Origin of the sequence: Streptomyces justiciae (assembly GCF_015163075.1) — a bacterium.
In the GTDB taxonomy this organism is placed as follows: domain Bacteria; phylum Actinomycetota; class Actinomycetes; order Streptomycetales; family Streptomycetaceae; genus Streptomyces; species Streptomyces justiciae.
This window is the reverse complement of record NZ_JADDXU010000010.1, coordinates 283,336-340,769: the sequence shown is the minus strand read 5'-3', so window position 1 is coordinate 340,769 and position 57,434 is coordinate 283,336. Positions and strand designations below refer to the sequence as shown.

At 71.6% G+C, this 57,434-nt stretch carries 47 protein-coding genes and 1 pseudogene (2 of these 48 only partly in view); 27 read left to right on the top strand and 21 right to left on the bottom strand.

Translation table 11 applies throughout. The features are described 5' to 3' along the window. Positions 1-754 carry the 3' portion of an LLM class flavin-dependent oxidoreductase gene (locus IQ210_RS27775; RefSeq protein ID WP_194081862.1) on the top strand. Its footprint begins 161 nt before the window's first position, so the window shows 754 of its 915 coding nt (coding positions 162-915); the start codon falls outside the window, past its left edge; it ends in the stop codon at positions 752-754. 17 nt (positions 755-771) lie between these two features. Here the strand turns inward: IQ210_RS27775 and IQ210_RS27770 are convergent, their stop codons facing one another. Further along, positions 772-2,517 carry a coagulation factor 5/8 type domain-containing protein gene (locus IQ210_RS27770; protein WP_194081861.1) on the bottom strand — a complete coding sequence of 582 codons (1,746 nt, stop codon included), beginning with the start codon at positions 2,515-2,517 and terminating at the stop codon, positions 772-774. 222 nt (positions 2,518-2,739) lie between these two features. Here IQ210_RS27770 and IQ210_RS27765 point away from each other — a divergent pair, with 222 nt between their 5' ends. The 7 genes from IQ210_RS27765 (at position 2,740) to IQ210_RS27735 (ending at position 12,211) form a co-directional block, all read left to right on the top strand. After that, positions 2,740-4,056 (top strand): ABC transporter substrate-binding protein, encoded by a 1,317-nt coding sequence (locus tag IQ210_RS27765; RefSeq protein ID WP_194081860.1) that lies wholly within the window; start codon positions 2,740-2,742, stop codon positions 4,054-4,056. 5 nt (positions 4,057-4,061) lie between these two features. Further along, on the top strand, positions 4,062-5,054 hold the full coding sequence (locus IQ210_RS27760; RefSeq protein WP_194081859.1) for a carbohydrate ABC transporter permease: 993 nt from the start codon (positions 4,062-4,064) through the stop codon (positions 5,052-5,054). A gap of 7 nt (positions 5,055-5,061) precedes the next feature. Then, entirely contained in the window at positions 5,062-5,901 is an 840-nt protein-coding gene (locus tag IQ210_RS27755) for a carbohydrate ABC transporter permease (RefSeq protein WP_194081900.1), read from the top strand. A 20-nt stretch (positions 5,902-5,921) separates the two neighbouring features. After that, a complete protein-coding gene (locus tag IQ210_RS27750; protein ID WP_194081858.1) occupies positions 5,922-7,280 on the top strand; it encodes a GH1 family beta-glucosidase in 1,359 nt (452 codons plus the stop codon). A 138-nt stretch (positions 7,281-7,418) separates the two neighbouring features. Continuing rightward, on the top strand, positions 7,419-8,837 hold the full coding sequence (locus tag IQ210_RS27745) for an MFS transporter (RefSeq protein WP_194081857.1): 1,419 nt from the start codon (positions 7,419-7,421) through the stop codon (positions 8,835-8,837). 145 nt (positions 8,838-8,982) lie between these two features. Further along, positions 8,983-9,825, top strand: coding sequence for an alpha/beta fold hydrolase (locus IQ210_RS27740; protein WP_194081856.1), 843 nt, complete (start codon positions 8,983-8,985; stop codon positions 9,823-9,825). Positions 9,826-9,892: 67 nt separating this feature from the next. Next, positions 9,893-12,211: a DUF4132 domain-containing protein gene (locus tag IQ210_RS27735; RefSeq protein WP_194081855.1), complete on the top strand. Its 2,319-nt coding sequence runs from the start codon at positions 9,893-9,895 to the stop codon at positions 12,209-12,211. 6 nt (positions 12,212-12,217) lie between these two features. Here IQ210_RS27735 and IQ210_RS27730 read toward each other — a convergent pair whose 3' ends face one another. Both IQ210_RS27730 and IQ210_RS27725 read right to left on the bottom strand, forming a co-directional pair. After that, on the bottom strand, positions 12,218-12,610 hold the full coding sequence (locus tag IQ210_RS27730; protein ID WP_194081854.1) for an SCO5389 family protein: 393 nt from the start codon (positions 12,608-12,610) through the stop codon (positions 12,218-12,220). Between the two features lie 44 nt (positions 12,611-12,654). Next, on the bottom strand, positions 12,655-13,590 hold the full coding sequence (locus tag IQ210_RS27725) for an ATP-binding protein (RefSeq protein ID WP_194081853.1): 936 nt from the start codon (positions 13,588-13,590) through the stop codon (positions 12,655-12,657). A gap of 133 nt (positions 13,591-13,723) precedes the next feature. On the opposite strand from IQ210_RS27725, the gene IQ210_RS27720 reads away from it, so the two are divergent. Genes IQ210_RS27720 through IQ210_RS27705 form a run of 4 tightly spaced genes read left to right on the top strand, consistent with a single transcriptional unit; the run spans position 13,724 to position 18,757 of the window. Further along, entirely contained in the window at positions 13,724-14,260 is a 537-nt protein-coding gene (locus IQ210_RS27720; RefSeq protein WP_194081852.1) for a GNAT family N-acetyltransferase, read from the top strand. Positions 14,261-14,267: 7 nt separating this feature from the next. Then, positions 14,268-15,755: an ABC transporter substrate-binding protein gene (locus IQ210_RS27715; protein WP_194081851.1), complete on the top strand. Its 1,488-nt coding sequence runs from the start codon at positions 14,268-14,270 to the stop codon at positions 15,753-15,755. A 3-nt stretch (positions 15,756-15,758) separates the two neighbouring features. After that, positions 15,759-17,534, top strand: coding sequence for an ABC transporter permease subunit (locus IQ210_RS27710; RefSeq protein ID WP_194081850.1), 1,776 nt, complete (start codon positions 15,759-15,761; stop codon positions 17,532-17,534). Further along, complete coding sequence (locus tag IQ210_RS27705; RefSeq protein ID WP_194081849.1) at positions 17,531-18,757, top strand: MDR family MFS transporter; 1,227 nt, start codon at positions 17,531-17,533, stop codon at positions 18,755-18,757. The genes IQ210_RS27710 and IQ210_RS27705 overlap by 4 nt, the downstream gene beginning before the upstream one ends. A gap of 30 nt (positions 18,758-18,787) precedes the next feature. On the opposite strand, the gene IQ210_RS27700 is transcribed toward IQ210_RS27705, so the two are convergent. Next, positions 18,788-19,546 carry a CDP-alcohol phosphatidyltransferase family protein gene (locus IQ210_RS27700; RefSeq protein ID WP_194081848.1) on the bottom strand — a complete coding sequence of 253 codons (759 nt, stop codon included), beginning with the start codon at positions 19,544-19,546 and terminating at the stop codon, positions 18,788-18,790. Positions 19,547-19,653: 107 nt separating this feature from the next. On the opposite strand from IQ210_RS27700, the gene IQ210_RS27695 reads away from it, so the two are divergent. The 5 genes and pseudogenes from IQ210_RS27695 to IQ210_RS47330 form a co-directional block, all read left to right on the top strand. After that, positions 19,654-20,637: a zinc-dependent alcohol dehydrogenase gene (locus tag IQ210_RS27695; protein WP_194081847.1), complete on the top strand. Its 984-nt coding sequence runs from the start codon at positions 19,654-19,656 to the stop codon at positions 20,635-20,637. Between the two features lie 116 nt (positions 20,638-20,753). Then, positions 20,754-21,152, top strand: coding sequence for a 6-pyruvoyl trahydropterin synthase family protein (locus tag IQ210_RS27690; protein WP_079309409.1), 399 nt, complete (start codon positions 20,754-20,756; stop codon positions 21,150-21,152). Next, the gene (locus IQ210_RS27685; protein WP_194081846.1) at positions 21,149-22,339 is read left to right on the top strand and encodes a glycosyltransferase family 4 protein; all 1,191 of its coding nucleotides are present in this window, start codon (positions 21,149-21,151) and stop codon (positions 22,337-22,339) included. The genes IQ210_RS27690 and IQ210_RS27685 overlap by 4 nt, the downstream gene beginning before the upstream one ends. Positions 22,340-22,794: 455 nt before the next feature. Beyond that, on the top strand, positions 22,795-23,763 hold the full coding sequence (locus IQ210_RS27680) for a class I SAM-dependent methyltransferase (protein ID WP_194081845.1): 969 nt from the start codon (positions 22,795-22,797) through the stop codon (positions 23,761-23,763). After that, positions 23,760-24,929: pseudogene (locus IQ210_RS47330) on the top strand (lysylphosphatidylglycerol synthase transmembrane domain-containing protein); the annotation flags it as partial. The gene IQ210_RS27680 and the pseudogene IQ210_RS47330, both read left to right, overlap by 4 nt. Before the next feature lie 80 nt (positions 24,930-25,009). Here the strand turns inward: IQ210_RS47330 and IQ210_RS27675 are convergent. Next, entirely contained in the window at positions 25,010-25,789 is a 780-nt protein-coding gene (locus IQ210_RS27675) for a creatininase family protein (protein ID WP_194081844.1), read from the bottom strand. Between the two features lie 41 nt (positions 25,790-25,830). Between IQ210_RS27675 and ribA the strand changes: the two genes are divergently transcribed. From ribA to IQ210_RS27655, 4 genes are all read left to right on the top strand, one after another. After that, positions 25,831-26,490, top strand: a complete 660-nt coding sequence (ribA, locus tag IQ210_RS27670) for a GTP cyclohydrolase II (RefSeq protein ID WP_059195130.1) — start codon at positions 25,831-25,833, stop codon at positions 26,488-26,490. Between the two features lie 74 nt (positions 26,491-26,564). After that, positions 26,565-27,704: an NAD(P)/FAD-dependent oxidoreductase gene (locus IQ210_RS27665; RefSeq protein WP_194081899.1), complete on the top strand. Its 1,140-nt coding sequence runs from the start codon at positions 26,565-26,567 to the stop codon at positions 27,702-27,704. After that, the gene (locus IQ210_RS27660; protein WP_194081843.1) at positions 27,701-28,762 is read left to right on the top strand and encodes a saccharopine dehydrogenase; all 1,062 of its coding nucleotides are present in this window, start codon (positions 27,701-27,703) and stop codon (positions 28,760-28,762) included. The genes IQ210_RS27665 and IQ210_RS27660 overlap by 4 nt, the downstream gene beginning before the upstream one ends. Beyond that, a complete protein-coding gene (locus tag IQ210_RS27655; RefSeq protein WP_194081842.1) occupies positions 28,755-29,909 on the top strand; it encodes a saccharopine dehydrogenase family protein in 1,155 nt (384 codons plus the stop codon). Before IQ210_RS27660 ends, IQ210_RS27655 begins: the two co-directional genes overlap by 8 nt. Here IQ210_RS27655 and IQ210_RS27650 read toward each other — a convergent pair whose 3' ends face one another. The 3 genes from IQ210_RS27650 to IQ210_RS27640 form a co-directional block, all read right to left on the bottom strand. Next, positions 29,910-31,139, bottom strand: a complete 1,230-nt coding sequence (locus IQ210_RS27650; protein WP_194081841.1) for a serine hydrolase domain-containing protein — start codon at positions 31,137-31,139, stop codon at positions 29,910-29,912. A 64-nt stretch (positions 31,140-31,203) separates the two neighbouring features. Continuing rightward, entirely contained in the window at positions 31,204-32,520 is a 1,317-nt protein-coding gene (locus IQ210_RS27645; RefSeq protein WP_194081840.1) for an MFS transporter, read from the bottom strand. Then, positions 32,517-33,095, bottom strand: coding sequence for a TetR/AcrR family transcriptional regulator (locus IQ210_RS27640; RefSeq protein WP_194081839.1), 579 nt, complete (start codon positions 33,093-33,095; stop codon positions 32,517-32,519). Before IQ210_RS27640 ends, IQ210_RS27645 begins: the two co-directional genes overlap by 4 nt. 75 nt (positions 33,096-33,170) lie before the next feature. On the opposite strand from IQ210_RS27640, the gene IQ210_RS27635 reads away from it, so the two are divergent. Further along, the gene (locus tag IQ210_RS27635) at positions 33,171-33,602 is read left to right on the top strand and encodes a PPOX class F420-dependent oxidoreductase (protein ID WP_194081838.1); all 432 of its coding nucleotides are present in this window, start codon (positions 33,171-33,173) and stop codon (positions 33,600-33,602) included. Here IQ210_RS27635 and IQ210_RS27630 read toward each other — a convergent pair. Further along, entirely contained in the window at positions 33,599-35,752 is a 2,154-nt protein-coding gene (locus IQ210_RS27630; protein ID WP_194081837.1) for a protein kinase domain-containing protein, read from the bottom strand. The genes IQ210_RS27635 and IQ210_RS27630 overlap by 4 nt on opposite strands. Positions 35,753-35,998: 246 nt before the next feature. Between IQ210_RS27630 and IQ210_RS27625 the strand changes: the two genes are divergently transcribed. Beyond that, a complete protein-coding gene (locus tag IQ210_RS27625; RefSeq protein WP_194081836.1) occupies positions 35,999-38,107 on the top strand; it encodes a tetratricopeptide repeat protein in 2,109 nt (702 codons plus the stop codon). Here the strand turns inward: IQ210_RS27625 and IQ210_RS27620 are convergent. Next, positions 38,094-39,362 (bottom strand): hypothetical protein, encoded by a 1,269-nt coding sequence (locus tag IQ210_RS27620; RefSeq protein WP_194081835.1) that lies wholly within the window; start codon positions 39,360-39,362, stop codon positions 38,094-38,096. The genes IQ210_RS27625 and IQ210_RS27620 overlap by 14 nt on opposite strands. A 761-nt stretch (positions 39,363-40,123) precedes the next feature. On the opposite strand from IQ210_RS27620, the gene IQ210_RS27615 reads away from it, so the two are divergent. Continuing rightward, a complete protein-coding gene (locus IQ210_RS27615) occupies positions 40,124-40,534 on the top strand; it encodes a VOC family protein (protein WP_194081834.1) in 411 nt (136 codons plus the stop codon). Positions 40,535-40,602: 68 nt separating this feature from the next. Here the strand turns inward: IQ210_RS27615 and IQ210_RS27610 are convergent, their stop codons facing one another. Continuing rightward, the gene (locus IQ210_RS27610) at positions 40,603-41,952 is read right to left on the bottom strand and encodes an MFS transporter (RefSeq protein WP_194081833.1); all 1,350 of its coding nucleotides are present in this window, start codon (positions 41,950-41,952) and stop codon (positions 40,603-40,605) included. A gap of 165 nt (positions 41,953-42,117) precedes the next feature. Continuing rightward, complete coding sequence (locus IQ210_RS27605; RefSeq protein WP_194081832.1) at positions 42,118-42,783, bottom strand: TetR/AcrR family transcriptional regulator; 666 nt, start codon at positions 42,781-42,783, stop codon at positions 42,118-42,120. Between the two features lie 159 nt (positions 42,784-42,942). Here IQ210_RS27605 and IQ210_RS27600 point away from each other — a divergent pair, with 159 nt between their 5' ends. Next, the gene (locus IQ210_RS27600) at positions 42,943-43,818 is read left to right on the top strand and encodes a shikimate dehydrogenase (RefSeq protein ID WP_194081831.1); all 876 of its coding nucleotides are present in this window, start codon (positions 42,943-42,945) and stop codon (positions 43,816-43,818) included. A gap of 14 nt (positions 43,819-43,832) precedes the next feature. Next, on the top strand, positions 43,833-45,620 hold the full coding sequence (locus IQ210_RS27595) for a bifunctional sugar phosphate isomerase/epimerase/4-hydroxyphenylpyruvate dioxygenase family protein (RefSeq protein ID WP_194081830.1): 1,788 nt from the start codon (positions 43,833-43,835) through the stop codon (positions 45,618-45,620). Here the strand turns inward: IQ210_RS27595 and IQ210_RS27590 are convergent. From IQ210_RS27590 to tkt, 8 genes are read right to left on the bottom strand one after another with little or no spacing between them, the layout of a single operon-like run. After that, entirely contained in the window at positions 45,607-47,037 is a 1,431-nt protein-coding gene (locus IQ210_RS27590) for a membrane-associated oxidoreductase (RefSeq protein WP_194081829.1), read from the bottom strand. The genes IQ210_RS27595 and IQ210_RS27590 overlap by 14 nt on opposite strands. A gap of 51 nt (positions 47,038-47,088) precedes the next feature. After that, entirely contained in the window at positions 47,089-47,676 is a 588-nt protein-coding gene (locus tag IQ210_RS27585; protein ID WP_194081828.1) for a histidine phosphatase family protein, read from the bottom strand. Between the two features lie 7 nt (positions 47,677-47,683). Next, positions 47,684-48,559, bottom strand: a complete 876-nt coding sequence (gnd, locus tag IQ210_RS27580; RefSeq protein ID WP_194081827.1) for a phosphogluconate dehydrogenase (NAD(+)-dependent, decarboxylating) — start codon at positions 48,557-48,559, stop codon at positions 47,684-47,686. Between the two features lies 1 nt (position 48,560). Next, positions 48,561-50,207: a glucose-6-phosphate isomerase gene (gene pgi / locus IQ210_RS27575; RefSeq protein ID WP_194081826.1), complete on the bottom strand. Its 1,647-nt coding sequence runs from the start codon at positions 50,205-50,207 to the stop codon at positions 48,561-48,563. Further along, a complete protein-coding gene (gene opcA, locus IQ210_RS27570; RefSeq protein ID WP_194081825.1) occupies positions 50,200-51,138 on the bottom strand; it encodes a glucose-6-phosphate dehydrogenase assembly protein OpcA in 939 nt (312 codons plus the stop codon). The genes pgi and opcA overlap by 8 nt, the downstream gene beginning before the upstream one ends. Further along, positions 51,135-52,697, bottom strand: a complete 1,563-nt coding sequence (gene zwf, locus IQ210_RS27565) for a glucose-6-phosphate dehydrogenase (RefSeq protein WP_194081824.1) — start codon at positions 52,695-52,697, stop codon at positions 51,135-51,137. Before zwf ends, opcA begins: the two co-directional genes overlap by 4 nt. Continuing rightward, positions 52,694-53,839 carry a transaldolase gene (tal, locus tag IQ210_RS27560; RefSeq protein ID WP_194081823.1) on the bottom strand — a complete coding sequence of 382 codons (1,146 nt, stop codon included), beginning with the start codon at positions 53,837-53,839 and terminating at the stop codon, positions 52,694-52,696. Before tal ends, zwf begins: the two co-directional genes overlap by 4 nt. A 19-nt stretch (positions 53,840-53,858) precedes the next feature. Further along, entirely contained in the window at positions 53,859-55,952 is a 2,094-nt protein-coding gene (gene tkt, locus IQ210_RS27555) for a transketolase (RefSeq protein ID WP_194081822.1), read from the bottom strand. Positions 55,953-56,112: 160 nt separating this feature from the next. On the opposite strand from tkt, the gene IQ210_RS27550 reads away from it, so the two are divergent. Further along, positions 56,113-57,006: a helix-turn-helix domain-containing protein gene (locus IQ210_RS27550; protein ID WP_194081821.1), complete on the top strand. Its 894-nt coding sequence runs from the start codon at positions 56,113-56,115 to the stop codon at positions 57,004-57,006. Between the two features lie 39 nt (positions 57,007-57,045). On the opposite strand, the gene IQ210_RS27545 is transcribed toward IQ210_RS27550, so the two are convergent. Next, positions 57,046-57,434, bottom strand: the 3' end of a protein-coding gene (locus tag IQ210_RS27545) for a glycoside hydrolase family 16 protein (protein WP_194081820.1). 997 nt of this gene lie beyond the right edge of the window; the window shows 389 of its 1,386 coding nt (coding positions 998-1,386); its start codon lies beyond the right edge, outside the window — the gene reads right to left on this strand; its stop codon occupies positions 57,046-57,048.

The following is a 57,434-nucleotide window of genomic DNA, read 5'->3' as shown; positions in this document are numbered from 1 at the left end:
GGTCGGGGTCGTCCTCGGCCGGACCGAGCGGGTCTCGGCCCTGGTCAGCGTCAGCAACCTGCCCAGCCGCCCCGCGCCGATGCTGGCCCGCACGGTCACCTCGCTGTCCGCGCTGACCGGCGGGCGGCTGGTGCTGGGCATGGGCGCGGGCGGGCTGTGGGACGAGATCGCCCGGCTGGGAGTCGAGCGGCTCGGGCCCGGTGCGGCGGTGCGGGCCTTCGAGGAGGCGGTCACCCTGATCCGCTTGCTCGGCGGTGGCGGTGAACCGGTCACGTTCGAGGGGGAGTTCTACCAGGTGCACGACCTCGAACCGGCCGCGGTCGCGGTGCCGCCGGTGTGGACCGGCTCGGTGGGGCCCAAGTCGCTCGCCGCCACCGGCAGGGTGGCGGACGGCTGGATCCCGGGCCACGCCGCCGACTGGCTGAGCCCGCGTTACCGCGACTCCCGGCCCGTCATCGACGAGGCCGCCTTCAAGGCAGGCCGTGACCCCGCAGACATCGTCACCGTCTACAACCTCCCCGGCGTCATCACCGCAACGCCCGTCGCCGCCCCGCGTGACGCCGATGGCGTGTGGCGGGGCGGCTCGGTGGCGCAGTGGGTCGAGGAACTCACCGGTGCCGTCCTGGAGTTCGGCGCCCACGGGTTCGTCCACTTCCGCGTCGAGGACGGCACCCCGGCCGACGTCACGCTCGGCCGCTGGGCGCAGGAGATCGCCCCGGCGGTGCGGGAGGCCGTGCTGGCCGCCCGCACCTGACGGGCCGTCAAGATCCGTCAGGGGTACGACACCACGGTGGACGGCACGGTCGACGTGCCCGAAGTCGCCGCCCCCGTCTCGTTGATGACGTGCTCGTACTGGCCGTTGCCCCCGAGCGAGACGACCAGCAGATCGTGGAAACGCACTCCCGGCCGGTTCGGGGCGGCGAAGCCGTGGTGCTGCACGATCGTGGGGTCGACGTTGTAGTAGCAATAACTGCCAAGTCCCCAGCCCTCGTGCGCGGTCACCGCGTCGCCGACCCGGTAGGCCGCGTAGCCCTTGACCGAGCCGTTCTGGATGGCGGCCTGGTTCGGGGCGTCGTACGCCTTCTCGTTCTGGAAGAAGATCGTGCGGCCGCGTTCGCCGAACCACTGGACATCGTACTTGTTGAAGTGCTCCACGAACAGGCCGGTGGCGAGGACGTCCGAGCCGTTGACGACCACGCCGTAGTCCGCGCGGTTGGTCTCCCAGCCGACGCCCTCGCCGTGGTCGGCGCGCCAGACCCAGGTGTGGTCGACGAGGGTGTGCCGGTTGTTGATCACTATCGAGGTCGTGGCCTTGCCGGGGCCCGCGCCGCCGATGCGGATGAACACGTCCTGCACGGTGGTGGGGTTGGCGGAGTGGTCCCGCCAGGCGCCGCTCGGGCCGACCTCCAGCAGGGACGCCGAGTTGACCGGCCCGGCGTCGATCAGGAAGCCGGCCAGCCGGACGCCGTCCACGTCGGCGACCTTCAGCGCGGTGACGCCGTTGTCCGGCACGAGCGTCGCGTAACCCAGGCCCAGCACCACGGTGTTGGCGCGGTTGACCTGGATCGGCCGGTCGACGTGGTAGATCCCCGGCGTCAGCAGCAGGTGCAGCCCCTGGGCGAGGGCCTGGTTCAGCGTCGCCGCCGAGACGCCCGGCTTGGCGACGTAGAACCGCGACAGGGGGAGTGAGGTACCGCGAGGCGTGCCGTTGCCCCAGGTCACCCCGCGGGCGTTGGTGCGCAGGGACGGCAGGAAGACCCGGTACTCACTGCCGTTGAGGTACAGGAAGGGCTTCTCGCGGGAGACGGGAGTGGTGTCGAGGGTGGTGTACGGCGGGTTCGGGAAGCTCTGCGCCGGGGCGCCCTCGACGCCCGAGAACACCATGTTCCAGACGCCGTTGAGCCAGCTGCCGATCGCGCTGTCCCGGGTGTACCACTGCTGCTGGGAGTACGGGCCGATCTGACCGTCGATACGGCTGTCGGCGATGTAGCCGCCGCTGGCCCAACCGTAGCCGGAGGGGGCGAGGTTGAGGCCGCCGCGGACGTGCATCCGGCGGAACGGGGCGGCCTGAGCCACCGCCCAGCGGTTGGTGCCGTTGGCCGGGACCAGCGCCAGGTTCTCCGCCGAACGCCAGAAGTTCTGCGTGGCGTTGCCGCCGAACCAGCCCGCGTCGACCGTCACGTCCCCGTTGATGGTCGTGTCGTCGGGGGACAGGCCGAGGCCCGCGATCGAGGTGTAGAAGCCGAGTTGGGCGTTGAGGCCGTGGTAGGTGCCGGGCTTGAAGAGCAGCGCGTAGCGGCCGGTGCCGAACTGGGCCGACTCCTGCTGGGCGAACACCGCGTCCAGCTTCGCCTGGATGTCAGGGGTGTTCGGGTCGAAGACCAGGACGTTCGGGCCGAGGTCACCGCCTCCGGGGAGGGCGTTCGGGCGGCCCCAGGACGGGGTCGCGGACAGGGCGAGGGCGGTGGGGACCGCGGCGCCGAGGACGGTTCTCCGGCTGAGCGGGGACGGACTCATGGGCGGCTCCTTGATCAGGAAGTCCTTGTTCAGGAAGTGAACGACGGAAGGGTTGGGAGCGCTCTCTCGCCGAGGGATGCTTCAGTGTTCAAACGCGGACGTCAAGAGGTGTCGCCGAGTTCAACAAGTGCTGTTCAACCCCTTGACGCGCCGAACTCCTGCGGTTTAACTCACGTCCTAAATTAAGCCGTGAGTGCATTCCCTGAAGGGACACCAGGAGCCATGCGCAGCATCCGAGCCGCGGCCGTAGGCGCCGTCACCATGTCTCTCGCCCTGGCCGCGTCGGCCTGCGGAGGCGGTTCGTCGACCGAGGGCGGGTCCAACGACTCACCCAAGACGCTCACCTACTGGGCCTCCAACCAGGGGGCGAGCATCGAGATCGACAAGAAGGTCCTCCAGCCGGAACTCGACAAGTTCAAGAAGCAGACCGGCATCGAGGTGAAGGTGGAGGTCGTGCCCTGGTCGGATCTCCTCAACCGCATCCTCACGGCGACGACTTCGGGCCAGGGCCCCGACGTCCTGAACATCGGCAACACCTGGAGCGCCTCCCTCCAGGCCACCGGCGCGCTGCTGCCGTGGGACGCGAAGAACTTCGAGGCGATCGGCGGCAAGGACCGCTTCGTCGACTCCGCCCTCGGCTCCACCGGCGCGGAGGGCAAGGACCCGGCCGCGGTACCGCTGTACTCGATGGCGTACGCGCTCTACTACAACAAGAAGATGTTCGCCGACGCGGGCATAGCCCAACCGCCCACCACTTGGGCCGAGTTCGTCGAGGACGGCAAGAAGCTGTCCAAGGGCGGCAAGTGGGCGCTCGGCGTGGAGGGCGCGAACCCCTCGGAGAACATCCACCACGCGGTCGTCTTCGCCAAGCAGCACGGCGGCGACTTCTTCACCGCCGACGGCAAGCCCGACTTCACCAACGACGGGGCGGTCGCCGGCGTCAAGGAGTTCGTCGACCTGATGGCCAAGGACAAGGTCATCGCGCCGGGCAACGCCGAGTACGCGCAGAACCAGTCGGTCAGCGACTTCGCCAAGGGCAAGACCGCGATGCTGCTGTGGCAGTCGGCGTCCGCGAACCTCAAGTCCCAGGGCATGAGCGAGGACTCCTTCGGCATCGCCCCGGTGCCCGTGCAGTCCGGCACCCCCGGCACCGGCACCGGCGTCAACTCGATGGTGATGGGCATCAACCTGGCCGTCTTCAAGAACTCCGACAACCTCGACGGCGCCAAGAAGTTCGTGAAGTTCATGACGAGCGACGCCGAGCAGAAGATCCTCAACACCGCCTACAGCTCCATCCCGCCGGTCAAGGGCGCGCAGGCGGACGCGGCCTTCAACACCCCCGCCAACGGCGTCCTGAAGAACACCCTCGCCACCAGCGCGGTCGCGGCCCCGCAGGTCGCCGACGAGTCGCAGTTCGAGACGGCGGTCGGTACGGCCATCAAGGGCCTGTTCGCCGACGCGGCCGCCGGTCGCGCGGTGACGACCGAGTCGGTGAAGGCGGCCCTGGAGAAGGCCCAGGCGCAGATGCCGGCGGCGTGACCCTGATGACCAGCACTGTCGAACTCCCGGTGCGCAAAGGGGAGTCGGGCGACAAGGCGGCGCACGGACCGCGCCGCCGCGTCCCCGGCCGCATCCGCCGCATCGGACTGCCCTACCTGCTCCTCCTGCCCGCCCTGATCCTCGAACTCCTCGTCCATCTCGTGCCGATGGTCATCGGCATCGTGATGAGCTTCAAGGAACTCACACAGTTCTACATCCGCGACTGGGGCGCCGCCCCCTGGGCCGGCCTCGACAACTTCCGTATGTCGGTGGACTTCGACGCTCCCGTCGGCGAGGCCCTGCTGCACTCCTTCTTCGTCACGGTCGCCTTCACCCTGCTCTCGGTCGGCCTGTGCTGGCTGATCGGCACCGCCGCCGCGATCTGCATGCAGGACACCTTCCGCGGCCGGGGCCTGCTGCGCGCCCTGTTCCTGGTGCCGTACGCCCTGCCGGTCTACGCGGCCGTCATCACCTGGGTGTTCATGTTCCAGCACGACAACGGCCTGGTGAACCACGTCCTGCACGACCAGCTCGGCCTCACCGACAAGCCGTCCTTCTGGCTCATCGGCGACAACAGCTTCATCGCCCTGCTGGTCGTGTCCGTGTGGAAGGGCTGGCCGTTCGCCTTCCTCATCGTCATGGCCGGACTCCAGAACATCCCACGGGAGTTGTACGAAGCCGCCGCCCTCGACGGCGCCGGGATGTGGCAGCAGATCCGCCGCATCACCCTGCCGTCACTGGGCGCCGTCAACCAGGTGCTGATCCTGGTGCTGTTCCTGTGGACGTTCAACGACTTCAACACGCCGTACGTCCTGTTCGGCAAGTCGGCGCCGGAGGCCGCGGACCTCATCTCGGTCCACATCTACCAAGCCTCCTTCGTCACCTGGAACTTCGGCACCGGCTCCGCCATGTCCGTGCTCCTGCTGCTGTTCCTGCTCCTCGTGACGGGCGTGTATCTCGCCGTCACCTCGCGCGGACGGAGGGCGTCGCGTGCCTAGTTCTCCCATGGCGCCCCCGCGGTCCTTCCTGTGGACCCGGCTCGTCTTCCTCACCCTGCTGGCCGGCTTCGTGCTGCTGCCGGTGTACGTGATGATCTCCAGCTCGCTGAAGCCGCTCGCGGATGTCACCGGCAAGTTCCGCTGGATACCGAGTGAGTTGACCTTCCAGCCGTACATCGACATCTGGTCGACGGTGCCGCTCGCCCGGTACTTCGTGAACTCCCTGATCGTGGCGAGCGCGGCCGCCGTCTGCTCGGTGGTCATCGCGGTCTTCTCGGCCTACGCCGTGAGCCGCTACGACTTCCGCGGCAAGCGCGTCTTCACGATCACCGTCCTGTCGACGCAGATGTTCCCCGGCATCCTCTTCCTGCTCCCGCTGTTCCTGATCTACGTCAATATCGGCAACGCCACCGGCATCGCCCTGTTCGGCTCGCGCGGCGGGCTGATCCTGACGTACCTCACCTTCTCGCTGCCGTTCTCGATCTGGATGCTCATCGGGTACTTCGACTCGGTGCCGCGCGACCTGGACGAGGCGGCGCTCGTGGACGGCTGCGGGCCGCTCGGCGCGCTCTTCCGGGTCGTCGTGCCGGCCGCGATCCCCGGCATCGTCGCGGTCACCGTCTACGCGTTCATGACGGCCTGGGGCGAGGTGCTGTTCGCGTCGGTGATGACCAACGACACCACCCGCACCCTCGCCGTCGGCCTCCAGGGCTACTCCACCCTCTACGACGTGTACTGGAACCAGATCATGGCCGCCTCGCTGGTCGTGAGCGTCCCGGTGGTGGCCGGCTTCCTGCTCCTCCAGCGCTATCTCGTCGCCGGGCTCACGGCGGGCGCCGTCAAGTGACCACTCCTGAAAGGACTTTCGTGACCATCGATCTCGCCGCACTCCCGCACGACTTCCTGTGGGGCACGGCCACAGCCGCCTACCAGATCGAGGGAGCCGTGACGGAGGACGGCCGTTCGCCGTCGATCTGGGACACCTTCTCGCACACCCCCGGCAAGGTGGCGAACGGCGACACCGGCGACATCGCCTGCGACCACTACCACCGCTGGCGTGAGGACATCGGTCTGATGCGTCAACTGGGGGCCAACGCCTACCGGTTGTCCGTCGCCTGGCCGAGGGTCGTGCCAGGCGGCGACGGTCCGGTCAATCCCAAGGGCCTCGCGTTCTACGACGAGTTGATCGACGGACTCCTGGCGGCCGGCATCACCCCGTCCGTCACCCTCTACCACTGGGATCTGCCCCAGGCCCTCCAGGACCGCGGCGGCTGGCCCGAGCGCGAGACCGCCGAGCACTTCGCCTCGTACGCCTCGGTCGTGGCCGAGCGACTGGGTGACCGGGTGCACCACTGGACCACCCTCAACGAGCCCCTGTGCTCGGCGTGGATCGGCCACCTGGAAGGGACGATGGCCCCAGGCTGGACCGACCTCACCGCGGCGGTCCGGGCCTCCTACCACCTGCTCTTCGGCCACGGCCTCGCCGCCCAGGCCATCCGCGCGGCCGCTCCCGGCGCCCAGGTCGGCATCGTCAACAACCTCTCTACCGTCCACGCCGCCACCGACCGCCCGGAGGACCTGCGAGCCGCCCGCCGCATGGACGGCCACACCAACCGCTGGTGGCTGGACCCGGTCCACGGCCGCGGCTTCCCGGCGGACATGCGGGAGGTGTACGGCGTCGAACTCCCCGAGAAACCCGGCGACTTGGAGACCATCGCCACCCCGCTCGACTGGCTCGGCCTGAACTACTACTTCCCGCAGACCGTCGCCGACGACCCCAACGGTCCTGCCCCGTACGTCCGTTCCGTCCGCCGGACCGGCGTCCCCCGCACCGGCATGGACTGGGAGATCGACGCGAGCGGCATCGAGACCCTGCTGCTCCGCCTCACCGACGACTACGGCGCCCGCAAGCTGTACGTCACCGAGAACGGCTCGGCCTACCCGGACGTCGTACGCCCCGACGGCACGATCGACGACCCCGAGCGGCAGGACTACCTGACCCGGCACCTCGCCGCCTGCGCCTCCGCCGCCCGCAAGGGCGCCCCGCTGGCCGGCTATTTCGCCTGGTCGCTGCTCGACAACTTCGAGTGGGCCTACGGCTACGACAAGCGGTTCGGACTCGTCCACGTCGACTACCGCACCCAGACCCGCACGATCAAGGGCTCAGGCCACCGGTACGCGGAGATCATCCGGGCACACCGGGGACGGGAGCGGCACGCGGCATAAGCGGCGGACGGGGCCGGAAGTCCCTGCTCATCGGGGTCCTAGGGCGGTTCGTGGTCGCGCCCTAGGACCCTGATGTCCCCCTTGCCGCGAGAGGAGGCTGAAGAAGCAAGGACAACCTCCTCACCACCAGGAACAGCCATGCCTGCCGTACATGAAGCGACGACCACGGTCGCCGGGCGGTCGTACGACCTCGCCCAGTACCGGCCCGGCCGGGACATCACCGACTGGGAGCCCGAGAACGAGCTCTTCTGGAACTCCGTGGGGAAGCGGGTCGCCCGGCGGAACCTCTGGATCGCCGTCCCGGCCCTGCTCGTCGCCTTCGTGGTGTGGCAGGTGTGGAGCGTCACCGCCACCAACCTCGCCGACGTCGGCTTCTCCTTCACCACCTCGCAGCTGTTCTGGCTGACCGCGATACCCGGCCTGACCGGCGGCACGGCCCGGATCATCTACACCTTCCTGGGCCCGAGGACCGGCCAGCGCACCTTCACCGCGCTGTCCACCGTCGTCCTGATCGTCCCGCTGATCTGGCTGGGGTACGCGATCCAGGACACCGCCACGTCCTTCACCACCATGGCCACGATCGCCGCCCTGTGCGGCATCGGCGGCGCCAACTTCTCCTCCTCCCTCGCCAACATCGGCTTCTTCTTCCCCAAGAGCGAGAAGGGCAACGCCACCGGCATCAACGGCGGCCTCGGCAACCTCGGTGTCTCCGTCGTCCAGCTGCTGACCCCGATCGTCATCACCAGCTCGGTCATCGCGATCGGCTCCGGCCAGGCCAACACCAGGACCGGCGAGACGGTGTACCTCCAGAACGCGGCCTTCGTCTGGGTCCCGGTCCTTCTTGTCCTCGCCGCCGTCGCCTGGTTCGGCCAGAACAACCTCAAGACCGCGTCCACGTCCTTCGCCCAGCAGAAGGTCATCTTCCGCCGCAAGCACACCTGGGTGATGACCTGGCTCTACGTCGGCACCTTCGGCTCCTTCATCGGCTTCGCCGCCGCCCTGCCGATGCTGATCAAGACCACCTTCCCGGCCTACTCCGTCGCCACCTACGCCTGGATGGGCCCGGCCCTCGGCGCCCTCGCCCGCTGGGCCGGCGGCTGGATCGCCGACAAGCTGGGCGGCGCCCGCGTCACGATCCTCTCCTTCGTCGGCATGGCCGCCTCGATCATCGGCGTGATCAACTTCCTGCCGAGCGGCGGCGACGGCGGCAACTTCGTGGGCTTCTTCGCCTGCTTCCTCGCCGCGTTCTTCTTCTCCGGCATCGGCAACGGCTCGACGTTCCGCCAGATCCCCGTCATCTTCCGCACCAAGCACCTCAAGGGCCTGACCAAGGGCACCCCGGAGTACACCAAGGCCCTCCGCCAGACCGAGATGGAAGCGGGCGCGGTCACCGGCTTCACCGCCGCCGTCGCCGCCTACGGCTTCTTCTTCATCCCGGCCCTGTTCGCCAACTTCGCGGTGACCAGCGCGATGTGGGGCTTCGTGGCCTTCTACGTCACCTGCATCGGGGTGACTTGGTGGTACTACGCGCGTGAGGGGGCGGAGTCGCCGAGCTGAGGGGTCGTACACCTCGGAGAGGGGCCGGGCGGATGGATCGCCCGGCCCCTTCGGGGTTGCCGGGGCGGAGGATTCCCCAGGGTGCCGTGCCGGGCCAGGCGCTTATTGCTTTGCCGCAGGTGAGGACCGCTGAAAGGCTCACCCCATGCCTACCTTCAACGCCCCCGACGGCACCGTCCTCGCCTACCACGCCACCGGCGACGGCCCGCCCCTGATCTGCCTCCCCGGCGGCCCCATGCAGGCCTCCGCCTACCTCGGCGACCTGGGCGGCCTCACCGCCCACCGCACCCTGATCCGCCTGGACCTGAGGGGCACGGGCGACTCGGCGACGCCGACGGACCCGGCGTCGTACCGCTGCGACCGACTGGTGCACGACGCCGAGGCACTGCGGAAGGAACTGGGCCTGGAGCGGGTGGACCTGCTGGCGCACAGCGCCGGCGCGAACCTCGCGGCCCTCTACACGACCCACCACCCCGACCGGGTCGCACGCCTCGCCCTGATCACGCCGAGCGTGTACGCGGCCGGCATCGACATCGCCGCCGAGGACCGGTTGGGGGCCGCGCGGCTGCGCCGGGACGAGGAGTGGTTCGGCGCGGCGTACGCGGCGCTGGAGGCGGTGACCGAGGGGCGCGCGGCGGGTGACGACTGGGAGGCCATCGCCCCGTTCTGGTTCGCGCGCTGGGACGAGGAGGCGCGGGCCGTGCGGGCGGCCGAGGCGGAGCAGCGCAATGGTGAGGCGGCGGCGGTGTACGGCTCGGAGGGGGCCTTCGATCCGGAGGCGACGCGGGCGGCGCTGGCGGGGTTCGAGGGGCGGGTGCTGGTGCTGGCGGGGGAGGTGGACGTGGCCGCGCCGCCGCGGGCGATGGGGGAGTATGCGGGGCTGTTCGCGGAGGGTGAGTTGGTGGTGCAGGCGGGGGCGGCGCACTTTCCGTGGCTGGACGACGCGGGCAGCTTTGTGAGCGCGGTGGAGGGCTTTCTGGGGGCCTGAGAGCGGAGGCTGAGCGTGGGATGGATGGCAGGCCGCGTTGTCAGTGCCGCCTGTCATGATCCCTGGCATGCTCTACGACGACTTGGCGCGGGCGTTGATCGATCCTGCCTTCGAACTGGACGTCCGGTCCGCCGATCTGGCGGGACTCACCGACGAACAGCTCGGTGAGCTGCTCCCGGACGCCCACCGGGTGCACCATACCGACGTCACAGCCGCGACCTGGCGGACAGCGATGGCGGTGCGGCATGCGGCCGACGAGCGGCGACCGCGTGTCACGCCCGACGCCTGTCGTCGACTGTTCGCGGCGCTCGTCGTGCGGAGTCGGCACAGCGAGTGGGCGGTCGACCTGATGCCGGGGGTGGCGGCGTTGGTGGGGTGCGTCGGCCCGTGGCCCGAGCTGTCGGAGCCCGCGCGGGCCCTGACCGAGAGCCTGTTGGCGAGGAAGAGCATCGCGCACCCGTACGCGCTGTTCCTGGTCGCAGGACTCGCGGACGACACGACACTGCGCGCGGTCGCGGAGCGGCTCGGAGAGGGGTCCATCGCGAGGGACGAGATGGACGTCCTCACCAGGCTCTCCCTGGCGGAGCGAGTCGTGATGACCGAGCTCGACCTGGTCAACACGTACATCGAGCCGGAGTCGACGCCTGCCGTGTGGGAGCAGCTGGCCGACCTGCCGGTGTACGTCGACTTCGCCCGGCGCGCGCTGGAAGCGGCGGCCGACCGGGCCGACGGCATCCGGTCCGGCGAGATCCCGTACCTGGCCGACAAGGCATTCACGGCACGCGAGGTCGCCGTCCTCGGACAGGCCGCGCGGGTGGCGCTGCTGCGGGACGAGGAGTGGCTGCCGGAGGTGTGCGCGCGGTTGCTGCCCAGCATCGCGGTCGCGCCGACGGCGGCGAGGACGGTGCCGTCGCAGGCGCTGCTGTACGAACTGGTCCGCGCGGCGAAGGAGTTCCCGACCCCGGAGGCGGTCACCGCGATCCGTACCGCTCGCTCGGTCACCCGGCACGCGGGCGTGCCCAAGCAGCTCGACAAGCTGCTGAAGAAGGTGGAGGCGGCGCTGGCCCAGCGCACGGAGGTGGCCCTGCGCCTGCCGAGGCTGGACTTCGACGAGGAGGGTGTCCTGCGCAGGCCGGCGGGCGACGGCTACGCGGCCGTCGTCAGGGTCGCCGAGACCGCCCAGCTGACGTGGGAGACGGACGGCCGCCCGCTGCGCGGCGTGCCCGCACCGGTCCGCCGTGACCACGCCGACCTGGTCAAGGAGCTGCGGGAGCTGGTCAAGCGGGTGGACGTCCAACTGGCCACGCTGGCGAGGGCGTTGGAGGGCGGACTGCCGGTCGACACCGTCCACGCCTACGGCTGGTGGCGCACGGAGCTGGCCGGGCACCCGCTCGCCCGGACGGTCGTGGGCAGGCTGATCTGGGAGATCGAGACGACGCCCGGCGAGTGGCAGGCGTTCCTGCCCGCGACGGACGACTTCCCCGACGCCCCCGACGACGCCTCCGTACGCCTGTGGCACCCGATCCGCGCCGACGCCGAGACGGTACGTGCGTGGCGTGACCGGCTGGTGGACGGGCAGGTGAGACAGCCGTTCAAGCAGGCGTTCCGCGAGATCTACCGGCTCACCCCGGCCGAGGAGGAGACCCGCCTGCACTCCAACCGCTTCGCCGCCCACCTCGTCCACTACCGCAGGATGCGCGGGCTGTTCCGGGCCCGGGGCTGGACGAGCCGGCTGCTCGGCCCGTGGGACGGAGGCGACGGCGACGAAGCGACGCGCGTGCTGGTGTCGGGCCGTTGGCGGGCCCGCTTCTTCCACGCCTTCGTGGACTGGGCGGACGACAATCCGGTGGCCTCGACGGACTGGGTCCGCTTCGACCACAGGCTGGACGGCCACTGGCGGGAGGCTCCACTGCCCGAGGTGCCCCCGCTCGTCTTCAGCGAGGCGATGCGCGACGTCGACCTGTTCGTCGGCGTGACCTCCATCGCCGCGGACCCCGACTGGACCGAGCAGGGCCCGGCCCGCGCCTACTGGGAACGCGCCGGCTTCGCCGACCTCACGGAGACCGCCGAGGCCCGCCGCGACGCCCTCACCCGCATCCTGCCCCGCCTGAAGATCGCGGACCGCTGCACACTGGACGACCGCTTCCTGACCGTCCGAGGCGACCTGCGCACCTACCGCATCCACCTCGGCTCGGCCAACATCCTCATGCAGCCCGACGACTCCTACCTGTGCATCGTCCCGTCACGCAGCAGGGGCACCGCAAAGGTCTTCCTGCCGTTCGAGGACGACCGCCTGTCACTGATCCTCAGCAAGACGATGCTGCTGGCGGCGGACGGCGAGATAACCGACGCCTCCATCCGCGCCCAGATCGACCGAGCCGCCTGAGTCCCCTCAGCAGTCCCTGAACTCCGGTGACTGGTTCAGGATCTGGGAGCGGAGTGAGGTGAAGCGGGTGTACGTGTCGCTCGTTTCCGCGCCGGGGCGGAACGCCGCCACCCGGTGGCAGTTCTGGAAGGCCAGGGTCACGCCGAAGTGGCGTTCCAGGCTGCCGCGGATCGCGTCGCTGGCGAGGGCGCGGAGGAGCTGGCCGCGTTCCTTCTCGGACGGGGGAGGGGTCTGGTTGTCGGTGAAGTCGGCTGTGCCGGACTTGAGTTCGGTGGCGAGGGACGCGATGAGGTCGTAGGCGTAGGGGAGGGACGTGCGGACGGTGTCCACGAAGTCCTCCTCGCGGACGGGGCCCTGTTCGGCTTCGGCGAGGAGCTGAGGGGAGACGTCGAGAGACATGGGGGTGCTGGTCCTGTCTGTGTGGTGTGAGAGAGAGGGGGTGGTCAGGATGGGGGGATGCGGCCCGGCGTGTACTCCGGGTCCACCTGGGTCGCCAGGTCCTCGCCCGCCCACGCGCGGGCGTTGCGGAGGTGGAACTCGACCGCGTGGCGGTGGAGTCGGGGCCAGTCGCGCGGGTGGGCGTCGACCGTCTCGCGGAGGATGTTGAGGGCGTGCTGGTTCTGGGGTTCCAACTCGCCCTGGGCGCGGCCCTGTTCGGCGGCCCGGACGTACGGGGACTGGATGAGGTGGGTCAGGAGGTCGTCGCCCACCTCCTCCTTGAGGAAGAGCAGGTCGTCCTCGCCGGTCACCTTGTTGCCGACGACGGCGATGCGGATGCCGAACTCCCGGGCGTGGTCCCGGTACTGGCGGTAGACCGAGACGCCCTTCCGGGTGGGTTCGGCCACCAGGAAGGTCATGTCGAAGCGGGTGAACAGGCCCGACGCGAAGGCGTCCGCGCCCGCCGTCATGTCGACGACCACGTACTCGCCGGGTTTGTCGACCAGGTGGTTGAGATAGAGCTCCACCGCGCCGAGCTTGGAGTGGTAGCACGCCACCCCGAGGTCGCTCTCGTCGAACTCGCCCGTCACCATCAGCGGTACGTCACCCACGTGCCGGACGTGGCGGGTGTGCAGTTCGTCGTCGCCGAGCAGTGACAGCAGGCGGGAGCCTCGGCCCGGCGGGGTCGTCTTGATCATCGCCTCGGCCGAGGCGATGCGCGGGTTGGTGCCGCGCAGGTAGTCCTTGATGGCCGACAGGTGTGCGCCCAGGGGCGGGGCGTCCAGCGGCGGGCCGTCGTGGCCGAGCGCCTCGGCCAGGTGCTGGTTGATGTCCCCGTCCACGGCCAGGACCGGTGCGCCGGCCCGGGCCAGGTGGCGGGAGAAGAGGGCCGACAGGGTCGTCTTGCCGCTGCCGCCCTTGCCGACGAAGGCGATGCGCATCAGCACCACCTCGGCGGGACAGCTAAGGCGTTTTTGAAAATGGATGTCATGTCGGTAGGTTTTAGGCGTGTCCTCGATCACTGTCAAATCGCCTGGTGATCAAGCGCCTGCCCTTAATGCATATGATGTGCAAGTGCATGACTACAGCATCAGGGCCGCGGGCCCGGACGACCTGGACGGTGCGCGAGCCGTGATGCTCGACACCGTCTACCGCGACTTCGGCACCGGGTACGTGCCCCGCTGGCACGGCGACATCATCGACCCGGCCGCCGCCTATCTGACCCCGTCCCGCCACACGCTCCTCGTCGCGGTCGACCCGGACGGCGGCGAGGTCGTCGCCACCGCCGCCCTCGACGCGCGCGGCCCCGCCCACCCGCCGAACCCCCGCCATGTCGCCGAGCGCTACCCCTCCGGGGAGACGGCTCAAGTGCGCCGGGTCTACGTCCGCCCCGAGCATCGCCGACGCGGCCTCGCCCGCCGGTTGGTCGCCGAGCTGCTGGCGTTCGCCGCCGCGGACGGCGCCTACCGCGCCGTATATCTGCACACCGATCCGTCCGTCCCCGGCGCCGAGGCCTTCTGGCGGTCGCTCGGCAAGCTCGTGCACGACGAGCGCGACGATCCGGACGGCGGCAACGGCGTCCTGCACTTCGAACTTCCGATGGGACGGTGACCGGCCGATGCGCCGCCTCCGACTGCTCTCCGCGCTCCTGCTCGCCCCCGTCCTGACCGGCTGCTTCGCCTCCGAGAGTGCCGACGGGAAGTCGGACGGCACGGGCGACGGCTCCCGGTTGCGGGTCGCCCTCGCCTTCCCGCCCGCCGAGCACCTCTCGCCGTACGGCGCCGACGCCACCATCCTCAGCCGCCTCGGCGTCACCGAGGGCCTGACCGCCCTCGACGCCAACGGCGCCGCCGCCCCCGCGCTCGCCTCCTCCTGGCGGCGCGAGAATGACCGCACCTGGCTCTTCACCTTGCGCGAGGCCGGCTTCCAGGACGGCACCGAGGTCACCCCGGCCGCCGTCGTCGCCTCCCTCACTCACGCCACCGAGGCCAAGCCCGCCCCGGCCGCCCTCGCCGGCGTGACCCTCACCGCGAAGGCCGAGGGGAGTGCGGGAGTACGGGTCACCACGAAGGACCCCGACCCCGTTCTGCCGCTGCGCCTGTCCAGTCCGAGCCTCGCCGTCCTCTCCGCGAAGGCCTACGCCGACGACGGCGTCGACCCGGTCGGCCACGCCACCGGACCCTTTGAGCTCACCAAGGTCATGGGCGCCACCGCCGCCACCCTCGACCGCTTCGCCGACTACTGGGGCGGCCGGGCCCACGCCTCGGGTATCGACGTGAAGTTCGTCGCCGACGGCACCGCCCGCGCCAACGCCCTGCGCACCGGTCAGGTCGACCTCGCCGAGGCGATACCCGTCGCCCAGGCCGCCACCCTCGACAAGGCGCAGCGCAGGGCGACCGCCACGACCCGCACCACCAGCCTGCTGCTCAACACCGAATCCGGCGCGTTGAGGAACGCCGGTCTGCGGGCCGCCGCCCGTCAGGCCGTCGACACCTCCGTGTTCGCCAAGGACGTCTACGAGGGATACGCCGACGCCGGCACCGGCATCTACGGGCCCGCCGTCACCTGGGCCGAAGGCAAGCGCACCGCCCCGACCGGCCGCGCACGGGCCGCCGACGCCGACGGGACCACCATCACCCTCGCCACCTACGACAACCGGCCCGAACTCCCCGAGGTCGCCCAGGTGTTGAAGCAGCAGCTGGAGAAGGCGGGATTCGACGTCGACCTGGAGGTGCGCGAGTACTCGCGGCTCGAAACCGACGCGCTGGACGGGAAGTTCGACGCCTTCGTCCTTGCCCGCAACACCCTCGTCGACACCGGCGACCCCGTCTCCGTCCTCGCCAGTGACTACACCTGCGACGGCGGCTACAACATCGCCCAACTCTGCGACAAGGACGCGGACAAGGCCGTCGCGAAGGCCGAGCGGGTCACCGACACCGACGAACGGCAGGACGCGGCCATGGCCGCCGAGGCGGAGATCCTCGGCACCGACGCCGTCGTCCCCCTGGTCCACCAGCAGATCATCACCGGCGTCGGCACCGGCGTCCGCGGCGCGCTCCTCGACCCCTACGAGCGCACCCTCGTCGGCACCGGCACCCGGCGCTGACGCATGCGGAACCGAGCGGCCACGCTGCTGTGGCGGGCCGGGATCGCGGCCGCCCTCGTGTGCGGGATCGGCCTGCTGCCGTGGCTGACCCGTACCGACCCGGCGTTCACCGTGCTCAAGGCACGCTCGGCCGAACGCGATCCCGATCCCGCGGTGTTGGCCGACATCCGTGCCCAACTCGGCCTGGACAACGGCCCGTTCTATTTTCTCGCGAAGTGGTTGCGCGGGGACGCGGGGCGGTCGTGGATCTCCGGCGACGAGGTCATGCCCGCCGTCCTTCAAGCCCTGGGCGCCTCCCTGCTGTTGATGGCGGTGGCCCTCGCGGTCGGCGCCGTCACCGCCGCGCTGATCTGCGCGCGCACCCTGTGGCTGGGCGCCCGTCGGCGGCTCGACGGACGACGTGCGGGCGGCAGCGGCTCCGCCGTCCTCGCCGCACTGCCCGAGTTCCTCACCGCGTCCGTGCTCGCCACCGTCGTCGGCGTCCAACTCGGCTGGCTGCCCGCCCTCGGCTGGTACGGGCCGCGCTGGACGATCCTGCCCGCCCTCGCCCTCGGCCTGCCCGCCGGGGCGGTGCTCGGCCGGCTCCTCGACGACCTGCTGCCCGGCGCCTTCGCCGAACCCTGGGCGCTGGCCGCCGCCGCACGCGGACTCCCCGGCCGCAGCATCGCCCGCCAGGCGATCCGCCGCTGTCTGCCCGGACTGCTCCCGAACACCGGCCTGTTCGCGGTCGGCCTGACCGGCGGCGCGGTCGCCGTGGAACAGATCTTCGACATCCCCGGCCTCGGCCGCACCACCCTCCAGGCCGCCCTCGCCCAGGACCTCCCCGTCCTCCAGGCCGGCACCCTCGCCCTCGTCCTGCTCGCGGCCGCCGCCGCGGGCCTCGCCGCCCTCGCCGGCCGCCTCCTCATCGGCCCCGCCCTGCGCGACGGCGCCCTGCCGTCCCTGCACGGCCCGAAACCCCCGGCACGCGCACTCCAGCCCTTCGCGTACGGCGGCCTCCTCGCGCTGGTCATCGCCCTTGGCCTGCCCCGCGACCCGCTCGCCCTCGACACCGGCGAACGCCTCCAACCACCGTCCCTCCAGCACCCGTTCGGCACCGACGGACTCGGCCGGGACGTCCTCGCCCGCGTCGGCCACGGCGCCCTCGACACCCTGCTGCTCGCCCTCGCGATCAGCGCCGCCGCGCTGCTGACCGGCGTACTGCTGGGCCTGCTGCCCCGCGTGTCGGGCCCGCTCGTGGACACGATCGTCGCGCTGCCGCCGGTCTTGGTCGCCCTCCTCGTCACCGCGGTCGTCGGCGGCGGACCGGCCACCCCCGCACTCGCCGTCGGCACCGTGGCCTGGGCGCCCCTCGCGGCCCACACCTCCGCGCTGCTGCGTCAGGAACGGGCAGCCCTCCACATCACCGCCACCCGCGGGCTGGGCGCGGACTCCTGGTACCTGCTCCGGCACGAACTCCTGCCCGCCGTGCTGCCACCCGTGATCCGGCACGCCCTGCTGCGGCTCCCGGGCGTCGCCCTCGCGCTCGCCTCGCTCACCTTCCTCGGCCTGGGTGCCCAGCCGCCGACCCCGGAATGGGGCCTGCTGCTCGCCGAGAACCAGCCCTACGCCGAGCGCGCCCCCTGGGCCGTCCTCGCCCCGGCGACGGCCCTCGCCCTGTTGGGCGCGCTGGCGGTCACGGCGGCGGGCGGGGTGCGGCTGCCTCGGCGCAACCGGCGTGCGCCGATGGAGACACCCCAACAGCAGCCTCGTACGAAGGAATTGGTGGGAGCGGGATGAGCGCACTGTCGACCGGTTTGCGGAAGGCACCCGAACACGCCCGCCTGACCCCTCTCCTCCGCCTGCTGATCCTCACCCAACTCGCCTTCAACATCGGCTTCTTCGCCGTGCTGCCCTTCCTGTCCGAGCACCTCGGGCAGGCGGTGGGCATGGCCGGCTGGCTCGTCGGGTTCGTGCTGGGGCTGCGGACCTTCAGCCAGCAGGGGCTGTTCGTGGTGGGCGGGGCGCTGGCCGACCGCTACGGCATCCGGCCCGTCGTCCTCGCGGGCTGTGCGCTGCGGATCGCCGGGTTCGCGTGGCTCGGATACGCGACGCGGACCTGGGCGGTCATCGGCGCCGTCCTGCTGATCGGCTTCGCCGCCGCCCTGTTCTCACCCGCGGTCGAGTCCGAGGTCGCCCGGCAGGCCGTGGTGCACGAGCAGGCCACCGGCACCTCCCGCACCCGCGTCCTCGCCCTCTTCACCGTGGCGGGCCAAGCGGGCGCGTTCGTAGGGCCGTTGCTCGGCGCGCTGCTGCTGTCGGTGGACTTCCGGGCCGTGTGCCTGGCAGGCGCCGGCATCTTCGTCCTGGTGCTCGCCGGACACGCCTGGCTGCTGCCCCAGCACATCCCCGGCCGGGAACGCGTCCAACTCAAGGGCGGCGTACGGCTGTTGCTCCGCAACCGGCGCTTCCTCGCGCTGTGCTGCGCGTACGGCGCCTATCTCCTCGCCTACAACCAGCTCTACCTCGCCCTCCCGGCGGAGGTGGAGCGGGCCACCGGCTCGCAGGCGCCGCTGGCCTGGCTGTTCGCGCTGTCGTCGCTGCTGGTGGTGACCGCCCAGCTGCCGGTCACCCGGTGGGTGGGCGAACGGCTGGAGCTGCGGCGTTCGATGGCCGCCGGGCTGCTCTTGATCGCCGCGGGGTTCGCTCTGGTAGCCCTGGTCCGCCCCGTCGGCTGGACGGGGACGGCGGGTCTGCTTCCCGCGGCCGGCTTCGTCGTCCTGCTCACCCTCGGCCAGATGCTCGTCGCCCCGGTCGCCCGCGCCTGGGTCCCCGACCTCGCCGAGGACGGCCGCCTCGGCCTCTACACCGGGGCGCTGTCCTCCGTGTCCGGCCTCATCGTCCTGATCGGCAGCTCGGCGACGGGCACACTCCTCGACACCGGGCTGCCCGCGGCCGTTCCGTGGCTCGTCCTGGCCGCCGTACCGGCCGCGGCGATCGCGCTGCTGCCGCGCCGGACGTAGCGCCCGGGCCGCTTTCGCGTCGGTCCCCACTCATCCCGCGACCAGCTCGCGCACGTCCTCCACCAGGACCGTCTCGACCCGCGAGGTCCGGAACAGCCACAGCACGTCCCGGCCGAACGACCACACCAGCGTGCCCAGCGCCGTCGCGACGACCGCGAACTCCAGGGCGTACGACAGCAGACCCGAGGCGGCGAGCAGCAGGAACACGCCCTGGAGCGCGGCGACCGTCTTGCGGGCCGTGCTCGGCGGGAGCGGGGCGTTGAGCCAGGTCCAGACGCGGGCGGCGGCCACGAACGCGTAGCGCATGGCGCCGATCAGGAGGACCCACGGGCCCAAGGACATCGAGACGTAGACGCTGAGCACCAGGATCAGGAACGCGTCGACCTCCATGTCGAAACGCGCGCCGAGCGGGGTGGAAGTGCCGGTGCGGCGGGCCACCTTGCCGTCCACGCCGTCGAGGATCAGGGCCACCGCCGTGAGACCGACGAAGAGCGTGACCGGCGGGGAGCTCTGGAAGGAGTCGGCGACCAGGGCGGTCACCCCGCCGACCAGGATGGAGCGGCCGAGCGTCACCCGGTTGGCGGGGCCGAAGGAGCGGGGTTGGGTGCGGTGCAGGGCCCGGGAGAGCACCGCCCACGTGGCCACGGCGAAGGCGAGGCCGGTCAGCCAGCCCGCCGGCCCCATGCCGATCGCGGTGCCGAGCAGAGCCAGCAACAGGATCTGGACACCCGCTCCGACCGCGGTCTCCTGCTGGACCAGCCTTGCCTCGTATGTGTTGTTCAGGGCCACCGAACATCCTCCGGCCGTGTGACAGAGTCGATCAACGCCGCGTACTGTGCGCGACCTGTGCACACCTCGGTACGTGAACTGCTTCCCGATCGTTCAGGAGGATGCCGATGAACCGCACCGCAAGGGCGTTCTGGCTCAACAGTCCGGGTGAAGGCGAGATACGGGAGTTCACCCTTCCGGCCCCCGCCGCGGACGAGGTGCTGGTCCGCGCCCTGTGGTCCGGCGTCAGCCGCGGCACCGAGACCCTCGTCTTCCGCGGCGGGGTCCCCGCCAGCCAGCACGCGGCCATGCGGGCACCCTTCCAGGAGGGCGAGTTCCCCGCCCCCGTGAAATACGGCTACCTGAGTGTGGGAGAGGTCGAGGAGGGGCCGGCGGAACTGGTGGGACGTACGGTCTTCTGCCTCTATCCGCACCAGACGCGGTACGTCGTCCCGGCCGCCGCCGTCACCGTCGTACCGGACTCCGTGCCCGCCGAACGCGCCATCCTCGCCGGCACCGTGGAGACCGCCGTCAACGCCCTGTGGGACGCGGCGCCCCTGGTCGGGGACCGGATCGCGGTGGTGGGAGGCGGGATGGTCGGCTGTTCCGTGGCCGCGCTGCTGGCCCGTTTCCCCGGCGTACGGGTCCAACTCGTCGACGCCGATCCGGCCCGCGCCAAGACCGCCGAGGCGCTCGGCGTCGACTTCGCGCTGCCGCCGGACGCGCTCGGGGAGTGCGACCTCGTCGTGCACGCCAGCGCGACCGAACAGGGGCTCACCCGCGCGCTGGAACTCCTCACCGCCGAGGGGACCGTCCTCGAACTGAGCTGGTACGGCGACCGGCAGGTCAGCCTCCCGCTCGGCGAGGCCTTCCACTCCCGCCGCCTCGTCATCCGCTCCAGCCAGGTCGGCACCGTCTCCCCGGCCCGCCGCGCCAACCGCACCTACGCCGACCGGCTCGCCCTCGCCCTCGAACTGCTCGCCGACCCGTCACTCGACGCGCTCATCACGGGGGAAAGCGTGTTCGAGGAGTTGCCGGTTGTGATGCCGAAACTCGCGGCGGGGGAGATTCCGGCCCTTTGTCACCGCATCAGGTACGACAAGAGCGCCTGACCTGAGAAAAGAGTGAGAGTGGGCTGAACACGGGGAAGCGAAGAGCCGTACTACACGGCATCCCGGCGGCGATCAGGCCGCGGGGATCAGACGCGCCGCACCTGGAGGGTCGTCCGTTGTTCAGTGTCACCGTCCGCGATCACATCATGATCGCCCACAGCTTCCGCGGCGAGGTCTTCGGACCCGCGCAGCGCCTGCACGGAGCGACGTTCCTCGTGGACGCCACCTTCCGCCGGGAACAGCTGGACGACGACAACATCGTCGTCGACATCGGACTGGCCACCCAGGAGCTCGGCGCCGTCGTCGCCGAGCTGAACTACAGAAACCTCGACAACGAGCCCGACTTCGCCGGGATCAACACCTCGACGGAGTTCCTCGCCAAGGTCATCGCCGACCGGCTCGCCGAGCGCATCGAGAAGGGTGCGCTCGGCGAAGGGGCCCGGGGCATCGCCGCGATCGGCGTCACGCTCCACGAGTCGCATGTCGCGTGGGCGAGTTACGAGCGTGCGCTGTGACCGACACGACTCTGGAGAAGACCGCGGCACCGTCGCTCGGTTACGTGCCCGTGCAGCACTCCGCTCTCAAGAACGCCGACATCATCCCCATGTCCCTGCGCTCCGTGCACTTCGTCATGCCGGGCGGTGTCGACGACCCGGCGGCCCCCAGCGGCGGCAACGCCTATGACCGGCGGGTCAGTCTGGACCTGCCCGGCTTCGGCTGGCAGGTCCACAAGCACGCCGTGGACGGCGAGTGGCCCAGCCCCGGTGCCACGGCCCGCGTCGAACTCGCCCGCACCCTGCGGGAGTTCCCGGACGGTACGGTCGTCCTGCTGGACGGTCTGGTCGCCTGCGGGGTCCCCGAGATCGTCGTCCCCGAGGCGGAACGCCTCCGGCTCGCCGTCCTCGTCCACCTTCCGCTCGGCGACGAGACCGGCCTGGAGCCCCTGCTCGCCGCCGAGTTGGACGCCAAGGAACGCGCCGTACTGCGCGCGGTCCCCGCGGTCATCGCCACCAGCGACTGGGCGGTCCGCCGCCTCGTCTCCCACCACGGCCTGGCCCCCGACCGCGTCCATGTCGCCGCCCCCGGCGCCGACATCGCCCCGCTCGCCTCCGGAACCGACGGCGTCTCAAGGCTGTTGTGCGTCGCCGCGGTCACGCCCCGCAAGGGACAGCACCGGCTGATCGAGGCGCTCGCTGCGGTACGGGACCTGCCGTGGAGCTGCGTGTGCGTCGGCGGCCTCGGCCAGGACCCCGAGTACGTCGGCCAACTCCGGTCCCTGATCGCGAAGTACGGCCTGGAGCACCGGCTGGAGCTGGCCGGACCGCAGGCCGGCGCCCAGCTCGACGCCAGCTACGCCGCCGCCGACCTGATGGTCCTCACCTCCTACGCCGAGACCTACGGCATGGCGGTCACCGAGGCCCTCGCCCGCGGCATCCCGGTCCTCGCGACCGACGTCGGCGGCCTCCCCGAGGCGGTCGGCCGCGCCCCCGACGGGGGAGTGCCCGGCATCCTCGTCCCGCCTGAGGACCCCGCCGCCCTCGCCGCGGAACTGCGCGGCTGGTTCAACGAGGCGGACGTACGACGCCGGCTGAAGGCGGCTGCCCGGGGCCGACGGGCCGCCCTGGACGGCTGGGCGACCACGGCCCGCAGCCTGGCCGGAGTACTGGGCCGACTGCCGAACGAACCCAGGAGGGCGGCATGAGGAAGACGGCTACGACGGAGCGCAGCGGCAGGATCCCGGCCCAGCCGGGGCCGCGGGACGAGAAGGGCGGCAGCGGGGAGGCGTCTCTTCTGCCTTCGGCGAGTGGGGGCGGCGGCGCGGGGGCGTCTCTTCTGCCTTCCGCGAGTGTGGGTGGCGGCGCGGACGGGTCCCTTCTGCCTTCCGCGAGTGCGGCCGGGAGCGCGGAGGCGTCCCTTCTGTCTTCGGAGAGCTCAGGCGGCAATGAGGAGGTGTTCCCTCTGCCCTCGGCGAGCTCGGGCGGCAGCACGGAGGGGCCGCTCCTGTCCGGCGCAAGCGCGGGCGGCAGCACTGAGGTGTCCCTCCCGCCTTCCGCGAGTGCGGGCGGCAGCGTGGAGGCGTCGCTCCTGTCGGCCATGAGCGCGGAAGCCTCCCCCGTGCGCCCCACGAGCGCGAGCGGAACCGCGGAGGTGCCCCCTATGCCCGCCACGCCAGCCACGCCCACGACGTCCGCGGCGCCGGACCCGTCCGCCCACTCCGTCATCCCCGGCGCCGGGCCGACCGCCGCCCGCCCCGGCGAGCGTCCCACCATGCGGCTCCGTGAGGACGGTCCCGACGAGCAGCCCCGGTACGCGCCCGAGTGGCTGGAGCTGCGCGAGCCGGCCGACGCCGCCGCGCGGGCGCACGACCTGCTTGACCCGCTGCGCATCCGGCTGGCGAACCTGCCCGGCAAGTCCGGCCTGGTCATCCACGACCTCGGCTGCGGCACCGGCTCGATGGGCCGCTGGCTCGCCCCCCGCCTCGACGGCGCCCAGCACTGGGTCCTGCACGACCGCGACCCCTACCTCCTGCACTTCGCCGCCGTCGCCTCCCCGCGCGTCGCCGCCGACGGCAGCCGCGTCACCGTCGAGACCCGGCGCGGCGACGTCGCCCGGCTCACCCCGGACGCCCTCTCCGGCGCCTCCCTGGTGACCGCCTCCGCACTCCTCGACGTCCTCACCCGCGAGGAGATCGACACCCTCGCCGAGGCCTGCACCGGAGCCGGCTGCCCGGCGCTGCTCACCCTGTCGGTGGCCGGCCGCGTCGATCTCACCCCGTCCCACCCGATGGACACGGAGATCATGGAGGCGTTCAACGCCCACCAGCGCCGCTCCGGCCTCCTCGGTCCGGACTCGGTCACCGCGGCCTGCGAGGCCTTCTCCGAGCGCGGGGCGACGGTACGGCTGAACCCCAGCCCCTGGCGGCTCGGCCCCGCCGAGGCCGCGCTCACCGCGCAGTGGCTGCGCGGCTGGGTCGGCGCGGCGGTGGAGCAGCGTCCGGAGCTGAAGGAGCGGGCCGAGCGCTATCTCCGCGAGCGCCTGGAGGCGTGTGAGGCGGGCGAGTTGACCGTCCTCGTCCACCACACCGACCTGCTGGCGCTGTCCCGGCCGACGGGCGGGGCGGCATGAGCGTGGAGACGGTACGGGCGTATGTGGTGCGCAGGCCGCCGACGGGCGGGCGCAAGAGGCAGGGAGCCGGTGTGTCGGTCCTGCCGGTCCCGCCGGTCCTTCCGGTCGCTCCGGTCGAGGTGACGGAGAGGGACGTTTCTGTCGCCGAGGGCGAGGCCACCGCCACCATCCTCGCCGACGCCGCCCCCCTCACCGACCCCACCCCCCACACCGCCGGCATCGTCCTCGTACCCCCCGTCAAGGCCGTCCCCCCACCGGACGTCGCCGTCGCCGACTCCCGCATCGGCGTGATCGTCTCCACCCCCCGCCCCGAAGCCGCCACCCCCCACACCCCGCGGTGGCGCAGTGCCCTCGCCCGTCTCACGTCACCGGCCGTGCGCACCCACTTGGGCAGTGCCGCCGGTGTCGTCATCCTCGCCGTCCTGCTGTGGCGGCTCGGTACCGGTGTCTTCCTGGACGGGCTGCGGCGGATCGACGGCGGGTCGCTGGTCGCCGCGGTCGGGATCGGTGTCGTCACGACCGTGTTCAGCGCCTGGCGCTGGCAGTTGGTGGCCCGGGGCCTGAAGATCCGGCTGCCGCTCGGGCCCGCCGTCGCCGCCTACTACCGCGCGCTGTTCCTCAACGCGGCGCTCCCCGGCGGCGTCCTCGGCGACGTGCACCGGGCGGTGCGGCACGGGCAGAGCACCCGGGACCTCGGGCGCTGTGTCCGGGCCGTCGTCCTCGAACGGGTCGCCGGGCAGCTCGCGTTGGCGGTCGTCGGCGCCGGCGTCCTGCTGACCATGCCGTCGCCGGTGCTGAACCAGGCCCGTGATCTCGCGCCGGTGCTCCTGTTCGCGCTGGTGGGTGCGCTGGCCGTCGTACTCGCCCTGCGGATGAACCGGACGCCCGCGCGGTACGGCCGGGCGCTGGAGGAGGTGCGTGAGGGGCTGCTGTCCCGGCGCAACGGCCCCGGCGTCGCCCTGTCCTCCCTCGTCGTCCTCGCCGGGCACCTCGCGATGTTCGTGCTGGCCGCCCGCGTCGCCGGGTCCGACGCCTCCGTCGCCGTACTGCTGCCGATCGCCGTACTCGCGCTGCTCGCCATGGGACTGCCGCTCAACGTCGGCGGCTGGGGACCCCGCGAGGGCGTCACCGCCTGGGCGTTCGGCGCGGCCGGCCTCGGGGCGAGCAGCGGGCTGGCCGTCGCCGTCGTCTACGGGGTGCTCAGCCTCGTGGCCAGCCTGCCGGGGGTGTTCGTCCTGCTCGCCCGCTATCCGCGTACGGAGGCCCCGGAACCGTCGTCGGAGGTGAGCAACGACAAATACGGCGCGAACGCATCCGCCAGGCTCGCCAGCAGCGCCTTGCCCTTTTCCGCCGAACCCAGCGAGGGTCGGCCGATGACCCCCGAATCGGTATAGGCGGACATGCCCAGAGTGAGCAGCTGACGACGGTCGTCGGCGACGAAATCGGAGGTCTCGTAACCGGGTCGGACGAATTCGGGATGAGCGTGCAGAAGGATGGAGGTCTCGATTTCCCCCGCGTGCATGTCGGTGAGCAGAGACGTGACCACCCCCGCCCGCTCGCGCGCCGACTCCCAGTCCTCCGCCGCCGGGAACAGTGCCATTTTCTCGCCCCGGGAGGAGGATTCCTGAACGACGTTGCCCAGTACGTAGTTTCCGCCGTGCCCGTTGACCACGACCAGGGCGTCGACGCCCGAACGGCGGAGTGAAGCCGCTATGTCCCGTATCACCGAGTGAAGGGTCACCGAGGAGATGCTGACGGTCCCCGCCCAGGCCGCGTGCTCGTGCGAGCAGGAGATCGTCACCGGTGGGAGGAGGTGCACCGGGTACGCCGCGGCGATCTCCCGGGCGATGGCACAGGCGACCAGGGTGTCGGTCGCCAACGGCAGGTACGGGCCGTGCTGTTCGAAGCTTCCGACGGGAAGAACCGCGACCTGTCGTGAGACATTCGCGCCCCGCGTCCGTACGTCCTCCGTGGTGTCCGCCGGCAACGGACCGTATGCCGCCGACCGCGCTTGCGAATCACTCATTCTTTCACGGCCTTTCGTCTCTGCTTAGGAACTCGAGAATCATGACAGACAAAATTGGCGTCCTCGGCAAGAAGTCCCCGCAGCGCACCGGCGTGGAACGCATAGTGAATGCCCCGCTGCCCACCGTGTACGGGCAATTCCGGGCGGTCGGCTACCTTGATCACGACCGCGGCGATGAACAAGTGGCCCTCGTCCACGGCGAGATCGGCGCCGAGGACGTCCTCGTCCGACTGCACTCCGAGTGCCTCACCGGTGACGCCTTCGGCTCCCGGCACTGCGAGTGCGGCGAGCAGCTCGACTCCGCGATGCGGGCCGTGGTCGCCCAAGGCAGCGGCATCGTCGTCTACTTGAGGGGCCACGAGGGCCGCGGCATCGGCCTGCTCGCCAAGCTGCGCGCGATGGCGCTCCAGGCGGAGGGCCTGGACACCGTCGAGGCGAACCTCGCCCTCGGCCTGCCGGTGGACGCCCGCGACTACGGCGTCGCCGCCGGCATGCTGCACGACCTCGGCGTGAACAGCGTCCGCCTGATGTCCAACAACCCCGACAAGCGGGAGGCGTTGGTACGGCACGGCATCGAGGTCACCGAGACGGTGCCGCTGCTGATCCAGCCGTGCGAGAGCAACATCACCTACCTGCGCACCAAGCGGGAACGCCTCGACCACCACCTGCCCCATCTGGACGCGGTGGCCCACCTCTCCTGATTACGGGTGGCGGAGTCCGGACAGGAAGAGGGGACCGACCGACCCCGACACCCCTGGGAGGCTCGCCCGTGAGAATGCAGGCACAGGCCGTCGTGATCGGCGGCGGAGTGATGGGCACGAGCATCGCCTACCACCTCGCCGCCGCCGGTGTCCGTGACGTCGTCCTCGTCGAACGGGACGAGCTGGCCTCCGGCTCCACGTCGAAGGCGGCGGGCGGGGTGCGGGCCCAGTTCTCCGACGAGCTCAACGTGCAGCTCGGGGCGCGCAGCCTGGCCGCGTTCGGCCGGTTCCGGGAGGAGATCGGGTACGACATCGGGCTGCACCGCGTCGGCTACCTCTTCCTGCTGTCGACCCCTGAGGACGTGGCCTCCTTCGAGGCGGGCGTACGGCTCCAGAACGCGCTCGGCGTGCCCAGCCGCCTGCTCACCCCGAAGGAGGCCCGCAAGCTCTCCCCGCTGATCCGCACCGAGGGCCTCCTCGCCGCCGCCTACTCACCGGACGACGGCCACTGCACCCCCGAGGCGGTCGTCCACGGCTACGCCTCCGCGGCCCGCGCTCTCGGCGCCCGCGTCCTGCGGCACACCGAGGTCACCGGCATCGAACTCCACGGCGACCGCATCACGGCCGTGTCGACGACCCTCGGCCGGATCGCCACCGACACGGTGATCTGCGCGGCCGGACCCTGGTCGCGGGCCGTCGGCCGGATGGCCGGCGTGGACCTGCCGGTGGAGCCGCTGCGCCGCCAGATCGCCGTCACCGAGCCGGTCCCCGGCCTGCCGCCGGGCCTGCCCATGACGATCGACTTCAGCACGACCCTCTACTTCCACCGCGAGGGCCCCGGCCTCCTCCTCGGCATGTCCGACCCCGACGAACGCCCCGGCTTCGCCACCGACACCCACGACCGCTGGATCCCCCGCCTGGCCGCCGCCATGGAACACCGCGCGCCCGCCCTCCTGGACCTGCGCCGCACCGGCGGCTGGGCGGGCCTGTACGAGGTCACCCCCGACCACAACGCCCTGATCGGCGAGGCCACTTCGGTCTCCCGGTTCCTCTACGCCACCGGCTTCTCCGGCCACGGCTTCCTCCAGGGCCCGGCCGTCGGCGAGGTGGTCCGTGACCTGGTCCTGGGCCGCGTACCCTTCGTGGACGTCAGCCCGTTGAACGCCGGCCGGTTCGCGGCCGACGCCCCGCGCCCGGAGGCCAACTGCGTATGACCGAGCTCCATCTGTGGCTGCGCCACGAGGTCCGTCCCACCGAGCGACGCACCCCGATCGTGCCGTCCGACGCCCGGCGGCTCGTCGAGAGCGGGGTGACCCTGACCGTCGAGGAGTCCCCGCAGCGGATCTTCCCGATCGAGGAGTACGAGGCGGTCGGCGCCCGCGTCGCCGCCGCGGGGTCGTGGGTGTCGGCGCCGTCGGAGACCGTGATCCTCGGCCTGAAGGAACTCCCCGACGGTCCTGACCGGTTGGCGCACCGGCACATCTTCTTCGGCCACGCCTACAAGCGGCAGCCGGGCGCCGCCGACCTGCTGCGCCGGTTCGCCGCCGGGGGCGGGACGATCCTCGACCTGGAGTACCTGGTGGACGACACCGGTCGCAGGCTCGCCGCCTTCGGCTACTGGGCCGGATACCTGGGCGCCGCCCTCGCGGTGCTCCAACAGCGAGGCCAACTGGCCGCGCCGCTGACGCCCACCTCGAAGGAGGAGCTGGACGACACCCTCCGCCCCGCCGCCGGGGACACGGACTTCACCGCGCTGGTGATCGGCGCCCTCGGCCGCAGCGGCCGCGGCGCCCGCGGGGCCTTCCAGACGGCCGGTGTCGAGCCCACCTGCTGGGACCTCGACGAGACCCGGAACCTGGACCGGCCGGCCCTCCTCGCCCACGACGTGCTGGTCAACTGCGTCCTCGCCACGACCCCCGTCCCGCCCTTCGTCCGCGAGGCCGACCTCGACGACCCGGCCCGCCGGCTGCGCACCCTCTCCGACGTCACCTGCGACGTCGGCTCGCCCCTCAACGTCCTGCCGGTCTACGACCGCACCACCGAGTGGACCGAGCCGGTACGGCGGCTGCGCAAGGAACCCCCGCTCGACCTGATCGCCATCGACAACCTGCCCTCGCTGCTGCCGAGGGAGTCCAGCGAGGACTTCTCCGCCTCGCTGCTGCCCCTGCTGCTCGACTTCGGGACCGGCGGGCCATGGGGGCGCGCTCGGGACCGGTTCCATCAGGCGAGCCGCGAACACGGCATCGTAGAAGGAGAGTTGCCGCATGACTGACCTGGTTCCCGCGAGTGGCACCGTCCACTGGATCGGCACCGGACTGTCCACGGGCAGCGGACTGGCGAAGCTGTGCGAGAGCGCCCAGCGGGTGCGGGTCTGGCATCGCACCGAGGAACGCGCGGCCGAGGCCCTCGACCGGCTGGGCCTCACCGGACGCGCCGAGCCCCGCGCCTACACGCTGGACAAGCTGACGGCCGCCCTCGCGCCCGGGGACGTCGTCGTGTCGATGCTGCCCGCGCCCGAGCACGCCGAGATCCTCGCGGTGTGCGTCGCCTCGCGGGCCCACTTCGCCTGCTCCAGCTATGTGTCGGACGCGGTCCTGGAGCAGGTCCCCGCTGCCGCCGCGGCCGGGCTCGTCGTCCTCACCGAGGCCGGGCTCGACCCGGGCATCGACCACCTCTTCGCGCACAGCCTCGTGGCCCGCGCCCGGGACGCGATCGGCGACGGCACGGCGGCCTCGTACCGCCTCACCTCGTACTGCGGCGGCATCCCCGCGGTGCCGAACGACTTCAGGTACCGCTTCAGCTGGGCGCCCCTCGGTGTCCTCAACGCCCTGCGCTCGCCCGCCCGTTACCTCGCGGACGGCGCCGAGACCACCGCAGCGCGGCCGTGGGAGGCGACCCGGCGGCACGTCGTCGACGGGGAGACCTTCGAGGTCTACCCGAACCGCGACAGCGTGCCCTTCGTCGAGCAGTACGGCATGCCGGCCGCCTGGAAACCGCAGACCTTCGTCCGGGGCACCCTGCGCCTGGAGGGCTGGCTGGAGGCCTGGGGCGATGTCTTCGAGGAGCTGAAGGCGGGGGACGACGCCCGGATCGCCGCCCTGGCCCAGGAATTGGCGGCCACCTACCCGACCACGGACGCCGACCGGGACCGGGTGGTCTTGGTCGTGTCGCTGGACGTGGCCGGTCCGGCGGGGCAGGCCTGGTCGGGCAGCTATCTGCTCGACCTGACCGGGGACGAGGAGGAGAGCGCGATGGCCCGCTGCGTCTCCCGCACCCTCGCCCTCGGCGTCCGTCACGTCCTGGACGGCTCCCTGCCGCCCGGCCTGAACCGTGCCGCCGAGACGGCGGCACGGTCGGAGGAGTGGCTGCGTGAACTCGCCCTGGAGGGAGTCGGCTTCACCCTGCGGGTGGATTCCTGATCAGTCCGTCACGGCCTCGTGCACCAGCCGCTTCAGCTCGGGATAGAGCGTGTGCGAGCCCTTGGGCCGGACCTGCGTCATGAACTGCACCGTCAGATCGCGGCGCGGGTCGACCCAGAACGTCGTCGTGGCGACCCCGCTCCAGCCGAACATGCCCAGGCTCGTGGGGGCCTTGGTGCGCTCCGGGTCGATCACCACGGAGACGCCGAGGCCGAAACCGACGCCGTCGTTGCCGGGTTCGTCATGGGCGGGCCTGCTGCCGAAGGTGCGCAGGTCGACGCCGCCGGGAAGGTGGTTGGAGGTCATCAGGTCCACCGTCGCGGCGGACAGCAGCCGTACGCCGTCGAGTTCGCCGCGGCGCCGCAGCAGCTCCATGAACCGGTGGACGTCGTACGCCGAGGCCACCATGCCGCCGCTGCCGGACAGGAAGCGGGGACGTCCGCGCAGCGGCAGCCCGGCGATCGGCTCGATACCACCGCCGTCGGTCTCGCCGTACAACTCGGCGAGCCTGCCCGCCTGTTCGTCGCTCACACAGAACCCGGCGTCGGGCATCCCCAGCGGCCGGAAGATCCGCTCGGCGAAGAACTCGTCGAGCGGCTGTCCGGACACCACCTCGATGACGCGCCCCAGCACATTGGTGGCGACCGAGTAGTTCCACTGCGTGCCCGGCTCGAACTGGAGCGGCAGGCTCGCGTACACGTCGACCGTCTCGGCCAGCGTCGTACCCGGCACCACGGACGACTCCAGGTCGGCCTGCCGGTACAGGGCGTCGACCGGGTGGGCACGGTACGAGGCGAAGGTCAGGCCCGCGGTGTGGGTCATCAGATGCCGGATCAGCACCGGCTGTGCGGCGGGGCGGGTCCGGACGTCGGCGCCCGAGCCGCTCTCGTAGACCTGTATGCCGGCGAAGGCGGGCACATGCCGGGCCACCGGGTCGTCCAGCGACAGCTTTCCCTCCTCCATCAGGAGGAGCGCGGCCACCGAGGTGACCGGCTTGGTCATGGAGTAGATCCGCCACAGGGTGTCGGGGGTGACGGGCAGCCCGGCCGCCAGGTCGCGTCGGCCGTGCGTGGTGAGGTGGGCGACCCGGCCGCCGCGGGCGACGGCCACGAGGAAGCCCGGCAGGCGCCCTTCGTCGACGTAGTGGGCGACGTGCTGGTCGAGGCGGTCCAGCGCCTTCGCGTCCAGTCCGACCTCGGTCGGGTCCACCTCTTGCCGCAGCTGTGCCATCGCTCTCCTCCGAAACGTTCGTCGAGGTGCGATCCGGCATACCCAGCCGCCGCGACCTCAGACCTCATCGTCGCTCAGCAACCCGTGAACGTCCCTGCGTCCGGCCATGATCGGCCGGCGTGGCGGGCGCCGACCGCCCCGGCAGCACCCCGCTCGCCACCGCCCCGACGACCGCCACCCCGGCGAGAACCACCAGCGCCCCGTGCCCCATCAGGGTGGTCGCCACGGCCACGCCCAGCGTGGGCCCGACGTTCATCGCGGTCTGCTGGAGCCCGCCCGCCACCCCGGCCGACTCGACGGGACTGTGCCGTACGACGACATGGGTGGCCGCCACCATCACCGTGCCGAACCCGGCGCCCAGCAGGGCGAATCCGGCGCAGAGCGCGAACTTGCCCGTAGCCGTGTCCAGCATCAGAACACCCGCCGCGAGGACGCCCATCGCGGTCACCGCCGTACGCCGGGCTCCCACCCGGCGCAGCAGGATCGCGCACACCGGCGCGGCGGCCACCATCAGCACCGCCAACGGCAGGCAGCGCAGGGCGCTTTCGAGCGGATCGAGACCGAGCGTGTACTGGAGGGTGTACGTGCTCACGAACAGGGTGCCCGACAGCGCGGCCGAGGCGGCGACCAGCACCCCGAGCGCCGGTCCGGCGACGGCTCGGGGGAGGAGCGGGCTCGCGGTACGGCGTTCGTGGCGCAGGAAGGCCGCACCCGTGACCAGGGAAGCGGCCAACCCGAGCCACTGCAAGGACACCAGCGCGTGGACCAGGAAGCCCAGCGTCACCGCGAGCAGCAGGGCACCCGGCACGTCCAGCCGTACCGGCGCCGCGCGCACCGGCTCCCGTCCGGCGAGCGCGAGCAGCCCGAACACCAGCGCCGGAACGACGTTGAGGAAGAACACCGCCCGCCATCCGGGCCCGGCCACCAGCACCCCGCCCACCAGCGGCCCCACCGCGGCCGACACCCCGATGGCCGCGGTCCGTACCGCGATCGGCGTGCGCAGCCGGTCCTGCGCATACGCGGCCCGCAGCATGCCGAGCGTGGCGGGTTGCAGCAGCGCCCCGAACACCCCCTGTACGACGCGGAGTCCGACCACCCAGCCGATCCCGGGCGCCAGCCCGATGCCCGCCGACGCGGCCCCGAACCCGAGCATGCCGATCGCGTAGAGCCGTCGATGCCCGTACCGGTCCCCGAGGCGCCCCGCGAACACCAACAGCCCGGCCACGGCGATGAGATAGCCGGTGCTGGTCCACTGGACCTGCGCGTACGACGCCCCCAAGTCGCTTTGCAGGGTGGGCTGGGCGATGGTGAGGACGGTGCCGTCGAGGGCGACGATCACGGCGCCGACGACACTGCTCGCGAGCGCGAGACGCGGGTTCATCCGTCCTCCTGCCCGAGGTGCGCGTCGAGGGCCGACCGCAACAGGGGTACGAAGTCGTCGGCGCCCGTGGCCAGTTGGAGACTGCCCCAGCCCCAGAGCTGGGCGATGCCGTGCAGGTTCGCCCACAACGAGCCCGCGACCAGGCGGGCGTCCACGTCGGGACGGACGAGACCGACCAGCTCCACCAGGCGCCCGAAGAGCGGCAGGCTGGTGTCCCGCAGGCCCAGATGGCCGCTCTCCAGCAGATCGTGACGGAACATCAGCTCGTACATGCCGGGGTTCTCCAGCGCGAACGCCAGGTAGGCGCCGGCGAGCCGGGTGAGCTGGGCGCGCGGAGTCGCCGTTCCGTCACCGGACACCGTCGCCACCCGCTCCGCCAGCTCACCGAAGCCGCGCCGCGCGATGGCCGACAGCAGCTCCAGGTGGGTCGGGAAATAGCGGCGCGGGGCCCCGTGCGAGACGCCCGCCCGACGGGCGATCTCCCGCAGCGTGAGCGCCTGGGCGCCCTCCCGGGCCACCAACTCCACTCCGACGTCGACCAGCCGGGCCCGCAGCCCGGTCTCGGGTTCATGCATAGACAGTGTCTACCAAGCAGAGGTAGGCACTGTCTACCAGGAATGGTTGTGGGCGGTACTGGAGTTGATCCGTGCATGACTCAGAACGCGCTGCTCCAGTTGCTCGGCACCGGACACGGCGGGGTGCTGGTCACCCTCAAAAAGGACGGCCGGCCCCAGCTGTCGAACGTCAGCCACGCCTACTACCCGGACGAGGGCGTCATCCGGGTGTCGATCACCGACGACCGCGCCAAGACCCGCAACCTGCGCCGCGACGCCCGGGCCTCGTACCACGTCACCAGCCCCGACCGGCGGGCGTACACGGTCGCCGAGGGCACCGCCGACCTGTCCCCGGTGGCGAAGGACCCGTACGACGACACCGTGGAGGAGCTCATCCGGCTGTACCGCGACGTCCAGGGTGAGCACCCCGACTGGGACGACTACCGGGCCGCGATGGTCCGCGACCGGCGGCTGGTGCTGCGGCTGAAGGTCGAGCGGGCGTACGGGATCCCGGCGGGAGGCAACTAGTCCGTCAGGCTCACGGCCGCGATGCCGTTCGAGGTGGCCACGTACATGTGCAGGCCCTGCCGGGGGTGGGGGCCGATCACCGGGCGGTACTCGGCCATGAGGGAATCGTCGGGGAAGGTCAGCCTGCGGGTCTGCGCGCCGCTGCCGTCCACGACGTACAGCGTGCTGTGGCCGAGGAACACGTAGGCGAGGCTGTCGTGGACGGTCGGGTCGCTGTACCGGTCGAGGTCGCCCGGACCCCGTACCGTCCACGCCGTGGAGCCGTCGCGGGGATCGACGGCCACGAGCCGGCCGGGGCACGTGGCGATGGCCAGGTCCCCGAAGGCGACGAAGGTCTCCGGGTCGTCGAGGTCGGTGTTGGCGCGCTGCCACAGGATCTCGCCCGTGCGGCTGAGCCCGTACGCGGCCTGAGCGGCCGGGACGACGAGGGTCTCGCCGACGAGCGCCGGCCGGCCGGGGAAGTCGTTGTCGAACTCGCGCGTCCACAGCCTGGTCCCGTCCCCGGCGGCCAGTGCGGTCAGCTTTCTGCTGGTGTTGATGTACACCACGCTGTCCGCCACCACCGGAGGATCGGCCGCCTGATCGGGCAGCCGGGTGCTCCAGGCGAGACTTCCGTCGGGCCGGTAGGCCCGCATCGCCGCCTGGTCCGCGCTCGGGCTGGTGGTCAGGATCACCAGGAAGTCCGTCGCCACCGGCAACGCCCCGTACCGATCCTTGTCGAACACCCGTTTCCAGCGCACCCGCCCCTTCAGGTCGAGCGCGAAGAACCGCGAGCCGAACTCGTGCAGGCAGTAGGCGCCGTCGCGCGTGACGACGGGTGTCCCGACCACGCCGCCGCCCAGGGGCGGGTCCCCCAGGTCGGGGTACCAGCGCGCCCTGCCGTCCCAGGTGACGGCGTGCAGCCTGCCGTCGACCCCGCCGAAGCAGACCAGACGGCCGTCGGGGGACAGCCCGACACAGGGGCCGCCGTCCTCGGCGATCTCCGAGGTGCCGTAGGCCCACTCCACCACCGCGGGCTGCGGCGGCGGGGGCGTGGACCGGGTCGACGTCGCGGCCCCCGGGCCGCTCTGCGTACCACCGCCCCGGGAGTCGCCGTCCCGGAGCCACAGCCAGCCGCCCGTTCCGGCGCCCGCGACCAACGCCCCGGCCACGAGTCCCTGTAACAGGCGACGCCGGGACGGTGTCCGTGGCGCCGGGCCGTCCGGCAGCGTCAGCGGGGCCACGTACTCCACCCTGCTGTCGCCCTCTCCCGCGCCCCGCTCCGGCAGCCACCGCTCGGTGCCCCGGACCGGCTCGGCAGCGGTGAACCAGCCCGGCCGCAACCGCCCGGGCAGCGACCGCGCCGCATACCCCGTCGCCTCGACGACCTCGGCAGGGGTGGGCCGTTCGGCCGGGTCCTCGCGCAGACAGGCCTCGACGAGCGGACGAACGGCCTCCGGCACGCCGGACAGGTCGAAGTCGCGGGCGACGACACGCATCAGGATCACCGCGTCCTGCCCCTCGCCGAACGGGTCCCGCCCTGCGGCGGCGTACGCGAGGACCGCGCCCAGCGAGAACACGTCGCTCGACGGACCCACCCGGCCGTGGGTACGGATCTGCTCGGGCGAGAGGTAGCCCGCCGAACCGACGACGGTTCCGGTCCGGGTCAGCGCGGTCGCCTCCAGGGCCCGTACGACCCCGAAGTCGATGACCCGCGGCCCGTCCGCCGCCAGCAGGATGTTGGACGGCTTGAGATCCCGGTGCACCAGGCCGTGCGCGTGGATCGCGCCGAGGGCCTCGCCGAGAGCCGCGGCCAGCACCCACACCGGTTCGACGGGCAGCGCACCGTGTTCGAGGACGGCGTCGCGCAGGTTCGGCCCGTCGATGAACTCCGTGGCCATCCACGGGCGTTCGCCCTCGGTGTCCGCGTCCACCACCCGGGCGACGTACGACCCGGAGCCGCCGACGCTCCGCGCGGCCCCCACCTCCTGCCGGAACCTGGCCCGGAACGTACGGTCCTCGGCGTACTCCGCCCGCACCACCTTCACCGCCAGCCGCGGACCGCCCGGCGCCTCGGCGAGATACACCTCGCCCATGCCACCGGCGCCGAGTCTGCCCAGCACCCGGTACGGGCCGATGTGCCGAGGATCCGTCTCGCGCAGCGCCTGCACCCCGTACCCCCCGGTCCGCTCGTGCGATGCGTACGGCCGCCGGAATCGAGCGTATACGTCGGATACGCGCGACAGGAGGCCTACGACACCTCGCGCATCGGCCGATGAGACGGTGGACCGGCCGGCGTGGGGCTGATGGCCGGTCGTCTCCCGTAGGGATCGAGGTGGCTGATGACCAGTCATCTTCCGTTACGGCCGCTAGGGTTGATCCATTGCGGAACGCCGACCGACGGGGGAGTGCACGGCATGCTGGATCCGATCTCGCTGGGTGCCATCGGCGCGGTGCTCGGGGCCGTCGGGTCGGGGATGGCGAACGAAGCGGGCAAGTGGGCCTGGGAGTCGGCCGGCGGCCTGGTCCGCCGCATCGCCGGACGCGAGGTGCCCGCGCCGACGACGCCCGGCCAACTCGACGACGTGGCACGGCTGGTGCACGAGCGGGTGCACGGCGACCCACAACTCGCCCAGGCCTGGGCCCAGTTCGCGCGCGGCGTACGCGCACCCGGCACCGGCTCACGCGACCGTCGCCCCACCCTGCCCTCCGGACCGCACTTCTTCACCGACCGCCGCCAGGCCCTGAGGCTCCTCGACAAGGAAGCGTCCCGCGCCTTCGCCGGACGCCCCCGCCGGGCCCTGCTGCACGGCCCCGAGGGCATCGGCACCAGCACCCTCGCCGTCCACTGGGGCTGGCGGCAGACCGCCCGCTTCCCCGACGGCCAGCTCTACGCCGACCTGCGCGCCCTCGCCCCCGAGGCGGTCCTCGGCTCGCTGCTGCGCGGACTCGGTGTGCCGGACGGGGAGATACCCCCGGCCGTCGCCGACCGCGCCGACCTCTTCCGGCGCTGCCTCGCCGACCGGCGGCTGCTCGTCGTGCTCGATCACGCCCGGTCCGCCGCACAGGTGCAGCCCCTGCTGACCTCGGCGCCGGACGTGTTCACCATCGTCGTGACCCGGCAGCCCCTCGTCGGCCTGGACGCCCTGCGCATCCCGGTCGGCCCGCTGGACCGCCGGGACGCCGTGCGGCTGCTCACCGACCTGGTCGGCAAACCGGCCCTCGCCGAGGCCCGCGCGGCCCTGCCGACGGTGCTGGAGCGCTGTGCGGGCTCGCCGTACGCGCTGCGGGCGGCGGCATCGCGACTGGCCGAGGCGAGGACGGAGAGGGGCCCCGTCCAGACTGCCGCCATGACGGAGCGGGACCCCGTCCAGACCGCCGCCGAGGACTCGTACCGCCTGCTGACGCCCGCCGCGGCCCGGCTCTACCGCCTCGCCGGTCTCCGCGACTGGCCCGCCCTCGACGCGTCGGCGGCCGCACGCGCCGCCGACATCGACGTGACCGAGGCGGCCCGGCTCCTGGACGCCCTCACCGACGCCCTCCTCCTCGAACGCACCGACACCGGACGGCACCGCTACCGCCCCGCCGTCCGCGCGCACGCCGAACGCACCGCCGCCGTCGTCGACGGGGTGGCGGGCTGCTCGGCCGCCGTCGCCCGGACGGTCGAGGGCTACCGCGACCTGGCGGTGGGGGCGGCCAAGGCCGCGCTGCCGGAGAGCTGGCGCGCCCCCTCCGCCGACTCGCCCATCACCTTCCCGGACCGCGGCGCGGCCGTCGCCGCCCTCGTCGCCGAGGCCCCGAACCTGGTCCAAGCCGTGGAGGCGGCCGAGGAGTTCCGCGACCACGACACCGTCGTCCTGCTCTGCCAGGCCCTGTGGCCCCTCCAACTCAAGGCGGGCCACCACGAGATGCTGCTGCCCGCGCTGCGCACCGGCGCCCGGACCGCCGACGAACACTTCCCCGACACCCGCGTCGCGGGCGCCCTGCACGCCCAACTCGCGCACACCCTCACCGAGTTGCGACTCTGGGACGAGGCTGAGCCGGAGGCGCTGGCCGCCGCCCGCGCCGAGCGGGGCGCCGGACACGTACGCGGCCACGCCTCGGCCGTGGAGTTCCTCGGTCTGCTGAGGCTGCGGCAGTGGCGGTTCCAGGAGGCCTACGACTGTTTCGAGGAGGCCGGCGGCATCCTCGACGGCATCGGCCCCGACGACGAGGGCGCCACCGATCTCCCGCGCGCCCGCGCCCTGTTGGAACGGCACAGGGGGCGTGCCCTGCGCGGCCTCGGACGCCGGGAAGAGGCGGTGGAGCGTCTCGATCGCGCCCTGCGCTTCTTCCGCGACAGCGGCGAGGCCTACAACAGCGCCCGCACTCTCACCGACCTCGCCGAGACCCGCCTCGACGGCGGCGACACCGGCGCCGCGCTGCCGCTGATCGACGAGGCGCTGGCGGCGCTCGCGCGGGAGAACGCCGAGTACCACGTGGCCCGGTTGCGGGTGCTGCGGGAGCGGTGCGTCACGCCGGAGTGACGGTCGCCTGATGGAGGGTCGCTCCGGTGCGGATCGCGGCCAGTTCCGTGGGCGACCTGCCCGCCGCCAGCCACGCGTGGAGCGCGGAGGCCGCCGCGGCCGGGTCCGCCCCGGTTCTCAGGTGGAGGACGTCTCCTGCCCGCGTCCGCACCACGCAGGAATCAGGGCCGGTGACATACGCCGCGAGGGAGCACTGCGGATACCGGTCGAGCACCTCCGCCGCCCAATCGGCGGGGGAGCCGAAGCGCGGATCGTCGGCGGTGCCGTACCGGAACACCACGTCTGCCAGGGGCAGTTGATCCGTCTCCCGGGTGCCCTCGGGTACGGCGAGATGCGCCTCCGCGTCGTCGGTCCGCGGTGTGGGATGCGGGCCCGCGTACCGGGCGACGCGGACCTCGCCGGAGCCGAGGAGGCGGGTCAGCGTGAGGAGGGGCACGGTGGGGGTCGCCGGTTCGTGTGGGGGGAGGGGAAGCGGTTCGAGGCGGGCCGGCCAGTCGGGTTCGGGGATGCCGATCAGGTCGTAGAAGAGGCGCCGCAGGCGAGGTGCCGACTCGCCGGGTACTGAGCTGATGAACTCCGCGTGTCGGCAAGGGCGTTCGGCGGTCAGGGTGTCCAACTGCGGCCTCAGTGGGCCGGTGACGTCCAGGCGCGGTGCCGTGCGGACGAACTCATGGACGGGGGCCTCGGGGTCGAGGCCTCCGAGCGGGGCCGCGCCCAGTAGGACGGGGGTGCCGAGGGCGGCGGCGTAGTAGGTCACCGAGCCGTGGTCGCCGATCACCGTGTCGGCGGCGACGAGGGCCTGGCGCCAGCCGTGCAGGGGGTCGATCAGGGTCAGACCGGCGCGGCGGGCACGGTCGAGCCAGGCACGGATCTGGCCGGGGCCGTGACCGTGCCAGATGTTGGGGTGGAGGACGGCCGCGAGACGGTATTCGTCGGACGGGAGTTCCGAGGTCAGGCGGGGGAGCAGGGACGGCAGGACGTCCTCGGCGCCGTCGCCGAAAAGCGACTCGGGGTTCCAGGTGGAGCTCAGGACGACGAGCCGTTGGCCCTCGCGCACGCCGAGGGCCCGGCGGAAGCGGTCACGGTAGGGGCGGGCCGCCAGGATGCGGTCCCAGCAGGGGTCGCCCGCGACGACGGCCGTGGGCGCGGCTTCCGGGCAGACGCGGCGCAGTCGGTCGTACTGCTCGGGGTGGGAGAGCACGAGGGCGTCCGCGAGGGGTTTCCCGGCTCCGTCGAGCAGCCATTCCCGTGACATCCCGAAGACCGGTTCTGTCCCCGCGCCCCAGCCGCCTGCCGTCGGGTGTCGGGTGTCGGGTGTCGGGTGTCGCCAGCCTCTTAGTGTATCCGACACCGTGTGACAACACGGCCAATACACCGGAAACTGCCCGGAGTTGACCGCCGAAGCTCGCCGATACCGCGAGTGCGACCGGAGTCGCGATCGCCTGCTCCCACGGCACCACGGGCACCCCGACCTCCGCCAGCAACTCCCGTACGCCCGCCTCGAACGCGGACGACCCCGGGCACGTCACCAGCAGCTGCACCCTGAAGTCGTCGTGGAACAGGGGCAGTACGTCCAGGAGCCGGGTCGCCGCGGTGACGTTGTGGACGACGAAGAGCACCCGTTCGACGCGCCCCCGGGTCGCCCAGCGGGCCGCGTCGTCGCCGACCGGCACCCGTATCCACCCGGCCCCCGTCACGCCCCCGCCCGCCTCTCGCCGCCCGCCCCTGTGATCGGGCAACGATAGACAACCGCCGCACCGTGCGCACCGGCCGCCCCTGAAATCGGCCGGTACGCACGGGGGCCGTCCGCTCCGCCACCGGTGTGCGCGGAGGGCCTGGTCAGCGGTGTTCCGCACGGCTCGTACCGGCCGATGGTCTTGCCGCGGGCGTCCCCTGTCAACGGGGCGACCCCCAAGAGGTCCTACGACCCGGGGCGCAGGACGCACGACCGATGGCCCGGCGTACGCCGTGTGCCTAGGCTTTCGATGGTTCACCGCAGCGGAGAAAGAGGTCACGATGCCCGTCAACGGCCGCAGCCACATTCGCGTCGCCCGCCCGTCCCGTGACCTCGCGGCGGCCGAGCGCTTCTGGGCGGGCGGGCTCGGGCTCTCCGTCGTCTGGCGTGCCGAGGGCGGCACCGAACCCGGCGAGCACGACCTGCTCATGCTCGGCTGGCCCGATGCCGACTGGCACCTGGAACTGGTCCACGAGCCGGCGAACCCGGTCGAGCCGCGGCCCACCGAGGAGGACCTCCTGGTGATCTACGTCGACGGCCCCGTCCCCGACGACCTGGTCGCCGGCCTCGAAGAGCACGGCGGCAAGCGCGTGGCCTCGCCGAACCCGTACTGGAACCAGTGGGGCGTCACGATCGAGGACCCGGACGGATACCGGCTGGTGCTGTGCGAGCGGGCGTGGTCCAACGGCTGAGAGGCTCCGCGAACGCCGAATCCCCGGAGCCGTGGCGGCGTCCGGGGACCCGGGGACCTTGAGGTGGATCAGGCCGTCACGGTCGCCCGCTCGGCCGCCGCCTCCGGCGTGCGCTCGCCGAGCAGCTCCGTCGGGACCTTGTGGGTCTCGCGGGCCGAGAGCGCGGCGATGACCGGCGGGACGCACAGGGCCGCGGTGAACAGCGCCACCGAGGACCAGTCGTCGCCGTCCGGGCCCGCGATCTGCGCCGCGAACGTCACCGCGAACCCGGCCACGGCGAAGCCGATCTGGGTGCCGATGGCCATGCCGGACAGCCGGACCCGGGTCGAGAACATCTCGCCGTAGAAGGACGGCCACACGCCGTTCGCCGCGCTGTAGACCACACCGAAGGCGATGATGCCGAGCAGCATCGTGAGCGGGTAGTTGCCCGTGGAGATCGCCCAGAGGTAGAGGAACATCGCGATCGCGCTGCCCACCGCGCCGATCAGGTAGACGGGCCGGCGGCCGATGCGGTCCGACAGCGTCGCCCACAGCGGGATCGCCGCCAGCGCGGCCACGTTGGCCAGCGCGCCCACCCACAGCATCGAGGAACGGCTCATGCCGACCGAGTCGCTCGTCGCGTACGCCAGCGCCCACACCGTGAAGATCGTCGAGACCGAGGCGATGAGCGCGCCCGCGATCACCCGCAGGACGTCCGCCCAGTGGTGGCGCAGCAGGATCGCCAGCGGCATCTTCACGACACCCTCGGTGGCCGTCTGCTGCTCGAAGGCGGGGGTCTCCTCCAGCTTGCGGCGGATGACGTAGCCGACGACGGCGACCGCGATGCTCAGCCAGAACGGCACCCGCCAGCCCCAGGACAGCAGCTGGTCCTCGGGCAGCGCGGCGATCGGGATGAAGGCGAGCGTGGCCAGCAGCTGACCGCCCTGGGTGCCGCTGAGGGTGAAGCTGGTGAAGAAGCCGCGCCGGTGCGGCGGCGCGTGCTCCAGCGTCATGGAGTTGGCGCTGGCCTGCTCACCGGCCGCGGAGATGCCCTGGAGGACGCGGCAGAGGACCAGCAGGACCGGGGCGAGGGTGCCGACCTGGGCGCGGGTGGGGAGACAGCCGATGAGGAACGTCGACAGACCCATCAGGATCAGCGTGAAGACCATGATCTTCTTGCGGCCGAGCTTGTCGCCGAAGTGGCCGAGGAAGAGCGCGCCGACCGGGCGGGCGGCGTACGCGACACCGAACGTGGCCAGGGACAGCAGGGTCGCGGTGGCCGGGTCGGACTCGTCGAAGAAGACCTTGGGGAAGATCAGTGCGGCGGCGGACCCGTAGATGAAGAAGTCGTAGTACTCCAGCGCGCTGCCGATCCAGGCGGCCGTGGCCGCCTTCTTCGGCTGGCCGGGTGGCGCGGTGGAGGGGGAGGGGACGGACACGGCGGCTCCTTTGCGGAACTCCAACGTACGCGGAGTGAGCGGTGGGGAGGGAGAGGTGCCGGGTCTCGTGAACCCCGGCTAATTAACCCACTGGATAGTTAGTCCCGGTGGGTAGGGATGTTGCGCGCGTGTTTCCCCGCTGTCAAGAGGTCGGGCCCGCCGAACTCAGTCCGCGGCGCGGTCCGCCGTCAGGTACGCGATCACCATGTCGCCCAGCATGTTCCGGTAGTGCTCCCGCTGCGCGGGGTCCACCAGGTCGCGCCCGAACAGGGCGCCGAAGGTGTGCCGGTTGGCGACCCGGAAGAAGCAGAAGGAGCTGATCATCGCGTGCAGGTCCACGGCGTCCACGTCGGCCGTGAACAGCCCGGACTCCTGTCCCGACTTCAGGATGCGGCGGATCACGTCCAGGGCCGGCGAGCCGATCCTGCCGAGCTTCTCGGAGGCGGCGATGTGCTCGGCCTCGTGGATGTTCTCGATGCTGACCAGCCGGATGAAGTCCGGGTGCGCCTCGTGGTGGTCGAAGGTCAGCTCCGCCAGCCGCCGGATGGCCGCGACCGGGTCGAGATGCTCGACGTCGAGCTCCTGCTCGGCGTCGCGGATCACGCCGTACGCCCGCTCCAAGACGGCCGTGAACAGCTGCTCCTTGCCGCCGAAGTAGTAGTAGATCATCCGCTTGGTGGTGCTGGTGAGGGCCGCGATGTCGTCGACCCGGGCGCCCGCGAAGCCGGCCCGGGCGAACTCGTGCGTGGCCACGTCGAGGATCTCGGCCTTGGTGCGGGCGGCGTCACGGATGCGCCCGTTGGGTCGTGCCGGTTCTTCGACGCTGGTCATCGGGTTCCTTCGGGCGTAGGGCGGGGCTCTTCGGCCGCGTGCCGCAGATTCTAGAAGGCGGCCACGCCCGCGCGGCGGGTGAGGGCTTCCCAAGCGGAGGCTCCCGGTGTTATGACTAACTTACTAGTTCGTACATTGTGAGCCGCTCAGGAGGTCCGCGTGGCCAAGGACTCGTATCTCGTCGGACTGATCGGCGCGGGCATCGGCCCGTCCCTCAGCCCCGCCCTGCACGAGCGGGAGGCCGACCGACAAGGGCTGCGCTACCTGTACCGGCTCATCGACATCGACACCCTCGGCGTCCCGCCGGAGGCGGTCGGCGACCTGGTGCGCTCGGCCCGCGACCTCGGCTTCGACGGGCTCAACATCACCCACCCGTGCAAGCAGCTCGTCATCGAGCACCTCGACGGGCTGTCCGCGCAGGCAGAGGCGCTCGGCGCGGTCAACACGGTCGTCTTCGAGGGCGGCCGGGCCGTCGGCCACAACACCGACGTCACCGGCTTCGCCGCCTCCTTCGCCCGCGGTCTGCCCGACGTACCGCTGGAGCGGGTCGTACAGCTCGGCGCGGGCGGCGCCGGCGCGGCCGTCGCGCACGCCACGCTCACCCTCGGCGCCGGGCGGGTCACCCTCGTCGACGCGCTGGCCGACCGGGCGGCCGCCCTCGCCGCCTCCCTCAACCGCCACTTCGGCGAGGGCCGGGCGGCCCACGCAACGCCGGACCGGCTCGCGAAGCTCCTCGCGGACGCCGACGGCATCGTCCACGCCACCCCCACCGGCATGGCCGCCCACCCCGGCCTGCCCTTCCCCGCCGCACTCCTGCACCCCGGGCTGTGGATCGCCGAGGTGGTCTACCGCCCGCTGGAGACGGAACTGCTCCGCACCGCCCGCGCGATGGGCTGCGCCACCCTCGACGGCGGCGGGATGGCCGCCTTCCAGGCCGTGGACGCGTTCCGTCTCTTCACCGGCCGGGAACCCGACGCGGCGCGCATGCTCGCGGACATCGGGGAACTGGCGGGCGCCGTCAGCGCACCGAAGTAGAGAGAGGTACCGCCGTGCGTACGTCCATCGCCACCGTCTCCCTCAGCGGCTCCCTCACCGAGAAGCTCACGGCCGCCTCCCGGGCCGGCTTCGACGGCGTGGAGATCTTCGAGAACGACCTGCTCGCCAGCCCCCTCGCACCGGAGGAGATCCGGGCGAGGTGCGCGGACCTGGGCCTGAGCATCGACCTCTACCAACCCATGCGGGACATGGAGGCGGTACCGGCCGACGTGTTCGCGGCGAACCTGCGCCGGGCCCGGCACAAGTTCGAGCTGATGAGCCGGCTCGGCGCCGACACCGTCCTCGTCTGCTCCAGCGTGCATCCGCTCGCGGTGGACGACGACGCGCTGGCCGCCGGGCAGCTGCGCGAACTGGCAGGACTGGCCCAGGAGTTCGGCATCCGCGTCGCGTACGAGGCACTCGCCTGGGGCCGGCACGTGAGCACGTACGACCACGCCTGGAGCATCGTCGAGGCGGCGGACCACCCCGCGCTCGGCACCTGCCTCGACAGCTTCCACATCCTCTCCCGCGGCAGCGACCCCAAGGGCATCGAGGACATCCCCGGCGAGAAGATCTTCTTCCTCCAGCTGGCCGACGCCCCGCTGCTCGCGATGGACGTCCTCCAGTGGAGCCGCCACTACCGCTGCTTCCCGGGCCAGGGCGGCTTCGACGTCGCGGACCTGGTCCGCCGGGTCCTGCACACGGGGTACGACGGACCGCTGTCCCTGGAGGTCTTCAACGACGTCTACCGGCAGGCCGAGGCGGGCCCCACGGCGGTCGACGCACACCGCTCGCTGCTCCTGCTCCAGGAGACGGTCGGCGTCACGACCCCGCCCGCCCCCGTCGTCCCCACCGGCGTGGCCTTCGCCGAACTGCTCACGCCGGACGCCGAACCGGTCGCCGCGATGCTCGGCGCGCTCGGCTTCAGCCGCACGGCACGGCACCGAAGCAAGCCGGTCGACCTGTGGCAGCAGGGCGAGGCACGGGTGCTCGTGAACACGGGACCGGCGGGCCGCCGCGACGGCACGAGCCTCGCCGCGATCGGCCTGGAGTCACCCGACCCGGCGGGAGCGGCCCTGCGGGCGGAGGCACTGCTCGCGCCGGTGCTGCCGCGGCGACGAGCGGTGGCGGACGCTCCGCTGGACGCGGTGGCGGCACCGGACGGCACGGAGCTGTTCTTCTGCGCGACGGACCGCACCGAACTGCCCAACTGGCGCGCCGACTTCGAGGAGGTGCCGCACGAGGGTGGCTCTGGTGGCGTGCGCAGGATCGATCATCTCGCTCTCGTCCAGCCTTGGCACCAGTTCGACGAGGCGGCGCTCTTCCACCGCAGCGTGCTCGGGCTGCACGCCCAGGAGAGCGTGGACGTCGCCGACCCGTACGGGCTGATGCGCAGCCGCGCGGTGACGAACGCGGACGGCAGCGTGCGGATCGCGCTGTCCGTGGGCGCGGCCCCGACCGACGACACCGTGCACGCGCAGCACATCGCCCTGGCGACGGACGACGTGGTGACGGCGGCGCGCCGGTTCCGGGAGGCGGGCGGCCGCGTCCTGCCGATCCCGGCCAACTATTACGACGACCTGGCCGCCCGATTCGAGTTCGCCGAGGGCGAGTTGGAGACGTACCGCGAGCTCGGCATCCTCTACGACCGGGACGCGTACGGCGAGTTCCGGCACTGCTACACCCGCACGGTCGGCCGCGTCTTCTTCGAACTCGTCCAGCGCGACGGCGGCTATCGCGGGTACGGCGCCCAGAACGCGCCGGTGCGGCTGGCCGCGCAGCACACGGTCACTGGCGGCTGACGGCGCGGGTGATGCCGGTGATCACCGTGGTGGCGAGCAACCAGCCCGTGATCACCAGGGCGTAGGAGAGCGCCTGATAGCCGCCCTTGGGGGCGAAGGCGCCCTCCTGCCCGAAGCTGATCACCGGCAGGAGCAGGTCGAGGGTGAAGAACACCGGGCTGAAATCCGGGTGTTCGGACGCCTTGAGCGCCGGCGGCTCGTGCAGGCCGTACGCGATCGTGCCCACGGCGAGGAGCGAGAGCAGCCAGGCCAGGGCACGCAGGGGACGGAAGCCGTAGCCGACGGTGACGTCCTGGAGGTAGCCCCACAGGCGGCCGTACCAGGCGCGGGTGGTGCGCAGGCGGCGCTGCTTGGCGAGTTGGACCAGCCGCGCGGCATGGTCGTCGCCGATCCGCTGGTACAACGCGGTCAACTGCTCGTAGGCGTGCGGGACATAGCCGTCGACGTCCCGCCGCAGCACGGGCAGCCAGCGCTCGGCCGGGACGTGCGGGGACAGCATGGTGTAGCTGAGGCCGTTGAGCCGCACCTCGCCGGCCAGGGTCTCCGGGGCCACCCGCAGCAGATCGGTCTGCGTCTGCCGAAAGTTCACCGAGCCATCGAGGGGCTCGGCCTCGTTGAGCCACAACTCCCCGATCACCGAGCTGCTCGCCTGGAGCACGGTGTGGCCGGGGTTCGACAACCGGGAGTGCGCGAGGTCGAGTCGGCCGGTGACGCGCGCGCCGCGCAGGTCGAGCCGTCCGACGGCGGTGAGGCGGCGGGCGTGCACGTCGGAGGCGACGGAGAGGGTCTGGGCGTCGAGGGCCGTACCGTCGGGATTCTCCAGCATCGCGTCCATGAGGTTGACCGAGGCGTCGACGGAGGCGTCGTTGCACACCATCCGGCCGTGGACGCGGATGCCGGGGGCCACGAGGTCCTCGCCTATGGAGGCGTGGTTGAGGCGGAGGGCGGGTTCGTCGGAGTCGTCGGGGGTGTGGAACTCGGCGCGGTCCATGAAGAGGGCGCCGGAGATCTGGGAGCCGCCCAGGGCGACCGGCCCTGTGAATCGGCAGTCGGTCAGTCTGAGCACGCCGTCCACGCGAAGGGTCGCGGCGGCGAGCCCTGGCAACTCCGAACCACTCAGGTTGAGTTGCCGGAACTCACAGCCGTACAGAAGCGGTGCTTCGTCGAACCGGCACCGACTCAGCCGGACATACGTTTCGACCGCCCCATACCGGACATCGAGCACGCCCGTGATGTGCGCTCCCGCCACCCTCAGTACGGGCACTTCCCCGTCCTGCCGCGGCCCGTTCAACATCAGCGCCCGCAACACCACGGCCCGCACGGTCCGTTCGGCGCTGCCCTGGAAGTCCACGGCAGCGCCGGTCGGAAACGCCTCCCACACCCGCAGCTCGGCCGGAGTCAGATCATTGAGGTCCATCAAGCGGGACTCTAATGCCACAACTCCGCGTGCCGTGCCGCCGGTGCGTTCTCAGACGCGGGTGTTCCACTCGGCGATCACAGGCCGGTCGTGCTCCGTCGACAGCCGGCTCACCGTGCCGGTCGCCAGCTGGAACAGGCGGCCGTCCGCCGGTTCCAGGCCCAGTCGGCGGGCCGTGAGCACCCGCAGGAAGTGGGCGTGTGCCACGAGGATCACGTCCCCCTGCGGGAGGGCCGTGTCCACGCGGGCCAGCACCCGGTCGGCGCGGGCGCCGACCTCGGCGGGCGATTCGCCCGGGTGGCCCTCGGGGCCGGGCGGCACACCGTCCGTCCAGAGGTACCAGTCGGGGCGGGTGCGGTGGATGTCGACGGTGGTGACACCCTCGTAGCCGCCGTAGTCCCATTCGTGCAGGTCGTCGTAGGGCAACGCCCCGGTGACGCCCGCGAGTTCGGCGGTGCGTATCGCGCGGCCCAGCGGGCTGGTCAGCGCCAGTGAGAAGGTCCGTCCGGACAGGAGCGGAGCGAGCGCCTTAGCCTGTTCCTCACCATGGGTGGTGAGGGGCAGGTCGGTCCAGCTGGTGTGCTGGCCCGACACGCTCCACTCCGTCTCCCCGTGGCGGACCAGCAGGAGATCCCCCACGGTGCGCCTACTTCGACTCGACCGCGTGGCCGCCGAACTGGTTGCGCAGCGCCGCGATCATCTTCATCTGCGGGGAGTCGTCCTGGCGGGACGCGAACCGCGCGAACAGGGAGGCCGTGATCGCGGGCAGCGGTACGGCGTTGTCGATGGCCGCCTCGACGGTCCACCGGCCCTCGCCGGAGTCCTCCGCGTAGCCGCGCAGCTTGTCGAGGTGCTCGTCGTCGTCCAGGGCGTTGACCGCGAGGTCGAGCAGCCAGGAGCGGATGACCGTGCCCTCCTGCCAGGAGCGGAAGACCTCGCGCACGTCGGTGACGGAGTCGACCTTCTCCAGCAGCTCCCAGCCCTCGGCGTAGGCCTGCATCATGGCGTACTCGATGCCGTTGTGGACCATCTTCGCGAAGTGCCCCGCGCCGACCTTGCCGGCGTGGACGAACCCGAAGTCGCCCTCGGGCTTCAGGGCGTCGAAGACCGGCTGGACCTTCGCCACGTGCTCGGCGTCGCCGCCGACCATGAGCGCGTAGCCGTTCTCCAGCCCCCAGACACCGCCCGAGACGCCCGCGTCGACGAAGCCGATGCCCTTGGCGGCGAGCTCCTCGGCGTGCTTCTCGTCGTCCGTCCAGCGGGAGTTGCCGCCGTCGACGACCGTGTCGCCGGCGGAGAGCAGGTCACCCAGCTCGTCCACGACCGACTGGGTCGGGGCGCCGGCCGGGACCATCACCCAGACCACGCGCGGGCCTTCGAGCTTGTCGACCAGCTCGGCGAGGCTGGCCACGTCCGAGATCTCGGGGTTGCGGTCGTAGCCGATCACGGTGTGCCCTGCGCGGCGGATCCGCTCGCGCATGTTGCCACCCATCTTGCCGAGGCCGATGAGTCCGAGCTGCATGTCAGTGCACTTCCTTCAGTTCACGGTAAGCGGCCACCAGAGCGGCGGTCGAGGCATCGAGACCAGGGACGTCCGCCCCTTCGGTCAGCGCGGGTTCGACCCGCTTGGCGAGCACCTTGCCCAGCTCGACACCCCACTGGTCGAAGGAGTCGATGTTCCAGACGGCGCCCTGCACGAACACCTTGTGCTCGTACAGCGCGATCAACTGGCCGAGCACGGACGGCGTCAGCTCACGGGCGAGGATCGTCGTCGTCGGGTGGTTGCCCTTGAACGTCTTGTGGACGACCAGCTCCTCGGGCACCCCCTCGGCGCGCACCTCGTCCGGCGTCTTGCCGAAGGCGAGGGCCTGTGTCTGGGCGAAGAAGTTCGCCATCAACAGGTCGTGCTGCGCCTTGAGTTCGTCACTCAGCTCACCCACGGGCCGGGCGAACCCGATGAAGTCCGCCGGGATCACCTTCGTGCCCTGGTGGATCAACTGGTAGTAGGCGTGCTGCCCGTTGGTGCCGGGCGTGCCCCACACCACCGGACCGGTCTGCCAGTCCACGGGCCGGCCGTCCCGCTGCACCGACTTGCCGTTGGACTCCATGTCCAGCTGCTGGAGGTAGGCGGTGAACTTGGACAGGTAGTGGCTGTACGGCAGCACCGCGTGCGACTGGGCGCCGAGGAAATTGCCGTACCAGATGCCCAACAGGCCCAGGATCAGCGGGGCGTTGGCCTCGGCGGGTGCGGTGCGGAAGTGCTCGTCGACGATGCGGAAGCCGTCGAGCATCTCCCGGAAGCGGTCCGGGCCGATGGCGATCATCAGGGAGAGGCCGATCGCCGAGTCGTAGGAGTAGCGGCCGCCGACCCAGTCCCAGAACTCGAACATGTTGTCCGGGTCGATCCCGAACTCGGTGACCTTCCCGGCGTTCGTCGACAGCGCCACGAAGTGCTTGGCGACCGCCTTGTCGTCGCCACCCAGACCCTCCAGGAGCCAGGACCGCGCCGACGTCGCGTTGGTGATCGTCTCGATCGTCGTGAAGGTCTTGGACGCGACGATGAACAGCGTCTCCGCCGGGTCCAGGTCACGGGTCGCCTCGTGCAGGTCGGCGCCGTCCACGTTCGACACGAAACGGAACGTCAGGTCCCGTGCCGTGTACGGCCGCAGCACCTCGTACGCCATCGCCGGACCGAGGTCGGAGCCGCCGATGCCGATGTTGACGACGTTCCTGATCCGCTTGCCGGTGTGGCCGGTCCACTCGCCCGAGCGCACGCGGCCGGCGAAGTCGCTCATCTTGTCGAGGACGGCGTGCACCTGCGGCACGACGTTCTCGCCGTCGACCTTGACGACCGCGTCCCGCGACGCCCGCAGCGCGGTGTGCAGGACCGCCCGGTCCTCAGTGAGGTTGATCTTCTCGCCGCGGAACATGGCGTCCCGCAGCCCGAACACGTCGGTGGCGGCGGCCAGTTCCTGGAGCAGGGCCAGCGTCTCGTCGGTGATGAGGTGCTTGGAGTAGTCGATGCGCAGATCGCCCACGCGCACCACGTACCGCTCGGCGCGCCCGGGGTCGTCCGCGAACAACTCCCGCAGCTGCGTGAGCCCTTCGGCGCGGTGGTCCTCGAGAGCCGTCCACTCGGGGCGACGGGTCAACAGGGGTGAGTCAGACATGGGCGGGGGTCTCCTTGGCGCGGCCCTCGCCCCGCAGGGCGACGGCGTACATCTCGTCCGCGTCGAGGCGCCTGAGCTCCTCGGCGATGAGTTCGGAGGTGGTGCGGACCTTCAGCGCGAGCGTCCGCGAGGGCTGGCCCGGCAGGGACAGCGTGGCCAGCGGGCCCTCGGGACGGTCGATGACGACCTCGCCGTCCGCGGTGCCAAGGCGTACGGCCGTGACGACCGGACCGGCGGTGACGACGCGGTCGATCTTCACCTTCAGCCGCGCCTCCAGCCAGCGCGCGAGCAGCTCGGCGGCCGGGTTGTCGGCCTCGGCCTCCACCGCCCCCGAGATGATCTTCGCGCGGGCCTGGTCCAGGGCCGCCGCCAGCATGGAGCGCCACGGGGTCAGCCGGGTCCACGCGAGGTCGGTGTCACCGGGCGCGTAGGAGCGCACCCGGGTGTCCAGCACCTCAAGCGGGTTCTCCACCGCGTACAGGTCGGTGATCCGGCGCTGGGCCAGCGCGCCCAGCGGGTCCTTCGACGGGTTCTCCGGCGCGTCCACCGGCCACCACACGACGACCGGCGCGTCCGGCAGCAGCAGCGGCAGGACGACCGAGTCGGCGTGGTCGGACACCTCGCCGTAGGTGCGCAGCACGACCGTCTCGCCGGTGCCGGCGTCGGCGCCCACCCGGACCTCGGCGTCCAGCCTGGACGCCTGGCGGTCGCGCGGGGTGCGGGCGTGCCGCTTGATGACGACCAGGGTGCGCGAGGGGTGCTCGTGCGAGGCCTCCTCGGCCGCCTTGATCGCGTCGTAGGCGTTCTCCTCGTCCGTGACGATCACCATCGTCAGGACCATGCCCACGGCGGGGGTGCCGATGGCGCGGCGCCCCTGTACCAGCGCCTTGTTGATCTTGCTTGCCGTGGTGTCGGTCAGGTCGATCTTCATGGCCTGCGCCAGCTCCGTCCGTCTCGTGCGAGCATCTCGTCGGCTTCCTTCGGTCCCCAGCTGCCCGACGCGTACTGCGCGGGCTTGCCGTGCCGTGCCCAGTACTCCTCGATCGGGTCGAGGATCTTCCAGGACTCTTCCACTTCCTGGTGGCGGGGGAACAGGTTGGCGTCGCCGAGGAGGACGTCCAGGATGAGCCGCTCGTACGCCTCGGGCGAGGACTCCGTGAACGACTCGCCGTAGGCGAAGTCCATCGACACGTCCCGGATCTCCATCGAGGTGCCCGGCACCTTCGACCCGAACCGCACGGTCATGCCCTCGTCCGGCTGGACGCGGATGACGATCGCGTTCTGCCCGAGCTCCTCGGTGGCCGTGGAGTCGAAGGGGGAGTGCGGGGCGCGCTTGAAGACGACCGCGATCTCCGTGACCCGGCGGCCGAGCCGCTTGCCGGTGCGCAGATAGAACGGGATGCCCGCCCAGCGTCGGTTGTCGATCTCCAGCTTGATGGCCGCGTAGGTGTCGGTCTTCGACTTCGCGTCGATCCCGTCCTCCTGGAGATAGCCGGCGACCTTGGCGCCGCCCTGCCATCCGGTCGCGTACTGGCCGCGCACGGTGTGCTTGCCGAGGTCCTTCGGCAGCCGCACCGACTTCAGCACCTTCAGCTTCTCGGTGAGCAGCGCGTCCGCGTCGAAGGCGATCGGCTCCTCCATGGCGGTGAGCGCCATCAGCTGGAGGAGGTGGTTCTGGATGACGTCACGGGCGGCGCCGATGCCGTCGTAGTACCCGGCCCGGCCGCCGATGCCGATGTCCTCCGCCATGGTGATCTGAACGTGGTCGACGTACGACCGGTTCCAGATCGGCTCGTACATCTGGTTGGCGAAGCGGAGCGCCAGGATGTTCTGGACGGTCTCCTTGCCGAGGTAGTGGTCGATCCGGAAGACCTGCTCCGGGTCGAACACGTCGTGCACGAGCGCGTTCAGCTCCCGCGCGCTGGCGAGATCGCTGCCGAACGGCTTCTCGATGACCGCCCGCCGCCAGGACCCCTCCGGGGCGTCCGCCAGCCCGTGCTTCTTCAGCTGCTGGACGACCTTGGGGAAGAACTTCGGCGGTACGGAGAGATAGAAGGCGTAGTTGCCGCTGGTACCGCGCGAGGAGTCCAACTCCTGGACCGCCTCGGCGAGTTGCTTGAACGCCTGGTCGTCGTCGAAGTCGCCCGGGATGAACCGCATGCCCTCGGCGAGCTGCTGCCAGACCTCCTCGCGGAACTCCGTCCGCGCGTGCTCGCGCACCGAGTCGTGCACGACCTGCGCGAAGTCCTGGTCCTCCCAGTCCCGCCGGGCGAACCCGACGAGCGAGAAGCCCGGCGGCAGCATGCCGCGGTTGGCCAGGTCGTACACGGCCGGCATCAGCTTCTTGCGGGACAGGTCACCGGTGACACCGAAGATGACGAGCCCGGACGGACCGGCGATGCGGGGCAGACGCCGGTCGCGGGGGTCACGCAGCGGGTTGTCCCAGTCGAAGGCCTCGGTGACCGTCTCGTTGGCAGGAATCCCGGTCATTCCGCGTCGACCCCCTTGCTGTCCAGCGACTTCGAGACGGTGGCCAGCAGGTCGTTCCAGGCCACCTCGAACTTGGCGACGCCCTCGTCTTCCAGCTGCTGCACGACCTCGTCGTACGAGATCCCCAGAGCCTCCACGGCGGCCAGGTCGGCGCGCGCCTGGGCGTAGCCGCCGGTGACGGTGTCGCCGGTGATCTCGCCGTGGTCGGCGGCGGCGTTCAGGGTCGCCTCCGGCATGGTGTTGACGGTGCCGGGCGCGACCAGGTCGTCCACGTACAGGGTGTCCTTGTACGCCGGGTCCTTCACGCCGGTCGAGGCCCAGAGCGGACGCTGCTTGTTGGCGCGGGCGCCGGAGAGGGCGGTGAAGCGCTCCCCGGCGAACACCTCCTCGTACGCCTCGTACGCGAGCCGGGCGTTGGCGAGGGCCGCCTTGCCCTTGAGCGCGAGGGCCTGGTCCGTGCCGAGGACGGTCAGCCGCTTGTCGATCTCGGAGTCGACGCGGGAGACGAAGAAGGAGGCCACGGAGTGGATCGTGGAGAGGTCGAGGCCCTTCGCGGCGGCCTTCTCCAGACCGGCGAGGTAGGCGTCCATGACCTCGCGGTAGCGCTCCAGCGAGAAGATCAGCGTGACGTTGACGCTGATCCCGAGGCCGATGACCTCGGTGATCGCCGGGAGGCCGGCCTTCGTCGCCGGGATCTTGATCATGACGTTGGGGCGGTTCACCAGCCAGGCCAGCTGCTTGGCCTCGGCGATCGTGGCGGCCGTCTCGTGGGCGAGCCGCGGGTCGACCTCGATGGAGACCCGGCCGTCCCGGCCGTCGGTGGCGTCGTACACGCCGCGCAGGATGTCGGCGGCGGCGCGGACGTCGGCGGTCGTCATCATGCGGACGGCCTCGTCGACCGTCACGCCGCGCACGGCGAGGTCGGTGAGCTGCTCCTCGTACCCCTCACCCGAGCCGATGGCGGCCTGGAAGATGGAGGGGTTGGTGGTGACGCCGACGACGTTCTTGTTCTCGACGAGTTCGGCGAGGTTCCCCGACTCGATCCGCTTGCGCGACAGGTCGTCCAGCCAGATGGAGACGCCCTCGTCGGACAGGCGCTTGAGTGCTCCCGCGGTCGCGGTTGCTTCGGTCACAGTGATCATCTTCTTTCTGGCGGTCGGATCAACCACGCGCGGCGGCGAGGGATTCCCTGGCGGCTGCGGCGACGTTCTCGGCGGTGAAGCCGTACTCGGCGAAAAGGGTCTGGGCGTCGGCGGAGGCGCCGAAGTGTTCGAGAGAGACGATGCGTCCTGCGTCACCTGTGAACCGGTACCACGTCAGGCCGATCCCGGCCTCGATTGCGACACGGGCTCGCACGGACGGCGGAAGGACGCTGTCGCGGTACTCGCGCGGCTGCTCCTCGAACCACTCCACGGACGGCATCGACACCACGCGGGCGCCGATCCCCTCGGCCTCCAGCTGATCCCGCGCGGCGACGGCGAGCTGCACCTCGGAGCCGGTGGCGATGAGGACGACGTCCGGGGTCTCGGTGGACGCGTCCTGGAGCACATAACCGCCCTTGGCCGCGTCCGGGTTGGGCGCGTAGGTCGGCACGCCCTGCCGGGTGAGGGCGAGGCCGTGCGGGGCGGGCTTGGTGCTGTGCCGCCGGAGGATCTCGGCCCAGGCGATCGCGGTCTCGTTGGCGTCGGCGGGCCGTACGACGTTCAGGCCCGGGATGGCGCGCAGCGAGGCGAGGTGCTCGACCGGCTGGTGGGTGGGGCCGTCCTCGCCGAGCCCGATGGAGTCGTGGGTCCAGACGTAGGTGACGGGCAGCTGCATGAGCGCGGCCATGCGGACGGCGTTGCGCATGTAGTCGGAGAACACCAGGAAGGTGCCGCCGTAGATGCGGGTGTTGCCGTGCAGGGCGATGCCGTTCATCTCGGCCGCCATCGAGAACTCGCGGATGCCGAAGTGGACCGTACGGCCGTAGGGGTCCGCCTCGGGGAGGGGGTTGCCCTTCGGGAGGAAGGAGGAGGTCTTGTCGATGGTGGTGTTGTTGGAGCCGGCCAGGTCGGCGGAGCCGCCCCACAGCTCGGGGAGCACAGCGCCCAGCGACTGGAGGACCTTGCCGGAGGCGGCGCGGGTGGCGACGGACTTGCCCTCCTCGAAGACGGGCAGCGCGTCCTCCCAGCCCTCGGGGAGCTGTCCTGCGACGACCCGGTCGAAGAGGGCGGCGCGCTCGGGCTGGTCCGCGCGCCACTCGGCGATCCGCTTGTCCCAGGCGGCGTGCGCCTCGGCACCGCGGTCGAGGGCGCGGCGGCTGTGCGCGAGCACCTCGTCGGCGACCTCGAAGGACCGCTCCGGGTCGAAGCCCAGGACCCGCTTGGTGGCCGCGATCTCGTCCGCGCCGAGCGCCGAGCCGTGGGAGGCCTCGGTGTTCTGGGCGTTGGGCGCGGGCCAGGCGATGATCGTGCGCATCGCGATGATCGAGGGCCGCTCGGTCTCGTCCCGCGCGGCCTTCAGCGCCGCGTACAGGGTCGGTACGTCGATGTCGCCGTCGCCGGTGGGCTCGATGCGCTGGGTGTGCCAGCCGTAGGCCTCGTACCGCTTCAGCACGTCCTCGGAGAAGGCGGTCGCGGTGTCGCCCTCGATGGAGATGTGGTTGTCGTCGTAGAGGAAGACCAGGTTGCCGAGCTTCTGGTGCCCGGCGAGGGAGGAGGCCTCGGCGGAGACGCCCTCTTCCAGGTCGCCGTCGGAGACGATGGCCCAGACGGTGTGGTCGAAGGGCGACTCGCCCTGCGGCGCCTCGGGGTCGAAGAGGCCGCGCTCGTAGCGGGCGGCCATGGCCATGCCGACGGCGTTGGCGACGCCCTGCCCGAGCGGACCGGTGGTGGTTTCCACGCCCGCGGTGTGCCCGTACTCGGGGTGGCCGGGGGTCTTGGAGCCCTGGGTGCGGAACGCCTTGAGGTCGTCGAGCTCCAGCTCGTACCCGGAGAGGAAGAGCTGGGTGTAGAGGGTGAGAGAGGTGTGTCCGGGGGACAGCACGAACCGGTCCCGGCCGGTCCACTCCGGGTCCGCCGGGTCGTGCCGCATCAGCTTCTGAAAGATCGTGTAGGCGGCCGGGGCGAGGCTCATGGCGGTGCCCGGGTGCCCGTTCCCGACCTTCTGCACGGCGTCGGCCGCCAGCAGACGGGCGGTGTCGACGGCACGCCGGTCGAGGTCGGTCCACTCGAAGCTGTCCGCGCTGTCCGCGCCGCCCGGTGTCTGCGTGCTCATCTGTGACCAGTCCTCTTCAAGAGTTCATGGATTCGTGCATCGTTCCTGGTGAGACGCGTTCGACTCTAAAAGTCTGACTTTTATGAGGGAAGGTCGAGGTGTGTCAGCCTGTGGTGAAAGTGGGACACGGACAGCGGCTTCGAGGCGACGCGAGAAGGACATGGCGGACAGAACATCCCAAGGCGGCGACGGTGACGGGATCAGAACGTTCCCCTTCCCGGTCGAGCTGAGCGAAGGCGGCGTCGGCATGCAGGTCGGCCCGATGGGCCCGCACCGCACCTGGCGCGCCGACGCTCCGCTGCACCGCGTCCACCGGATCGACTTCCATGTCGTGATGCTCTTCGACAAGGGCCCCGTCCGCCACATGATCGACTTCGCCGAGTACGAGGCGTACGCGGGCGACCTGCTCTGGATCCGCCCGGGCCAGGTCCACCGCTTCTCGAAGTTCAGCGGGTACCGCGGAACGGTCCTGACCATGCAACCGGGCTTCCTGCCCAGGGCGACGGTGGAGGCGACGGGCCTGTACCGCTACGACCTGCCGCCGCTGCTCCACCCCGACGCGGAGCAACTGGCGGGGCTGGGGGCGTCACTGGCGCAGCTGCGACGCGAGTACAAGGACACGGCGACGCTCCCGCTCAGCCTGCACACGGCCGTCCTCCGCCACTCCCTCACGGCGTTCCTGCTCCGCCTCGCGCATCTCGCCGCGAGCTCGCAGGAGGCGGCGCTGGCCCGGTCGGACACGACCTTCACCCTGTTCCGCGACGCGGTGGAGAAGGACTTCGCCACGAACCACAGCGTCAGCGCCTACGCCGACGCCCTCGGCTACTCGCGCCGGACCCTGGTCCGCGCGGTCCGCGCGGCGACGGGAGAGACCCCGAAGGGCTTCATCGACAAGCGGGTCGTCCTGGAGGCCAAACGCCTCCTCGCCCACACGGACCTGCCCATCGGGCGGGTGGGCGCGGCGGTGGGGTTCGCGGACGCGGCGAACTTCTCGAAGTTCTTCCAACTCCACGCGGGGCAGACGCCGGTGGGGTTCCGGGCGGAACTGCGCTGAGGGGCCCCGCACGCGCGGAGCCCCTCGCCAACGGGTCTGTCAGTGCCCGAAGTTGAACCAGTTCACGTTCACGAAGTCCGCCGGCTGGCCGCTCGTGAACGTCAGATACACGTCGTGCGTCCCCGTCACCGACGAGATGTTCGCCGGTACCGTCCGCCAGGACTGCCAGCCCCCGGTGTTGGCCAGGGCGAAGCTGCCGATGGGGGCGTTGGAGCGGCTGTCCAGGCGTACCTCGACCAGGCCGCTGACCCCGCTGCCGGCGCCGCTCGCCACCCGGGCCACGAACTGAGTCGCCGCCGTGGAGCCGAAGTTGACGTTCTGGAAGAGGGCCCAGTCGCCGTTGGCCAGCGCGCCGATGTTCTGGCCGCCGCCGGTGTCGGTGGTGGTCTCGGTGATCGTGCCGGACTGGCTGTTGTACGACTCGGCCT

Bases quoted from the DNA above. Each gene is read 5' to 3' on its own strand.
- IQ210_RS27770 (WP_194081861.1), bottom strand. From the start codon at position 2,517: ATGAGTCCGTCCCCGCTCAGCCGGAGAACCGTCCTCGGCGCCGCGGTC.
- IQ210_RS27650 (WP_194081841.1), bottom strand. From the start codon at position 31,139: ATGGCACAGCTGCGGCAAGAGGTGGACCCGACCGAGGTCGGACTGGAC.
- opcA (WP_194081825.1), bottom strand. From the start codon at position 51,138: ATGAAGATCGACCTGACCGACACCACGGCAAGCAAGATCAACAAGGCG.
- zwf (WP_194081824.1), bottom strand. From the start codon at position 52,697: ATGACCGGGATTCCTGCCAACGAGACGGTCACCGAGGCCTTCGACTGG.
- IQ210_RS27710 (WP_194081850.1), top strand. From the start codon at position 15,759: ATGCGGAACCGAGCGGCCACGCTGCTGTGGCGGGCCGGGATCGCGGCC.
- IQ210_RS27625 (WP_194081836.1), top strand. From the start codon at position 35,999: ATGCTGGATCCGATCTCGCTGGGTGCCATCGGCGCGGTGCTCGGGGCC.
- IQ210_RS27605 (WP_194081832.1), bottom strand. From the start codon at position 42,783: ATGACCAGCGTCGAAGAACCGGCACGACCCAACGGGCGCATCCGTGAC.
- pgi (WP_194081826.1), bottom strand. From the start codon at position 50,207: ATGTCTGACTCACCCCTGTTGACCCGTCGCCCCGAGTGGACGGCTCTC.
- IQ210_RS27755 (WP_194081900.1), top strand. From the start codon at position 5,062: ATGGCGCCCCCGCGGTCCTTCCTGTGGACCCGGCTCGTCTTCCTCACC.
- IQ210_RS27615 (WP_194081834.1), top strand. From the start codon at position 40,124: ATGCCCGTCAACGGCCGCAGCCACATTCGCGTCGCCCGCCCGTCCCGT.
- IQ210_RS27590 (WP_194081829.1), bottom strand. From the start codon at position 47,037: ATGGACCTCAATGATCTGACTCCGGCCGAGCTGCGGGTGTGGGAGGCG.
- ribA (WP_059195130.1), top strand. From the start codon at position 25,831: ATGACAGACAAAATTGGCGTCCTCGGCAAGAAGTCCCCGCAGCGCACC.
- IQ210_RS27665 (WP_194081899.1), top strand. From the start codon at position 26,565: ATGCAGGCACAGGCCGTCGTGATCGGCGGCGGAGTGATGGGCACGAGC.
- IQ210_RS27655 (WP_194081842.1), top strand. From the start codon at position 28,755: ATGACTGACCTGGTTCCCGCGAGTGGCACCGTCCACTGGATCGGCACC.
- gnd (WP_194081827.1), bottom strand. From the start codon at position 48,559: ATGCAGCTCGGACTCATCGGCCTCGGCAAGATGGGTGGCAACATGCGC.
- IQ210_RS27765 (WP_194081860.1), top strand. From the start codon at position 2,740: ATGCGCAGCATCCGAGCCGCGGCCGTAGGCGCCGTCACCATGTCTCTC.
- IQ210_RS27725 (WP_194081853.1), bottom strand. From the start codon at position 13,590: ATGCGCATCGCCTTCGTCGGCAAGGGCGGCAGCGGCAAGACGACCCTG.
- IQ210_RS27675 (WP_194081844.1), bottom strand. From the start codon at position 25,789: ATGAGTGATTCGCAAGCGCGGTCGGCGGCATACGGTCCGTTGCCGGCG.
- IQ210_RS27740 (WP_194081856.1), top strand. From the start codon at position 8,983: ATGCCTACCTTCAACGCCCCCGACGGCACCGTCCTCGCCTACCACGCC.
- IQ210_RS27695 (WP_194081847.1), top strand. From the start codon at position 19,654: ATGAACCGCACCGCAAGGGCGTTCTGGCTCAACAGTCCGGGTGAAGGC.
- IQ210_RS27705 (WP_194081849.1), top strand. From the start codon at position 17,531: ATGAGCGCACTGTCGACCGGTTTGCGGAAGGCACCCGAACACGCCCGC.
- IQ210_RS27730 (WP_194081854.1), bottom strand. From the start codon at position 12,610: ATGTCTCTCGACGTCTCCCCTCAGCTCCTCGCCGAAGCCGAACAGGGC.
- IQ210_RS27745 (WP_194081857.1), top strand. From the start codon at position 7,419: ATGCCTGCCGTACATGAAGCGACGACCACGGTCGCCGGGCGGTCGTAC.
- IQ210_RS27680 (WP_194081845.1), top strand. From the start codon at position 22,795: ATGCCCGCCACGCCAGCCACGCCCACGACGTCCGCGGCGCCGGACCCG.
- IQ210_RS27735 (WP_194081855.1), top strand. From the start codon at position 9,893: ATGCTCTACGACGACTTGGCGCGGGCGTTGATCGATCCTGCCTTCGAA.
- IQ210_RS27620 (WP_194081835.1), bottom strand. From the start codon at position 39,362: ATGTCACGGGAATGGCTGCTCGACGGAGCCGGGAAACCCCTCGCGGAC.
- tal (WP_194081823.1), bottom strand. From the start codon at position 53,839: ATGATCACTGTGACCGAAGCAACCGCGACCGCGGGAGCACTCAAGCGC.
- IQ210_RS27640 (WP_194081839.1), bottom strand. From the start codon at position 33,095: ATGCATGAACCCGAGACCGGGCTGCGGGCCCGGCTGGTCGACGTCGGA.
- IQ210_RS27760 (WP_194081859.1), top strand. From the start codon at position 4,062: ATGACCAGCACTGTCGAACTCCCGGTGCGCAAAGGGGAGTCGGGCGAC.
- IQ210_RS27660 (WP_194081843.1), top strand. From the start codon at position 27,701: ATGACCGAGCTCCATCTGTGGCTGCGCCACGAGGTCCGTCCCACCGAG.
- IQ210_RS27715 (WP_194081851.1), top strand. From the start codon at position 14,268: ATGCGCCGCCTCCGACTGCTCTCCGCGCTCCTGCTCGCCCCCGTCCTG.
- tkt (WP_194081822.1), bottom strand. From the start codon at position 55,952: ATGAGCACGCAGACACCGGGCGGCGCGGACAGCGCGGACAGCTTCGAG.
- IQ210_RS27645 (WP_194081840.1), bottom strand. From the start codon at position 32,520: ATGAACCCGCGTCTCGCGCTCGCGAGCAGTGTCGTCGGCGCCGTGATC.
- IQ210_RS27550 (WP_194081821.1), top strand. From the start codon at position 56,113: ATGGCGGACAGAACATCCCAAGGCGGCGACGGTGACGGGATCAGAACG.
- IQ210_RS27635 (WP_194081838.1), top strand. From the start codon at position 33,171: ATGACTCAGAACGCGCTGCTCCAGTTGCTCGGCACCGGACACGGCGGG.